The sequence below is a fragment of the Actinosynnema sp. NPDC049800 genome, from assembly GCF_040656635.1.
Taxonomy (GTDB): Bacteria; Actinomycetota; Actinomycetes; order Mycobacteriales; family Pseudonocardiaceae; genus Actinosynnema.
The window spans coordinates 337,743-392,729 of record NZ_JBFAMT010000003.1; the positions used below are offsets into that span (position 1 = coordinate 337,743).

The 54,987-nt window shown below is 72.7% G+C and carries 56 protein-coding genes, 1 pseudogene and 1 riboswitch (1 of these 58 cut by a window edge); of the genes and pseudogenes, 25 read left to right on the top strand and 32 right to left on the bottom strand.

All coding sequences use genetic code 11. The features are described from left to right. Positions 1 to 163: the 5' end (the start) of an SDR family oxidoreductase gene (locus AB0I91_RS06880; RefSeq protein ID WP_499635650.1), read on the bottom strand. 614 nt of this gene lie to the left of the window's left edge; the window shows 163 of its 777 coding nt (coding positions 1–163); its start codon is at positions 161 to 163; the stop codon falls past the left edge of the window. Positions 164 to 221: 58 nt separating this feature from the next. Here AB0I91_RS06880 and AB0I91_RS06885 point away from each other — a divergent pair, with 58 nt between their 5' ends. Then, the gene (locus AB0I91_RS06885) at positions 222 to 629 is read left to right on the top strand and encodes a YjbQ family protein (RefSeq protein ID WP_498780695.1); all 408 of its coding nucleotides are present in this window, start codon (positions 222 to 224) and stop codon (positions 627 to 629) included. Here AB0I91_RS06885 and AB0I91_RS06890 read toward each other — a convergent pair. Then, positions 525 to 1,556 (bottom strand): YhgE/Pip domain-containing protein, encoded by a 1,032-nt coding sequence (locus AB0I91_RS06890; RefSeq protein ID WP_499635653.1) that lies wholly within the window; start codon positions 1,554 to 1,556, stop codon positions 525 to 527. The genes AB0I91_RS06885 and AB0I91_RS06890 overlap by 105 nt on opposite strands. 127 nt (positions 1,557 to 1,683) lie before the next feature. Between AB0I91_RS06890 and AB0I91_RS06895 the strand changes: the two genes are divergently transcribed. Genes AB0I91_RS06895 through AB0I91_RS06905 form a run of 3 tightly spaced genes read left to right on the top strand, consistent with a single transcriptional unit; the run spans position 1,684 to position 4,009 of the window. Next, positions 1,684 to 2,601 carry a DUF8017 domain-containing protein gene (locus tag AB0I91_RS06895; RefSeq protein ID WP_498780691.1) on the top strand — a complete coding sequence of 306 codons (918 nt, stop codon included), beginning with the start codon at positions 1,684 to 1,686 and terminating at the stop codon, positions 2,599 to 2,601. Next, positions 2,598 to 3,299, top strand: a complete 702-nt coding sequence (locus AB0I91_RS06900; protein WP_499635656.1) for a DUF8017 domain-containing protein — start codon at positions 2,598 to 2,600, stop codon at positions 3,297 to 3,299. Before AB0I91_RS06895 ends, AB0I91_RS06900 begins: the two co-directional genes overlap by 4 nt. Beyond that, on the top strand, positions 3,296 to 4,009 hold the full coding sequence (locus AB0I91_RS06905) for an HAD family hydrolase (protein WP_498780687.1): 714 nt from the start codon (positions 3,296 to 3,298) through the stop codon (positions 4,007 to 4,009). Before AB0I91_RS06900 ends, AB0I91_RS06905 begins: the two co-directional genes overlap by 4 nt. An 87-nt stretch (positions 4,010 to 4,096) precedes the next feature. Here AB0I91_RS06905 and AB0I91_RS06910 read toward each other — a convergent pair whose 3' ends face one another. Next, positions 4,097 to 5,842: a proline--tRNA ligase gene (locus tag AB0I91_RS06910; protein ID WP_498780685.1), complete on the bottom strand. Its 1,746-nt coding sequence runs from the start codon at positions 5,840 to 5,842 to the stop codon at positions 4,097 to 4,099. Between the two features lie 140 nt (positions 5,843 to 5,982). Between AB0I91_RS06910 and AB0I91_RS06915 the strand changes: the two genes are divergently transcribed. Both AB0I91_RS06915 and yaaA read left to right on the top strand, forming a co-directional pair. Next, positions 5,983 to 6,336 carry a VOC family protein gene (locus tag AB0I91_RS06915; protein ID WP_498780683.1) on the top strand — a complete coding sequence of 118 codons (354 nt, stop codon included), beginning with the start codon at positions 5,983 to 5,985 and terminating at the stop codon, positions 6,334 to 6,336. Positions 6,337 to 6,656: 320 nt separating this feature from the next. Then, on the top strand, positions 6,657 to 7,394 hold the full coding sequence (yaaA, locus tag AB0I91_RS06920) for a peroxide stress protein YaaA (protein WP_498780681.1): 738 nt from the start codon (positions 6,657 to 6,659) through the stop codon (positions 7,392 to 7,394). A gap of 4 nt (positions 7,395 to 7,398) precedes the next feature. Here the strand turns inward: yaaA and AB0I91_RS06925 are convergent, their stop codons facing one another. Beyond that, complete coding sequence (locus AB0I91_RS06925; protein ID WP_498780679.1) at positions 7,399 to 7,644, bottom strand: hypothetical protein; 246 nt, start codon at positions 7,642 to 7,644, stop codon at positions 7,399 to 7,401. Positions 7,645 to 7,730: 86 nt separating this feature from the next. Between AB0I91_RS06925 and AB0I91_RS06930 the strand changes: the two genes are divergently transcribed. From AB0I91_RS06930 to AB0I91_RS06940, 3 genes are all read left to right on the top strand, one after another. Beyond that, on the top strand, positions 7,731 to 8,678 hold the full coding sequence (locus tag AB0I91_RS06930; protein WP_498780677.1) for a helix-turn-helix domain-containing protein: 948 nt from the start codon (positions 7,731 to 7,733) through the stop codon (positions 8,676 to 8,678). Between the two features lie 66 nt (positions 8,679 to 8,744). Continuing rightward, positions 8,745 to 9,281, top strand: coding sequence for a hypothetical protein (locus AB0I91_RS06935; protein ID WP_498780675.1), 537 nt, complete (start codon positions 8,745 to 8,747; stop codon positions 9,279 to 9,281). Between the two features lie 224 nt (positions 9,282 to 9,505). Beyond that, positions 9,506 to 10,486 (top strand): serine protein kinase RIO, encoded by a 981-nt coding sequence (locus tag AB0I91_RS06940; RefSeq protein ID WP_498780673.1) that lies wholly within the window; start codon positions 9,506 to 9,508, stop codon positions 10,484 to 10,486. Here AB0I91_RS06940 and AB0I91_RS06945 read toward each other — a convergent pair. Then, positions 10,449 to 11,006: a TetR-like C-terminal domain-containing protein gene (locus AB0I91_RS06945; protein ID WP_499635660.1), complete on the bottom strand. Its 558-nt coding sequence runs from the start codon at positions 11,004 to 11,006 to the stop codon at positions 10,449 to 10,451. The two genes, AB0I91_RS06940 and AB0I91_RS06945, sit on opposite strands and share 38 nt — an antisense overlap. 26 nt (positions 11,007 to 11,032) lie before the next feature. Between AB0I91_RS06945 and AB0I91_RS06950 the strand changes: the two genes are divergently transcribed. Next, positions 11,033 to 11,554, top strand: a complete 522-nt coding sequence (locus tag AB0I91_RS06950) for an HXXEE domain-containing protein (protein WP_499635662.1) — start codon at positions 11,033 to 11,035, stop codon at positions 11,552 to 11,554. Between the two features lie 186 nt (positions 11,555 to 11,740). Then, entirely contained in the window at positions 11,741 to 13,225 is a 1,485-nt protein-coding gene (locus AB0I91_RS06955; protein ID WP_499635665.1) for a DEAD/DEAH box helicase, read from the top strand. Positions 13,226 to 13,286: 61 nt separating this feature from the next. Here AB0I91_RS06955 and AB0I91_RS06960 read toward each other — a convergent pair whose 3' ends face one another. Further along, positions 13,287 to 14,294 carry an epoxyqueuosine reductase gene (locus AB0I91_RS06960; RefSeq protein ID WP_498780667.1) on the bottom strand — a complete coding sequence of 336 codons (1,008 nt, stop codon included), beginning with the start codon at positions 14,292 to 14,294 and terminating at the stop codon, positions 13,287 to 13,289. An 81-nt stretch (positions 14,295 to 14,375) separates the two neighbouring features. On the opposite strand from AB0I91_RS06960, the gene AB0I91_RS06965 reads away from it, so the two are divergent. Continuing rightward, the gene (locus AB0I91_RS06965; RefSeq protein WP_498780666.1) at positions 14,376 to 14,846 is read left to right on the top strand and encodes a winged helix-turn-helix transcriptional regulator; all 471 of its coding nucleotides are present in this window, start codon (positions 14,376 to 14,378) and stop codon (positions 14,844 to 14,846) included. Here the strand turns inward: AB0I91_RS06965 and AB0I91_RS06970 are convergent. Then, entirely contained in the window at positions 14,836 to 15,690 is an 855-nt protein-coding gene (locus tag AB0I91_RS06970; protein WP_498780664.1) for an ArsR/SmtB family transcription factor, read from the bottom strand. The genes AB0I91_RS06965 and AB0I91_RS06970 overlap by 11 nt on opposite strands. A gap of 114 nt (positions 15,691 to 15,804) precedes the next feature. Between AB0I91_RS06970 and AB0I91_RS06975 the strand changes: the two genes are divergently transcribed. Beyond that, positions 15,805 to 16,746 carry a hypothetical protein gene (locus AB0I91_RS06975; protein ID WP_499635668.1) on the top strand — a complete coding sequence of 314 codons (942 nt, stop codon included), beginning with the start codon at positions 15,805 to 15,807 and terminating at the stop codon, positions 16,744 to 16,746. Here AB0I91_RS06975 and cobA read toward each other — a convergent pair. The 10 genes from cobA to AB0I91_RS07025 all read right to left on the bottom strand — a co-directional run bounded on the left by cobA (position 16,691) and on the right by AB0I91_RS07025 (position 27,341). Continuing rightward, positions 16,691 to 17,908, bottom strand: coding sequence for a uroporphyrinogen-III C-methyltransferase (cobA, locus tag AB0I91_RS06980; protein ID WP_499613371.1), 1,218 nt, complete (start codon positions 17,906 to 17,908; stop codon positions 16,691 to 16,693). The genes AB0I91_RS06975 and cobA overlap by 56 nt on opposite strands. A gap of 51 nt (positions 17,909 to 17,959) precedes the next feature. Continuing rightward, positions 17,960 to 18,247 carry a hypothetical protein gene (locus AB0I91_RS06985; protein WP_498780659.1) on the bottom strand — a complete coding sequence of 96 codons (288 nt, stop codon included), beginning with the start codon at positions 18,245 to 18,247 and terminating at the stop codon, positions 17,960 to 17,962. A gap of 71 nt (positions 18,248 to 18,318) precedes the next feature. Beyond that, entirely contained in the window at positions 18,319 to 19,110 is a 792-nt protein-coding gene (locus AB0I91_RS06990; protein WP_498780658.1) for a S1 family peptidase, read from the bottom strand. A 99-nt stretch (positions 19,111 to 19,209) separates the two neighbouring features. Continuing rightward, the gene (locus AB0I91_RS06995; RefSeq protein ID WP_498780656.1) at positions 19,210 to 20,469 is read right to left on the bottom strand and encodes a cobalamin biosynthesis protein; all 1,260 of its coding nucleotides are present in this window, start codon (positions 20,467 to 20,469) and stop codon (positions 19,210 to 19,212) included. Then, on the bottom strand, positions 20,466 to 21,308 hold the full coding sequence (locus AB0I91_RS07000; protein WP_499635671.1) for a bifunctional cobalt-precorrin-7 (C(5))-methyltransferase/cobalt-precorrin-6B (C(15))-methyltransferase: 843 nt from the start codon (positions 21,306 to 21,308) through the stop codon (positions 20,466 to 20,468). Before AB0I91_RS07000 ends, AB0I91_RS06995 begins: the two co-directional genes overlap by 4 nt. 1 nt (position 21,309) lies before the next feature. Beyond that, the gene (locus AB0I91_RS07005; RefSeq protein ID WP_498780654.1) at positions 21,310 to 22,437 is read right to left on the bottom strand and encodes a cobalt-precorrin-4/precorrin-4 C(11)-methyltransferase; all 1,128 of its coding nucleotides are present in this window, start codon (positions 22,435 to 22,437) and stop codon (positions 21,310 to 21,312) included. 64 nt (positions 22,438 to 22,501) lie between these two features. Next, positions 22,502 to 23,875 carry a cobyrinic acid a,c-diamide synthase CobB gene (locus AB0I91_RS07010; RefSeq protein WP_499635674.1) on the bottom strand — a complete coding sequence of 458 codons (1,374 nt, stop codon included), beginning with the start codon at positions 23,873 to 23,875 and terminating at the stop codon, positions 22,502 to 22,504. Continuing rightward, entirely contained in the window at positions 23,872 to 24,486 is a 615-nt protein-coding gene (gene cobO / locus AB0I91_RS07015) for a cob(I)yrinic acid a,c-diamide adenosyltransferase (RefSeq protein WP_498780652.1), read from the bottom strand. The genes AB0I91_RS07010 and cobO overlap by 4 nt, the downstream gene beginning before the upstream one ends. Before the next feature lie 11 nt (positions 24,487 to 24,497). After that, positions 24,498 to 26,474, bottom strand: coding sequence for a putative cobaltochelatase (locus AB0I91_RS07020; protein ID WP_499635677.1), 1,977 nt, complete (start codon positions 26,472 to 26,474; stop codon positions 24,498 to 24,500). A gap of 57 nt (positions 26,475 to 26,531) precedes the next feature. Beyond that, a riboswitch (cobalamin riboswitch) is annotated at positions 26,532 to 26,603 on the bottom strand. Between the two features lie 162 nt (positions 26,604 to 26,765). Then, a complete protein-coding gene (locus AB0I91_RS07025; RefSeq protein ID WP_499635680.1) occupies positions 26,766 to 27,341 on the bottom strand; it encodes a TetR/AcrR family transcriptional regulator in 576 nt (191 codons plus the stop codon). A gap of 116 nt (positions 27,342 to 27,457) precedes the next feature. Here AB0I91_RS07025 and AB0I91_RS07030 point away from each other — a divergent pair, with 116 nt between their 5' ends. After that, complete coding sequence (locus AB0I91_RS07030; RefSeq protein ID WP_498780649.1) at positions 27,458 to 28,357, top strand: quinone oxidoreductase family protein; 900 nt, start codon at positions 27,458 to 27,460, stop codon at positions 28,355 to 28,357. On the opposite strand, the gene AB0I91_RS07035 is transcribed toward AB0I91_RS07030, so the two are convergent. After that, a complete protein-coding gene (locus AB0I91_RS07035) occupies positions 28,277 to 29,518 on the bottom strand; it encodes a cytochrome P450 (protein WP_499635683.1) in 1,242 nt (413 codons plus the stop codon). The genes AB0I91_RS07030 and AB0I91_RS07035 overlap by 81 nt on opposite strands. A gap of 36 nt (positions 29,519 to 29,554) precedes the next feature. Here AB0I91_RS07035 and AB0I91_RS07040 point away from each other — a divergent pair, with 36 nt between their 5' ends. Next, positions 29,555 to 30,733: an 8-amino-7-oxononanoate synthase gene (locus tag AB0I91_RS07040; protein WP_498780645.1), complete on the top strand. Its 1,179-nt coding sequence runs from the start codon at positions 29,555 to 29,557 to the stop codon at positions 30,731 to 30,733. Here the strand turns inward: AB0I91_RS07040 and AB0I91_RS07045 are convergent. Continuing rightward, positions 30,687 to 31,145, bottom strand: a complete 459-nt coding sequence (locus AB0I91_RS07045) for a GNAT family N-acetyltransferase (RefSeq protein ID WP_498780643.1) — start codon at positions 31,143 to 31,145, stop codon at positions 30,687 to 30,689. The two genes, AB0I91_RS07040 and AB0I91_RS07045, sit on opposite strands and share 47 nt — an antisense overlap. A gap of 153 nt (positions 31,146 to 31,298) precedes the next feature. Then, positions 31,299 to 32,018 (bottom strand): serine protease, encoded by a 720-nt coding sequence (locus AB0I91_RS07050; protein WP_499635686.1) that lies wholly within the window; start codon positions 32,016 to 32,018, stop codon positions 31,299 to 31,301. A 177-nt stretch (positions 32,019 to 32,195) separates the two neighbouring features. On the opposite strand from AB0I91_RS07050, the gene AB0I91_RS07055 reads away from it, so the two are divergent. Then, positions 32,196 to 32,804, top strand: coding sequence for a LysE family translocator (locus tag AB0I91_RS07055; protein ID WP_498780640.1), 609 nt, complete (start codon positions 32,196 to 32,198; stop codon positions 32,802 to 32,804). A gap of 152 nt (positions 32,805 to 32,956) precedes the next feature. On the opposite strand, the gene AB0I91_RS07060 is transcribed toward AB0I91_RS07055, so the two are convergent. Next, positions 32,957 to 33,709, bottom strand: coding sequence for a S1 family peptidase (locus tag AB0I91_RS07060; RefSeq protein WP_499613347.1), 753 nt, complete (start codon positions 33,707 to 33,709; stop codon positions 32,957 to 32,959). 72 nt (positions 33,710 to 33,781) lie between these two features. Next, positions 33,782 to 34,804: a M48 family metallopeptidase gene (locus AB0I91_RS07065; protein ID WP_498780636.1), complete on the bottom strand. Its 1,023-nt coding sequence runs from the start codon at positions 34,802 to 34,804 to the stop codon at positions 33,782 to 33,784. 70 nt (positions 34,805 to 34,874) lie between these two features. On the opposite strand from AB0I91_RS07065, the gene AB0I91_RS07070 reads away from it, so the two are divergent. Continuing rightward, positions 34,875 to 35,807 carry an alpha/beta hydrolase gene (locus tag AB0I91_RS07070; RefSeq protein ID WP_498780634.1) on the top strand — a complete coding sequence of 311 codons (933 nt, stop codon included), beginning with the start codon at positions 34,875 to 34,877 and terminating at the stop codon, positions 35,805 to 35,807. 290 nt (positions 35,808 to 36,097) lie between these two features. Here AB0I91_RS07070 and AB0I91_RS07075 read toward each other — a convergent pair whose 3' ends face one another. The 3 genes and pseudogenes from AB0I91_RS07075 to AB0I91_RS07085 form a co-directional block, all read right to left on the bottom strand. Continuing rightward, positions 36,098 to 36,934, bottom strand: a complete 837-nt coding sequence (locus AB0I91_RS07075; RefSeq protein WP_499613343.1) for a serine hydrolase — start codon at positions 36,932 to 36,934, stop codon at positions 36,098 to 36,100. Then, positions 36,931 to 37,554: a LysR family substrate-binding domain-containing protein gene (locus tag AB0I91_RS07080; protein WP_499635729.1), complete on the bottom strand. Its 624-nt coding sequence runs from the start codon at positions 37,552 to 37,554 to the stop codon at positions 36,931 to 36,933. Before AB0I91_RS07080 ends, AB0I91_RS07075 begins: the two co-directional genes overlap by 4 nt. Positions 37,555 to 37,743: 189 nt before the next feature. Beyond that, a pseudogene (locus tag AB0I91_RS07085) lies at positions 37,744 to 37,929 on the bottom strand (LysR family transcriptional regulator); the annotation flags it as partial. A 29-nt stretch (positions 37,930 to 37,958) separates the two neighbouring features. Here AB0I91_RS07085 and AB0I91_RS07090 point away from each other — a divergent pair. Next, the gene (locus tag AB0I91_RS07090) at positions 37,959 to 38,882 is read left to right on the top strand and encodes an MBL fold metallo-hydrolase (protein WP_498780631.1); all 924 of its coding nucleotides are present in this window, start codon (positions 37,959 to 37,961) and stop codon (positions 38,880 to 38,882) included. A 17-nt stretch (positions 38,883 to 38,899) separates the two neighbouring features. Continuing rightward, positions 38,900 to 39,322, top strand: coding sequence for a hypothetical protein (locus tag AB0I91_RS07095; protein ID WP_499635689.1), 423 nt, complete (start codon positions 38,900 to 38,902; stop codon positions 39,320 to 39,322). A 7-nt stretch (positions 39,323 to 39,329) separates the two neighbouring features. Here the strand turns inward: AB0I91_RS07095 and AB0I91_RS07100 are convergent, their stop codons facing one another. Continuing rightward, positions 39,330 to 39,911 carry a TetR/AcrR family transcriptional regulator gene (locus tag AB0I91_RS07100; RefSeq protein WP_498780627.1) on the bottom strand — a complete coding sequence of 194 codons (582 nt, stop codon included), beginning with the start codon at positions 39,909 to 39,911 and terminating at the stop codon, positions 39,330 to 39,332. 75 nt (positions 39,912 to 39,986) lie between these two features. On the opposite strand from AB0I91_RS07100, the gene AB0I91_RS07105 reads away from it, so the two are divergent. Together AB0I91_RS07105 and AB0I91_RS07110 are read left to right on the top strand one after the other, a co-directional pair. Further along, a complete protein-coding gene (locus AB0I91_RS07105; protein ID WP_498780625.1) occupies positions 39,987 to 40,628 on the top strand; it encodes a CatB-related O-acetyltransferase in 642 nt (213 codons plus the stop codon). A gap of 77 nt (positions 40,629 to 40,705) precedes the next feature. Continuing rightward, complete coding sequence (locus tag AB0I91_RS07110) at positions 40,706 to 42,616, top strand: patatin (RefSeq protein ID WP_499635692.1); 1,911 nt, start codon at positions 40,706 to 40,708, stop codon at positions 42,614 to 42,616. Positions 42,617 to 42,625: 9 nt separating this feature from the next. On the opposite strand, the gene AB0I91_RS07115 is transcribed toward AB0I91_RS07110, so the two are convergent. After that, on the bottom strand, positions 42,626 to 43,426 hold the full coding sequence (locus AB0I91_RS07115) for an SAM-dependent methyltransferase (protein ID WP_499635695.1): 801 nt from the start codon (positions 43,424 to 43,426) through the stop codon (positions 42,626 to 42,628). Positions 43,427 to 43,579: 153 nt separating this feature from the next. Here AB0I91_RS07115 and lon point away from each other — a divergent pair, with 153 nt between their 5' ends. Then, positions 43,580 to 45,946 (top strand): endopeptidase La, encoded by a 2,367-nt coding sequence (lon, locus tag AB0I91_RS07120; protein WP_499635698.1) that lies wholly within the window; start codon positions 43,580 to 43,582, stop codon positions 45,944 to 45,946. A 281-nt stretch (positions 45,947 to 46,227) separates the two neighbouring features. On the opposite strand, the gene AB0I91_RS07125 is transcribed toward lon, so the two are convergent. From AB0I91_RS07125 to AB0I91_RS07135, 3 genes are all read right to left on the bottom strand, one after another. Next, positions 46,228 to 47,865, bottom strand: coding sequence for a PstS family phosphate ABC transporter substrate-binding protein (locus AB0I91_RS07125; protein ID WP_499635701.1), 1,638 nt, complete (start codon positions 47,863 to 47,865; stop codon positions 46,228 to 46,230). 127 nt (positions 47,866 to 47,992) lie between these two features. Then, positions 47,993 to 48,388, bottom strand: a complete 396-nt coding sequence (locus tag AB0I91_RS07130; protein WP_499619064.1) for an AMIN-like domain-containing (lipo)protein — start codon at positions 48,386 to 48,388, stop codon at positions 47,993 to 47,995. Between the two features lie 225 nt (positions 48,389 to 48,613). After that, positions 48,614 to 49,444: a polysaccharide deacetylase family protein gene (locus AB0I91_RS07135; RefSeq protein ID WP_499635704.1), complete on the bottom strand. Its 831-nt coding sequence runs from the start codon at positions 49,442 to 49,444 to the stop codon at positions 48,614 to 48,616. A 192-nt stretch (positions 49,445 to 49,636) separates the two neighbouring features. On the opposite strand from AB0I91_RS07135, the gene AB0I91_RS07140 reads away from it, so the two are divergent. Continuing rightward, positions 49,637 to 50,164, top strand: coding sequence for a YbhB/YbcL family Raf kinase inhibitor-like protein (locus AB0I91_RS07140; RefSeq protein ID WP_499635707.1), 528 nt, complete (start codon positions 49,637 to 49,639; stop codon positions 50,162 to 50,164). A 55-nt stretch (positions 50,165 to 50,219) separates the two neighbouring features. After that, positions 50,220 to 51,596 (top strand): mycothione reductase, encoded by a 1,377-nt coding sequence (locus AB0I91_RS07145; RefSeq protein ID WP_499635710.1) that lies wholly within the window; start codon positions 50,220 to 50,222, stop codon positions 51,594 to 51,596. A gap of 134 nt (positions 51,597 to 51,730) precedes the next feature. Here AB0I91_RS07145 and AB0I91_RS07150 read toward each other — a convergent pair whose 3' ends face one another. After that, on the bottom strand, positions 51,731 to 52,945 hold the full coding sequence (locus AB0I91_RS07150; RefSeq protein ID WP_499635732.1) for an MFS transporter: 1,215 nt from the start codon (positions 52,943 to 52,945) through the stop codon (positions 51,731 to 51,733). Positions 52,946 to 53,070: 125 nt separating this feature from the next. Between AB0I91_RS07150 and AB0I91_RS07155 the strand changes: the two genes are divergently transcribed. Next, on the top strand, positions 53,071 to 53,742 hold the full coding sequence (locus AB0I91_RS07155; protein ID WP_498780612.1) for a FadR/GntR family transcriptional regulator: 672 nt from the start codon (positions 53,071 to 53,073) through the stop codon (positions 53,740 to 53,742). Positions 53,743 to 54,046: 304 nt separating this feature from the next. On the opposite strand, the gene AB0I91_RS07160 is transcribed toward AB0I91_RS07155, so the two are convergent. Then, a complete protein-coding gene (locus AB0I91_RS07160) occupies positions 54,047 to 54,955 on the bottom strand; it encodes a LysR family transcriptional regulator (RefSeq protein WP_498780610.1) in 909 nt (302 codons plus the stop codon). Between the last annotated feature and the right edge of the window lie 32 nt (positions 54,956 to 54,987).

The following is a 54,987-nucleotide window of genomic DNA, read 5'->3' on the forward strand; positions in this document are numbered from 1 at the left end:
CCGACTCGCGGGCGGTGAAGTACTCGCGCGGCAGGCTCGGGTCCGGCGCGGGCGCGAAGCGCAGGAACGAGATGAGGACGTTGACGCCCCGGGCGGCGAGCGCCTTGGCGGTGGCCGCCCCGATGCCCTGGTTGGCCCCGGTGACGATCGCGGTGTGGATCACGTACGGCATCGTGCCTGATCGGGCGGCGGTGGCGCACCGCGATTTAAGCTCTGGAGGCATGCGCAGCGAAGAGATCGAGATCCGCACCGGCTCGGCCGAGGTCGTCCACGATCTGACCCGCGCCTGCGAGGACTTCCTGGCCGGCGTGGACGGCGACGGCCTGCTGCACGTCTGGGTGCCGCACGCGACCGCGGGACTGGCGGTGCTGGAGACCGGCGCGGGCAGCGACGACGACCTGCTGGCCGCGTTGCGCGAGCTGCTGCCCGCCGACGGGCGGTGGCGGCACCGGCACGGGTCGCCCGGTCACGGCCGTGACCACGTGCTCCCCGCGCTCGTGCCGCCCTACGCGACGATCCCGGTGCTAGGCGGTGTGCTGGCGCTCGGCACCTGGCAGTCGGTCTGCCTCGTCGACACCAACGTCGACAACCCCGTCCGCAAGGTCCGGCTGAGCTTCCTGGCCGGGTAGCAGCAGGACGGCCAGACCCGCGACGGCAAGTCCCACGAACACCCAGACCTGGGCGGTGTCCAGCGACCCACCGTGGAGCAGGGCGCGCACGCCCTCCGTGGAGAAGCGGAACGGCGTCCAGGACCAGAGCAGGGTCCGGTAGACGGGGTCGATCAGCTCCGGCACCTGGCCCGCGACGGCGGGCGCGATCAGGTACAGCGGGCCGAGCAGGGCCATCGCCCGGATGCCGAGCAGCCTCAGCAGCGCGCCCTGGACCAGCGCGAACGCCGCACCGACCAGGGCGAGGTAGCCGAGCACGGTGGCGGTGAGGGGCAGGGACGAGTCCCACAGGGCGAACAGGCCCGCGACCACCGCGACGCCGAGCACGGTCGTGGCGGCGACGCCCGTGAGCCGGCCGATCAGGGTCGGCTTGCGGACCACCACCGTGAACGCCGCCGCGGCGATCAGGCCGGTGATCCACAGCAGCGCGCTGGCGGCCAGCGGCGCCGTGCGACCGGCGGCGGACGCCGGGTCGAGCGTGACGACCTTCGCCTCCATCCCGGCCCCTTGGACGACGCCGCCGAGCACCTGCTGGGCGACCTGCGTGCCGGACGGGTTCACCGCGCCGGACAGCAGCACGGTCGCGCCGCCGGGCGCCAGCTCGAGCACCCCGTAGACCTCTTGGCGGGAGAGCAGCTCCCGCGCGTCGTCGGGAGTGGTCACCCGCCACGAGACTTCCGCCACGTCGCTGCCGCCCACCTTCTCGGCGACGCCGCGCAGCTGCGGTGGCGCGTCGGCGCCCACGGCGACCGCGAGCGGCACCGCGTCGGGGTGGACCGTCGCTTGGACGCCGAACGTCAGCAGGCCCAGCACGAGCGCGATCAACGCGCCCGCGACGGCGGTGGCCACCGCGATGACCGACGGCGGCCGGTCGTGCAGTGCGGCCATGGTGCCCTCCTAGGTAGTTCATCAAGTGTTGAATTAGAGGCTACGACCGACCGCCCACGGAAGTCAACGCGCGCTGAATTGATCGGAGCGGTCCGGGGCGCGAGCGGCACCGGGTACGGTTTGGGCCGTGACTTACCCAGGTGACGGGCAGTCCGGCTGGGGCGGCCAGCCCAACCAGGGCGATTGGGGCCGGCAGGACCAGGGCTACCCGCAGCAGGTCTTCCCGCAGAACTACGGCGGTTCGTACGGCGGTCTCGGCGTCTTCTCGGGCGGCGAGGAGCCCCCGCCCGAGAAGAAGAGCAAGGCCAAGCTGTGGCTGGTGATCGGCGCGGTCGTCGTCGTGCTGGTCGGCGGCGGCGTGACCGCGTACGTGCTGACCAGGCCGGACGCCACGCCGCCGGTCGCGCAGAACACCACGACGAGCAGCACGTCGACGACCACGACCACCACGGCGAAGACGACGCCGTCGACCCCGCCGAACGCCACCTGCGAGCCCGTCAAGCAGGGCTGGAACTGCCTGCCGGTGACCGCCCTGTCGTACAGCTACGACGTGCCCAAGGGCTGGTCGCCCGCGCAGGGCAGCGCGCCGGTCGAGGCGATGCCGGACGTGAAGCTGACCGGCCTCACCGTCAACGGCGCGTACGACTGCGGCGGCAAGGACTTCACCCGCGGCGGCGCGGGCGGTGTCGTGGTGCCGCAGACCGACCTCACCGCGGTGGCCAAGGACTTCGCCGAGAAGCTCGCCACGCAGTACTACAAGTCCGCGCCGAAGTCCGAGGTCAAGCTCGGCGAGCCGAAGCCGGTGAAGCTGACGAGCTCGCTGGGCGACATCGAGGGCGTGCAGGTCGACGCCACCGCCACCACGTCCGGCGACGAGTGCCTGGCCACCAAGGGCATGGTCAAGGTCCTGGTCCTCAAGGGGGACAAGGGCTTCCACGTGTTCATGGCGAACGGCGACCTCGAAGGCGGCCCGGCGGAGCCGAAGCCGCTGGCCGAGGCCGAGTTGCAGGGCATGGTCGACTCCGTGAAGCCGCTGAGCCGGTGAGCTACTCCGGACTGGGCTTCTACCAGCAGCAACCGCCGAAGCGGCCCAGCCGCGCGCCGCTGTGGATCGCGCTGGGCGTGGTCGCGCTGCTCGTCGTCGGCGGCGGCGTCACCGCGATCGTGCTGCTGAACTCCGGCGACGGCCAGGCGGCGCGGCCCACCTCGACGTCGACCACGTCGGCCGCGCCCGAGCCGGACTGGCAGGCGGTGGAGGACGAGAAGGCCGGCCTGTCCTACGAGCTGCCGCCGTCCTGGGAGTCCAGCGGCGCCGGCTCGTCCGGGCGGGTCAAGCTGAGCACGACGTACGTGTCGCGGCCGTTCCAGTGCCAGGGCCGGAGCATGATCCAGGCGCAGGCGATGGCCGGTTCGGTCGTGCACGACGACCCGGAGCAGGTCGCCGCCGAGCTGGTGAACCGGATCGCCGCCGGCGGGTACACGGTGAACAACGCGCCGCCCGAGATCGGCGAGCCGCGCGTCGAGTCCGGTGACGACGGGGTGGTCCGGCTCAGCGTCGAGGTGACGCCCCAGTCCGCCAGCGCCTGCTACGCGCCCAAGGCCACGGTCAGCGCGGTGGCCATGAGCAACGGGTCCGAGGTGGCGGTGTTCGTGCTCAACGTCGCCGAGGGCGGGCCGCACGTGGCCGAAGGTCCCTCGGACGACGACGTGAAGCGCATCCTGGAAAGCGTGCGGCAGTCGTGAACACGTTGGTGCTGTGGGACATCGACCTGACGTTGATCGACGCCAGGGGCCTCGGGCACGACTGGTACCGCACCGCGTTGCGCGCGACGTCGGGCCTGGACCTCGTGCACGTGCCCAGCTTCCCCGGCCGCACCGAGCGCGCCATCACGCGCGAGCTGCTGACGGCGCACGACCTGGAGCCGACCGAGGAGCTGGTGGCCCGGCTGCACGCCGAGCTGATCGACGTGGCCACGCGGGAACGCGACCTGCTGCCGACCCGGGGGCACGCGCTCCCGGGCGCCTTGGCCGCGCTGAAGGCGTTGGGGGCGCAGGAGGACGTCGTGCAGTCGCTGGTCACCGGGAACCTCGTGGAGATCGCCCGGTACAAGCTGGCCGCGTTCGGGCTCGACGAGCACCTGGACTTCGAGATCGGCGGCTACGGCTCGGTGTCCGAGCACCGGCCCGCGCTGGTGCTGGAGGCGGTGCGGCTGGCCACGGCCAAGCACACCCGCGAGTTCCGGCCCGTGGTCATCGGCGACACGCCGCACGACGTGGACGCCGCGCTGCACCACGGCGCCGTCGCCATCGGCGTGGCGACGGGTCGCAGCGACGTGGCGGAACTGCGGGAGGCCGGCGCGCACGTCGTGCTGGAGGACCTGTCCGACACGGCGGCCGTGCTGGCCGCGGTGTTGAACGGCCGCTGCTCCGCAGACGGCGGCTCAGTCGCCTGAAAGTCGGTCGTCCACGCCCTGATCCCCCGACGATCGACGATCGTGATCGCGGGAGATCAGGACGCGAACAACGCGACCTCGCGGGAACTAGCCCTTGACGGCGTTCAGCAGGTGCTGGACCGCGTCGTCGACCGGCACCTCCACGCGCTCGCCCGTGCGGCGGTCCTTGACCTCGACCAGGCCGTTCGCCAGGCCGCGGCCGACCACCAGGATCGTCGGCACGCCGATCAGCTCGGCGTCGGCGAACTTCACGCCCGGGCTCGCCTTGCGGTCGTCCAGCAGCACCGCCAAGCCCGCCGCGGACAGCTCGCCCGCCAGCTTCTCGCCGCCCGCGAGCAGCGTCTCGTCCTTGCCGGCGACGACCACGTGCACGTCGGCGGGCGCGACGTTGCGCGGCCAGATGAGGCCGCGGTCGTCGTGGCTCTGCTCGGCGATCACGGCGACCAGGCGGGACACGCCGATGCCGTAGGAGCCCATGGTGATCCGGATGGGCTTGCTGTCCGGGCCGAGCGCGTCCAGCGAGAACGCGTCCGCGTACTTGCGGCCCAGCTGGAAGATGTGCCCGATCTCGATGCCGCGCGCGGCGACCAGCAGGCCCTTGCCGTCCGGCGACGCGTCGCCCTCCCGGACCTCGGCCACGTCGATCGTGCCGTCGGGGGTGAAGTCGCGGCCGACGACCAGGTCGACCACGTGGTGGTCGGCCTTGTCCGCGCCGGTCACCCACGCCGTGCCGCGCACCACGCGCGGGTCGGCCAGGTACTTCACGCCGTTGTCCTGGATCGCGGCCGGGCCGATGTAGCCCTTGACCAGGAAGGAGTTGCGGGCGAAGTCCGCGTCCTCCAGCATCGCCACCTCGGCGGGCTCGATCGCCGCCTCCAGGCGCTTGAGGTCGACCTCGCGGTCGCCGGGCAGGCCGATGGCCAGCAGCGACCAGTCCGACTCGCCGGGCGCGCGCGTCTTCACCAGGACGTTCTTCAGGGTGTCCGCGGCGGTGAAGGTGCGGTCGGTGTTGGCGTTGAGGAAGTCGACCAGCGTCTTGATGGTGGGCGTGTTCGGCGTGTGGTGCACCTGCGCCGCGGGGTGCGCCGCCGGGTCCTGCTCGGGGGGCGCGGGCGTGACGACGGCTTCCACGTTCGCCGCGTAGTCCGACTCCGTGCTGCGGACGAAGGTGTCCTCGCCGGTCGGCGCGACCGCCAGGAACTCCTCCGACGCCGAGCCGCCCATCGCGCCCGACGTGGCCGAGACGATCACGTACTCCAGGCCGAGCCGGTCGAAGATGCGGATGTAGGCCTCGCGGTGCCGCTGGTAGGACTCGGCCAGCCCTTCGTCGGCGAGGTCGAAGGAGTAGGAGTCCTTCATCAGGAACTCGCGGCCGCGCAGGATGCCCGCGCGGGGACGCGCCTCGTCCCGGTACTTGGTCTGGATCTGGTAGAGCGTGACCGGGTAGTCCTTGTACGAGGAGTACTCGCCCTTCACGGTGAGCGCGAACAGCTCCTCGTGGGTGGGGCCGAGCAGGTAGTCGGCGCCCTTGCGGTCCTTGAGGCGGAAGAGGTTGGGCCCGTACTCGGTCCACCGGTTCGTCGCCTCGTAGGGCTCCTTCGGCAGCAGCGCGGGGAACTGGATCTCCTGCGCGCCGAAGGCGTCCATCTCCTCGCGCACGACCTGCTCGATGTTCCGCAGCACCCGCAGCCCCAGCGGCAGCCACGAGTAACCGCCCGGCGCGACGCGGCGCACGTAGCCGGCGCGGACCAGCAGCTTGTGGCTGGGTACTTCGGCGTCGGCCGGGTCCTCGCGCAGGGTGCGCAGGAACAGCGACGACATCCTCGTGATCACGGTGGGTGCTCCTCGTGGGCGGGTTGTCCGGGAAAGGGTAGTGAACGTGCTCTGATCAGTTCCAACGGGTTAGGCCGGGGGGCGGGGGCGGCGGGCGTCCGGGGCGGGATTGTCGGTGGTCGTCGCTAGCGTGCCGGGCCATGACGCTCACCATCGGCATGATCACCATCGACACGACGGACCCGCAGCGGCTGGCGGACTTCTGGACCAAGGCGCTCGGCACCTCGATCCAGCACGACTGGGGCGAGTTCCTGGTCCTGGCGGCGGTGGGCGGCGAGGGCGGGCCGCAGCTGGGGCTGCAACGCGTCGACGACCCGACGCCGGGCAAGAACCGGGTGCACCTCGACGCCCACGTCGAGGATCGCGCGGGTGAGGTGGCCCGGCTGGTCGGGTTGGGCGCGACGGAGATCAGCGAGCACACCGTCCCGGGCCTGACCTGGACCGTCCTGGCCGATCCGGACGGCAACCAGTTCTGCGTCGGCCAGTCCGGCTGACCGGGGCGAGTAACCGGGGGCAGGTGACGGGGGGCAACCGGGGGCGGAGGGCAGGCGGCGGCAAGCAGCCCAGGAGGTGGGGCACGCGGGCAGCGGCTGGAGGGCGGCGGCAGGCGGAGAGGCGACAGGCGACCAGCGGAGGGTGGCCGGCGAGGGCAGGTGCGGCGGGCGACCGGCCGGGGGGTAGGCGCGCGGGGGGCAGGCGGGGGCGAGTGCGGCGGGGAGCCGGCGGCGGGGATCTGGAGGCCGGTGGCGGAGCTGGTGTGGCGGGAGGGTGCGGCGGAGGGAGTGGCTGGTGGGGGCGCATAGGCTGGTCCCTCGTGTTGGTACTGCTCCCCCCGTCGGAGACCAAGGCCCCTGGTGGCTCCGGTGCGCCGCTCGACCTCGACCTGCTCTCGCACCCGGAACTCACGCCGGTTCGCGGGAAGCTCGTCGACGCGCTGGTCGAGCTCGCCGCCGACGTCCCCGCCAGCCTCGCCGTGCTCGGGCTCTCCGAACGCCAGGCCGGCGAGGTGGAGCGCAACGCCCAGCTGCGCCGCTCACCCACCCTGCCCGCGCTGGCCCGGTACACCGGGGTGCTGTACGACGCGCTCGGCCTGGACGCGTTGACGAAGACCGAGAAGTCACGGGCGTTCGCGCGCCTGTCGGTGGCCTCGGCGCTGTTCGGCGTGGTCGGCGGTGGCGATCCCATCCCCGCCTACCGGTTGTCGGGTGGCAGCGTGCCGCCGTCCGTCGGTCCGCTCGGCGGGTTGTGGCGCCCCGCGCTCGAACCGGTGCTGGCCGCGGTCGACGAGTTCGTCGTCGACCTGCGGTCGAGTCCGTACACCTCGCTGGCCCGCATCCCGGCCGCCGCGGTGATCCGGGTGGTCACCGAGGACGACAACGGGCGGCGCAACGCGGTCAGCCACTTCAACAAGGCGCACAAGGGCCGGCTCGCGCAGGCGATCGTCAAGTCGCGCTCCGAACCGGCCGACCTCAAGGGCTTGGTCAAGCTCGCGGGCCGGGCCGGGCTGCGGGTGGAGCCGACCGGCCCCCGGACCGCCGACCTGGTCGTCTAGCGGTTCAGGCCGAGCGGACCGGGCGGGTCGAACGCACCGGCGCGACCGTGCGCCGGCGCACGGCGGGGCGGTTCGCGGTCGAGTGCGCGGCGATGGTGCGCAGGTCGGCCGCCACGCGCGGCACGTCGCGGTCGTCGGTGTCCGTGCTGCCCGCCAGGCGGGAGCCGAGGCCGAGTTGACGCCGGTGGTTGCGCTCCAGGCCGTAGACGACCAGTGCGACGACGGCGAGGGCGAAGAGGATCGAAGTCATGGCACTAACTGTGCGATGCGCAAGAAACTGCCACAACTGGCAGTCTTGCCGTTGTGCGTCAAAATCCTGCCAAGTACTGTGACGGCATGCTGCGCACCGTTGCGGCCGTCCTCATCGACGGCGCCACCCCGTTCGAGTTCGGCGTGCTCTGCGAGGTCTTCGGCGTCGACCGCACCGACGACGGCGTCCCGCTGATCGACTTCCGGGTCTGCGGCGAACGCCCGGGCGAACCGATCCGCACGGAGGTCGGCGCGTCCCTGATCGCCGACCACGGCCTCGACGCGCTGGCGGATGCCGACCTGGTCGCCGTGGCCGCCGCGCAGGTCCGCGACGAGTACCCGCCCCGCCTCCTGGAAGCCCTCCGCGACGCCCACCGGCGCGGCGCCACGCTGCTGTCGGTGTGCAGCGGCGCGTTCGTCCTCGGCGCGGCGGGCCTGCTCGACGGCCGCCGCTGCACCACCCACTGGCGCCACGCCGCCACGCTGGCCGAGCGCTTCCCCCTCGCCGAGGTCGACCCGGACGTGCTGTTCGTGGACGACGGCGACATCGTCTCCAGCGCGGGCACGGCCGCGGGCATCGACGCGAGCCTGCACGTGGTCCGCCGCGAGTTCGGCGCGGCCGCCACGGCGGTCATCGCGCGCCGCATGGTCGTCGCCCCGCAACGCGACGGCGGGCAGCGCCAGTTCGTCGAACTGCCGACGCCCCACCAGGCCGACAGCCTCCAGCCGCTCCTCGCCTGGCTCCAGGACCAGCTCGACCAGGAGCACACCGTCACGAGCCTGGCGGAGCGGGCCAACATGTCCGAACGCACGTTCGCCCGCCGCTTCGCCGCCGAGACCGGCACGACACCGCACCGCTGGCTCACCACCCAGCGGGTGCTGCGCGCCCGCCAGCTCCTGGAGGAGACGCGCCTGACCGTGGAGGACGTGGCCCACCGCTCGGGCTTCGGCACGGCGGCGCTGCTGCGCCACCACTTCACGTCCGTGGTGGGAGTGGCGCCGAAGGATTACCGCCGGTCCTTTTCGCACCGCTGACCGCCATCCGCGTGACCGAAGTCCGCGATTTGTCATCACTCGCGAGGGTGGTGACAGAATGACCGGGTGACCCCCGACACACCCGGCGACTCAGCGAGCACCACGTTCTCGGACCCGGTCACCGCGGCCCAGCTGCGGGGCGTCACCGAGGACCTGCGGACCGACGCGCTCGCCGCGCCGGAAGCCCTGAAGCGGGTGTGGTCCGGGGTGTGCCTGGCCCGGCTGCTCGGCCTGCGGCTCGCCCTGGCCGACCCCACGTGGCAGCAGCGGCAGATCAACGCGGAGTCGGTGGAGCACCAGCTCGCCCGCGACCTCGGCACCTCGGCGACGTTCACCGACGTCGCCCTCTCGCTGCCCGACACCGCGACGCCCCTCCCGCTCGCGCCGGACGAGGTCGACGACGCGGTGGCCGCGTTGGTGGAGTTCAGCGGCACGGCCCGGCAGCGGATGCTGGCCGTCGCGCCGAAGGCGCCCCAGTGGCACGACGAACGCGTGCTGCGGCACGACTCGCTGGTGATCGCCCAGCTGGCCGCGGCCTGGATGGGCGAGCGCGGCAGCTACCGCGCGGAGTCGCGCCAGAGCGGCGGATCGTCCTCGCGGTAATTCGGTTGCGGCCGGGCCGGACGGCCCGGCAACCTGTGCACGTACGCGCAGAGCGCCGGTGGTGGCAGACCACGGCGGAGTCGAGGAGGTGCCAGATGGCGACAGCTGTCCGGGACGTGGCACCGACCCGTCCGCTCGCCCCGCTCGCCTGACGCGAACCCGCGCGAAAGACCACACCGCGCCGGGTGGGGGCGATCACTCCCACTTCACCTGGAGCACATCCAGTGCGCGAGCACGATCAGTACACCGAGTTCGAATCCGAGTTCGACCACGCCGACGACCTCAAGTGGCGTGCCAAGAAAGCGAAGAAGGCCGCCCAGGCACGGGGTGACGGCGACGTCGCGCCGGGCAGGCGCGGCCGCCTCACCGAGGAGAGCAAGGACCGCCTCGCCCAGATGCGGGAGGACGCCGTCGCGGCGGACGTCCCGGACGACGGCGACCGCTGGTCCACCTGGGGCGACGCCGACCAGGGCCCGAAACCGCACCCCGAGTGGCTGGTCACGGACCTGGCCGCGGTCGACCGCGAGCTGGGGATCGTGAAGACCGGCAAGGAGGCGGACGTCTTCCTGCTCGAACGCGCGATGCCCGGCACCGACCGGTCCTGCCTGCTGGCCGCGAAGCGGTACCGCAGCAACGACCACCGGCTGTTCCACCGCGACGCGGGCTACCTCGAAGGCAGGCGCATGCGCCGGTCGCGCGAGATGCGCGCGATGGCGAACCGCAGCGCGTTCGGCCGCAACCTCATCGCCGAGCGGTGGGCGGTGGCCGAGTTCGCCGCGCTGGCCAGGCTGTGGCAGCTGGGCGCGCCGGTGCCCTACCCGGTGCAGCGCGACGGCACCGAGCTGCTGCTGGAGTTCGTCGGCACGGACGGCGCGGCGGCGCCGAGGTTGGCGCAGCTGCGGCCGGAGCCGGACGAGCTGCTCGACCTGTGGCGGCAGCTCGTGGACGCGCTGGGCGTGATGGCGTCCGCCGGGCTCGGGCACGGCGACCTGTCGGCGTTCAACCTGATGGTGCACGACGGGCGGCTGATCGTGATCGACCTGCCGCAGGTGGTGGACCTGGTCGCGAACCCGCGCGGGCCCGAGTTCCTGGAGCGGGACGTGCGCAACGTGGCCGGCTGGTTCACCTCGCACGGCCTGTCACCGGAGCTGGCCGAGCCGCGCGGCGTCACCGAGATGCTGCTGGACCTGGCCGGACTGCGGTGAACAGGGGCCAGACCAGGTCGAAGACCGCGTCCGGCGAACGGCGGCCGTCCGTCGCCAGCCAGTGGTAGACGAGCGGGCCGAACAGCAGGTCGCGCACGAGCTCCGGGTCGACACCGGCCCGGAGCTCGCCGCGCGCCACCCCGCGCCGCACGACCTCGTCGACCAGCGCGTGCCGGTCGGCCAGGAAGCCGTCGACCAGGCCGGGCACGCGCCGGGCTTCCGCGTGCACCGCGAGCACCACCCACGACAGGCCGTCGACCAGCGCGGTCGCCAGCCGGAGCAGGTCTTCGCGCGCGCTGCCGGTGTCCGGGTCGGTCATCGGCACGACGTCGGTCAGCAGGACGTGCGCGACGAGGTGCAGCTTGGTCGGCCACCGCCGGTACAGGGCCGGTCGGCTCACCCCCGCGCGGGCGGCGACGGCGTCGAGCGCCAACGCGTCGAAGCCGACCTCCTGGAGCAGGTCGAGGGTGGCGCGGGCGAGCGCGCGGTCGATCTCGGCGTTGCGGGGGCGTCCGGCCATGCGTTACATCATGTAACGTAATTGCCATGACGAGCAAGAACGCTCCGGTCGACCAGGGGGTCGGCAAGAGGGTCACCTGGGGTCTGCTCGCCGCGTGGGTCGTGCACGACCTCGAAGAGCTGGCGACCATGGCCCGCTGGACGCGCGAGCGGAAGCACGTGCCGACGACCACGACGGCGGAGGCGGCGATCGCCATCGGCGTGGTCGGGGTCGTGATCGCCGCGGCGGCGGCCGACGGCGCCCGCACCTGCGGGAGGTCGAAGTTCTTCCAGTCGGCGCTCACCGGTTTCGGGCTGCACGCCGTCGTGCACGTGGCGAGCAGCGCGGTGTGCCGCGGTTACACGCCCGGGGTGCTCACCGCGCCTACCGTCGTTGCTCCGTTCAGCTGGTGGGCGCTGCGTCGGCTCCGGCGCGCGGGTATCGAGGTGAACCCCTCGCCACGTGGCCTTTTGTGGTTCCCCGTGATCGTCGGCGGAGCGCACCTGATCGCCCGGCTCGCCACCCGTGTGCGCGAGAACACCGCCGGGGTGACGAACTCCGCCGCGTGATCGGCTAGACTGAGTGGTGCACCGCCCGGTGGCGCCACTGAGCGCCCCAGGCCGCCAAAGTGGCCGGTGGTGCTTCCCAACCACTATCGGCGCGATCCGCGCGCCGGGCCCGTCCCCGCGATCGCGCCTGCTCAAGCAGAGCAATCCTCGAGACGTGCCGTGTCCCGGAGGTTTGTTTTGCCGACAATGTCCCAAGGCCGTTCCGAGCGCCCGCAGTTCCGCAAGCCCCGCAGTAACAGGCGCCCAGGCCAGGGCAACCGTCGTCCCGCTCCCGCCGCGGAGCTGGCGACCACCATTCCCGACCACGTCGAGAGCACCATGCCCGAGGGCCCGCTGCCCTCGTTCGCGGAGTTGGGCCTGTCCGACGAGCTGCTGCGCGCGCTCGAGCAGGCGGGCATCACCGAGCCGTTCCCGATCCAGGCCGCCACGCTGCCGGACGCCATGGCGGGTCGTGACCTCCTCGGTCGCGGCCAGACCGGCTCCGGCAAGACGCTGGCGTTCGGCCTCGCCCTGCTGTCCCGCCTGACCGGCGGCCGGGCCAAGCCGCTCAAGCCGCGCGCGCTCGTGCTCGTGCCCACCCGTGAGCTGGCGATGCAGGTCGAGGAAGCCCTCAACCCGTTCGCCCGTTCGCTGGGCCTGTGGTGCCGCACGGTCGTCGGCGGCACGTCGTTCCCGCGTCAGGTCGACGCGCTGCGCCGTGGCGTCGACCTGCTGATCGCCACCCCCGGCCGGCTGTCCGACCACGTGCGGCAGGGCACGGCGGACCTGTCCGAGGTCATGTTCACCGCGTTGGACGAGGCCGACCAGATGGCCGACATGGGCTTCATGCCGCAGGTCCGGGCGATCCTCGACCTGACGCCGCAGGACGGCCAGCGGCTGCTGTTCTCCGCGACGCTCGACGGCGACGTGGACAAGCTGGTCCGCCAGTACCTGCACGACCCCGTGGTCCACTCGGTCTCGCCGCCCACGGGCAGCGTCACCACGATGGACCACCACCTGCTGTTCGTGTCCGCCGAGGACAAGCAGAACGTGGTCACCGAAGTCGCCGCGCGCGAGGGCCGCACGATCATGTTCGTGCGCACCAAGCACCACGTCGACCGGTTGGCCAAGAAGCTGCGGTCCATGGGCGTGCACGCCGGCGCGTTGCACGGCGGCAAGGCGCAGAGCGCGCGCACGCGCGTCCTCACCCAGTTCCGCGACGGCAGCATGCCGGTGCTGATCGCCACCGACGTGGCGGCGCGCGGCATCCACGTGGACGACGTGAGCCTCGTGGTCCACGTCGACCCGCCGGCCGACCCGAAGGACTACCTGCACCGCGCCGGTCGCACGGCGCGCGCGGGCCAGTCCGGCACGGTCGTCACCCTGGTCACGCACGACCAGCGGCGCACCGTGCAGGGCCTGACCGCGCGGGCGGGCGTCCGCCCGACCTCGACCAAGGTCCGCCCCGGTGACGAGGAGCTGGTCCGCATCACGGGCGCTCGCGTGCCCAGCGGCATCCCCGTGGTCGAGCCCGAGGTCCCGGTCCGCGCCCGTCGCGGTGGCGGTGGCGGCGGTGGGCCTCGGCGCAGTGGCGGCGGCAGCGGTGGCGGCTTCGGCGGCTTCCGCGGCGGCCGTTCCGAGCGCGATCGCGGCGGCAGCTCGGGTCGCCCGCGCCGGGTGGCCCAGCACTAGTCCGGCGCTCTTCGGCAACGGCACCTCGTCCACCGGGCGGGGTGCCGTTGCCGTGCGCGGGCTACAGGCCGTTCGAGACCCGGCGGACGGTCTTGTGGGGGAAGCGCTTGCGGACGTGGGTCTCGGCCGCTGAGCCCGGCACCACGTAGACCGGCTCTTCCTTGTCCTGCAAGGGTTTCACCACCGAGGTGAGGAAGGCCTTGCGGTCGTCCAGGAACGGGCCGATGACGTCCTCCCCCGCCGGGCACGCCGCCATGCAGTACGCCGCCTTGTAGTTCGGGCGGAACGCCAGGCTCTGCCACATCGACGCCGATTCCGCCGGCGTCACGCGGCTGCGGTAGTCGTCGCGGTCCGCGCTGTCGGCGACGTTCTCCACCCAGTCGGTGAAGCCGCTCATGAACTCCCGGTAGTTGTGGGTGTAGCAGTCGCGGAAGTTGAAGGCGCCGTCCTTCGAGATCGCGCCGACCGGGCACGCCGCCACGCACAGCTTGCACTCCAGGCACGGGTTGAAGTCCGTCGGCCGGGAGTGCTCGTCCACGTCGAAGGCCGCCACGACCGTGCCGAGCAGGATGAAGTTGCCGAACCTCGGGTGGATCACGTTGCGGTGGATGCCGATCCGGCCCAGGCCCGCCGCCTGCGCCACCAGCTTGTGCGAGACGACCCACCCGCGTCCCGGGAAGTCGTCCATCTCCTGGGGGAACGCGGCGGCCGGGTGGACGGCCCGGTACCCGGCCCGCTGGAGGGCCTTGGTCAGCCGGTGCCCCACCGCGTCGGCGTCGTCCAGGGTCTGGTGGAACTCGGTGTTGGCGATGCTGCGCAGCGGGCTGCGCACGTTGTCCCGGTTCATCCGCACGCAGAACGCGATGTAGGTGCGGGCGCCCGGCAACGCCGTCCGCGCGTGCTCCCGGTCCACCTCGACGTCCGGCGAGTCCACGGCCACGAAACCGACGTCGTCGGCCCCCGCCTCCGCCGCCAACTCCCGCAACCACGCCGTGCTCACGGGCGAGGGCGGTGGTGGCGGCGGGTTGTCCCGGACGTGGCGCACGGTCGGGTGGTCTTCGAGTCGCATGGCGTCCCCTCAAGCTGAGTCCTTCTGCGCAACGTAGCCTGGCTGAGTTTCGATCGGCAACCCTGCGGTAGGGTCGGGGTCATGGGAGTCGTCATCGACAACGACCGGTGTTCGATCGCGCGGGCGCTGGCGCTGCTCGGTGAGCGGTGGTCGTTGCAGATCGTGCGGGACGTCTCCAACGGCGTCCGCCGGTTCGAGGAGCTGCGCGATCACCTCGGCGTCGCCAGGAACGTGCTGAGCAACCGGCTGTCCTCGCTGGTGGCGGCCGGGTTGCTGGAACGCGTGCCGTACCGGGAGTCCGGCTCGCGGCAGCGGTTCGAGTACGCGTTGACGCCGTCGGGGCGGGAGCTGTGGCCGGTGTTGACGGCGTTGATGGCGTGGGGTGACCGGCACCTGGTCGACGGGCCGCCGCCGGTCGAGCCCGAGCACGTCGGGTGCGGCGGGAAGGTGTCGCTCGTGCCGGTCTGCGAGCACGGGCACGTGGTGGAGCCCTCGCGGGAGCTCGGGCTCCGGCTCGGTTCGGCCCCGCCCTGGTCCGGGCTCAGCTCATGAGCGCGTCGGCCCGGGCGGTGCGCATGTGCAGCACGTGCCGGCCTTCGCGGCGCGTGGTGACCAGGCGGGCGGCCCGCAGCACGCCGATGTGCTGCGACACCGCGCCCGCCGTGACGCCGACCGCCGCCGCCAGGTCCGTCGTGCTCTTCGGCGCCTCCAGCAACGTGAGCAGGTGGGCGCGGGTCCGGCCGATGAGGGCCGCCAGGTCGTCCGGTGTGCCCCGGTCCTCCCACAGCGTGCCGATGCCCCGCGCGGGGTAGCGCAGCACGCCCTGGCCCACCGGGTCGATCGCGATCCACGCCTTCGGCCAGCAGAACACGCTCGGGCACAGGACGAGACCGCGCTCGGCCAGGTCGACGCGGTGCTCGGGCTTGCGGTGCAGGACCAGTTCGCCGTCGGCCCACGTGACCTCCGGGTGCAGGTCGTGGAACACCGCCTCCACGCCCTGGTCGGCCAGGGTCGCCGCACGTGCCGCGATGTCCGCTTCGAGGACGGCGGTGATGCGCTTCCAGTGCGGCGCGATGAGGCGGTCGTGGCAGCGCCGGATCACGTCGGCCTCGGGCGGCGCGACGTGGCGCAGCTCGGCGTCCAGGTCCGGCATCCGCACGTCCGGCACGGGCATCAGGTCGGCCGGTTTCGCCGGGCCCTCCAGCCGGGCCAGCAACGCGTCCAGGCCGGCGATCCCCTCGACCCTCTCCCGCGCCCACCGCACCCACGGCAGGTGCACGGCGTGCGCGCCCGGCGTCCGGAGGCCGTCGACCGCCATCACGGTCTCGAACACCGGGGAGTAGGCGAACCGCACCTTGGCCAGCCCCACCCCGGCGAGCCGCACCCACACCGCCACGACGTCCCCGTTCCGCTCGCGGCCATTGTCCCACCGGGGGCATGGACAGCCCTACCTCGCACTGCCCGGTCAGCACCAGTGATCTTGACGGGTCGACGCCCGAGGCTGGTCGGCATGACGAAGACGTGGCACCGGCCCACCCTGTGGTTGGCCGTGGTGATGGCGGTGGGTGCGCTGGGGTGCGCGGTGGCGATGGTGGTCGACGGGCGGTTGTTGCAGGACGTGCCGCTGTGGTCGAAGCCGTTCAAGTTCACGGTGTCGCTGGCGGTCTACTCGGCGACGCTCTCGTGGATGCTCTCCCTGCCCCACCGGGGGCGGAGGTGGACGTCCGGGACCGCGACGGTGATCGCGGGGATCATGTTCCTCGAAGTCGGGTTGATCAGCGTCCAGGCGGGTCGGGGCATGTTCACCCACTACAACGTCTCCGACGACCCGCTCAACCGGTTCGTGCAGGCGACCTTCGCGACGTTGATCCCGGCGATGTTCCTGGCGAACGTGGTGCTGGCGCTGGTGCTGTCCTTCCAGCGCTTCGCGCGGCCGGACGTGCGGTGGGCCGTGCGCGGTGGGCTCTACCTGGCCATCCTCGGCATGGCGTCGGGCTACCTGATGGTGGGCAAGCGCGAGCCCGTCACGGCGGTGGACGCCGGTGGCCGGGAGGTCGAGCTGGTGGGCGGGCACAGCGTCGGCGTGCTCGACGGCGGGGCGGGCATGCCGATCACGGGCTGGAGCACGACGGGCGGCGACCTGCGCGTGCCGCACTTCGTCGGCATGCACGGGTTGCAGGTGATGATCCTGCTGGCGCTCGGCCTGGCCGCGCTGGGCCTGGCCGAACGGGTCCGCACCCGGCTGGTCGTGGTGGCCGCCCTCGGGTACGCCGGGTTGTTCGCGGTGCTGGTCTGGCAGGCGCTGCGCGGTGAGCCGGCGGTCCACCCCGGCGCCACGACGTGGGCAGCCCTGGGCGGGCTGGCGGTGGTCGTGGCCGCCGGGGCGGGGTTGGCGCTCAGGAGCGGAACGGCAGTTCGTCCGCCAGCGCGGCAACCGGTCCCGCAACGATGATCGCGGGCGGGCGGATGCCGTGCTCGGCGATGTCCGCGGCCAGGGACGCCAGCGTGGACCGGACGACCTTCTGCGTGCGGGTGCCGCCCTCCTGGATCACCGACACCGGGGTGTCGCCCGGACGGCCCGCCATGAGGGCGTCCGCGAACGCCGCCGCCCGCTCGACCCCCATCAGGATCACGACCGTGCCGCTCAGCCGCGCCAACGCCGACCAGTCGACCAGCGACCGCTCGTCGTCCGGCGCCACGTGCCCGGACACGACCACCACCTCGTGCGACACACCCCGGTGCGTCACCGGCACGTCCGCCAGCGCGGGCACGCCGAACGCGCTGGTCACGCCGGGCACGACGGTGACCGGCACGCCCGCCTCGGCGCACGCGATCAGCTCCTCGAAGCCCCGGCCGAACACGTACGGGTCACCGCCCTTGAGGCGGACCACGAACCGGCCGGCCTTGGCGTGCTCGACCAGCGTGGTGTTGATGAAGTCCTGCGTCGCCGCGCGGCCGTACGGGATCTTCGCCGCATCCACCACCTCGACGTGCGGCGGCAGCTCGTCCAGCAGCTCGCGCGGCGCGAGCCGATCGGCCACCACGACGTCCGCCCTGGCCAGGAGCCTGCGACCGCGCACGGTGATCAGCTCGGGGTCGCCGGGGCCGCCGCCGACCAGCGCCACGCCCGCCGGCTGGTCGTGGTGGTCGGCGATGGAGCCGTCGCGCAACGCCGAGAGCAGGCCGTCGCGCACCCCGGCGGACCGGCGGTGCTGCCCGCCCGCGAGGACGCCCACCAGCAGGCCGTCGTGCTCGCCGACCGCCGGCGTCACGGCGGTGCCCTTCACGGCGACGTCGGCGCGCACGCAGAACACGCGGCGCTCCTCGGCGTCCGCCGTGATCCGCGCGTTCACCTCGGGCGAGGACGTGCAGGCCAGCACGTACCAGGCGCCGTCGAGGTCGCCGTCGGCGTACTCGCGGGCGTGCCAGACGGCCTCGCCGCCGTCGACGAGGCCCTGGACCGCCGGGGTCACCTCGGGCGAGATCACCTCCACCCTGGCGCCCGCCGCGACCAGCCTGGGCAGCCTGCGCTGCGCGACCGTGCCACCGCCGACGACGACGACCCGCCGACCGGTCAGGTCCAGGCCCACGAGGTAGTGCTGTTCACCGTGCATGGGTAGAAGCATCCACACCGGACATGTCCTGTCCAACCCGGGTGCTTCACATCATGGGAACGTCGGCTCGCGCTGCTCGATCCCGGCGTGCACGGCGTTCGACCGGCAGTGCACCTTGGTCCTGGCGACGCCGTTGAGGACGGTGAGCCACGAACTGGTGACGGTCGTGCCGTCCGCGCAGGAGGCGACCAGGCGGAACGACCCGCGGCCCTCGCACCGCCCCGAGGCGGCCTTGCCGTCGATCGACGTGGCGCACGAGTGCAGACCTTCCGCCGCGGAGGCCACACCCGGCACGGCGGACACCACGACCAGCATCACGAGCAGTAGTAGTCGGCGCATGGCACCGGATCGAACACGCCGGACGGGCCCACGACCGGCAAGCACCCGGTCGTGGGCCCGTCGCGGGGTGATTACAGCTGCGCGGTGATCACCGAGTAGTACGAGGCGATCCGCGCGTACACGCCGGGGTAGCCGGCGAGCGCGCAGCCGCGGCCGAACGAGGTGGCGCCGATCAGCTTGCCACCCGCGACCAGCGGGCCGCCCGAGTCACCCTGGCAGGTGTCGGTGCCGCCGTTCGGGTAGCCGGCGCACACCATCGAGGTCGGGCTGTAGTTGGAGTAGGCCGTGCGGCAGGTCGCGTCGGACGTCACCGGCACGGTCGCGCCGAGCAGGTACCGCGAGGCCGAGCCGCCGGAGGACGTGGTGCCCCAGCCGTAGATCCGGGCGCTCGTGCCCGCCGCGTACAGCGCGGTGTCGGACGGGGTGGCCAGCGGCAGGTAGGTCGAGTTGATGTTGGTGCCCAGGGTCAGCACCGCCACGTCGTAGCCCGAGCTCGCGGTCCGGTAGCTGGGGTGCACCCAGATCCGGCTCACCGTGGCCACGGTGCCCGCCGTGCTCTGCTTGTCGTCGCGGCCGTGCACCACGCGGGTGCTCGACGCGCTCCGGCCGCTGACGCAGTGCGCGGCCGTGACGACCTTGTTGGCCTTGACCAGCGTGCCGCCGCAGAACTGGCCGCCGGTGCTGGTGGCCAGGTAGACGACCCACGGGTAGGTGCTGGTGGACACGCGGGTGCCGCCGACGATGAACGGCGACACGCCGGTGTCGGAGGAGGTCTCGGCCGAGGCGGGCGCGGTGGTCATCAGACCGATCGCGGCCACCGTCGCGGCCAGGACGGTGAGCAGGCGACGCAGGGTTTTCGCCATGTCGATCCTTCCGGTGCAGGGACGCCCTGTGCGGGCGCACCTCCAGCTAGGACCAAGACGACGGAGCCGACAACCGCCTTTAGACGGCTCGTCGGCACTTCACAGTTGACGAGTGACACCCGTCACGCGCACGACATCGGCGTGAATCGGCCCGGAAACGTCCGGCCCGGCGCCCGCCTCGACGAACGCCACCGCCGCGCCGTCCTCGGCCAGCCGCACCGCGCCGTCCGCCACCACCCTGGTGCCCGGCCGCAGCAGGTGCCGCACCTGCGCCACGCACTCGGCGCTGCCCACCACGACCGACGCCCGGCGCAGCTCGGCCTCGGCGCGCGGCGTGCGCTCGTCCGCGTCACCCGGGCCCAGCCCCACCAGCGCCAACCGGCCGCGCGGCAGCACCCGTGCGGCGGCGACCGTCACCCCGACGCCCTTCACCTTCTCGGCCGCGATCTCCACCCGGCCGCCGGCGGAGAGCTCCATCGCGCCGCGCAACGCCGCCGCCTCGGCCACGCTCGGGATGCCGATGGCCAGCTCCGCCGGGTTCGGCACCGGGATCACCGCCAGCTCCTCGCCCGGGTAGGACAGCAGCGGCGCGGTGGTCGAGTCGTGCCAGAAACCCCAGTCCTCCAACGCGTCCGCGATGCCCTGCTCGGCGACCTTGCGGTCCAGCGTGGCGAACGCCCGGACGGCGCGCAGGTCCAGCCCGCGCTCCTCCTCCAACGCCGCCAGCGCGGCCGACACCGCCGCCGCCGACACACCCGTGCTCGACCCGACGCCCACGACGAGCGTGCGCGGCACCACCCGCACCACGCGGTCGTCGACGGGGCCCTTGGGCACGCGGTCGTCCACCAGCACGCTCCACGCCGCGCCGTGGCCGTGGGCGACGACGTTGTCCGGCAGCGCGGGAAGCGGGAAGCCGAGCGGGTTGGCCAGCAGCACGGGCTCGCCCGACCGGACCGCTTCGCCGCACGCCGCCAGGTCGCCCTCGACGGTGGCGTCCAGCAGCTCGACCAGCTCGTCCAGCGGCGAATCGGCCGACGCCGCGGTGGTCACGGCCTGCGCGCCGAGCACGTCGGCGACCCGTTCGGCCACCGCGTCCGCGCCGCCGAGCAGCGACACGGCGAACCCGCCGTCCACGCACACCACGCCCGGGTCGGCCCGCTCGTCGCGCAGCAACGGCGCCACCAGGCGCACGGTCGCCTCCGTGCCGAGGAAGAACACCGCCGAACCCAGCCGGGGCCACAACGCGCGCAGCGCGGGCCCGATCGGACCGTCCGGCACCACCGCGTCGGGCCCGAGGAACCCGGCCAGCTCGACCGCGGCCCGCCGCCCGCGCTCGCCGGCGGCGAACACACCGATCACGCCTTCTTCACTCCCCACAGCACGGTCACCGGGTTGGTGGCCAGCAACGTGCCGCCGGCGAGCCGGGCGGCGGCCACCTGGCTGCCCTCGACCTCGTACCCGGCCTCCAGCAACGCGTCACGCGCGGGCAGCACGCGGTCCAGGTCCGGGGTCGCCACCACGACCCGCCGGGCGCCCGACCGCACGCACCGCCGCACCACGTCCGCGCCACCGCCGCCGACGAACACCGCGTCCGGCCGGGGCAGCTCGCCCGCGTCACCCAGCTCGGCCTCGACCACGCGCACGTCCACGCCGTGCGCGGAGGCGTTGGCGATGATCCGCACGCACTGCACCGGATCGCGCTCCACCGCGACGACGGCCGCGCCGAGCCGGCCGCACTCGACGCCGATCGCGCCGGGGCCCGCGCCGACGTCCCAGACCAGCACGCCGGGGCGCGGCGCGAGCCGGGCCAGCACCAGCGCCCGCACCTCGGCGACCGCGATCATGCCGTCGCGTTGCGCGAAGTCGCCGTCGGGCAGCGCCCAGCCCTCGCCGGCGGGCGCGAAGTTCTGCTCGGCCAGGCACAGGATCGCGCCGGGCTCGGACCACTGGCGCGCGACCGCGTCCGCCGGGTCCACAGTGGACAGACCGGCGGCCGACTCGACGACCAGCGCGCGCCGCCACCCGGTCAGGCCGCGGGCCAGTTCCGCCGGATCGGCGCCGGACACGACGACGGCGGGCTTGGCCCGGCACACGTTCAGCGCGTGCCGGGTGCCGGCGGCCTCCGCGTCCACGACGGTCACGTCATCCCACGAACGGCCGGCGTCCGTGACGAAGCGGTGCAGCGCGACGACGTCCACGTCAGTTCACGCGCTTGTTCTTCTTGGCCCGCGACCCGGACGGCTTGCGCGGCGTGGTGCTCGCCTGCACGGTGGTGGGCTTGCGCTTCGCGGCGGCGGCGACCACGGGCTTGGGCTTCGGCTTGGCTTCGTGCTCCACCGAGGTCTCCACCGGTGCGCTCTCCGGCGCGTTGCCCAGTGCGTTGTCGGGCGCGTTCTCGGGCACGTCGACGACCAGCTCCAGCAGCGGCTCGCCGACCGGCACGGCCTTCGGCCTCGCGGGCGCGGAGCGCTTGGTGCGCGCGGTCTCCTGCCAGTCGTGCACCGCCGACCACGCCGCCGCCGACGGCGAGTCACCGACCGACTTCACCACCGGCCGGTTCGCGCGCGCGGCCCACTTCGACGCCCGCGGCCTGCGCACCGGCTCGTCGCCCTCGACCACCGGTGACCGGCGGCGCGACGAGGGCTGCGCGAGCACCTTGCCGACCAGGAACAGCGTGGTGCGGTAGAGCTTGTGCTCCTTGACGCACGCCTCCAGCTCGCCCACCGTCGTCTGCGCGACCGTTTCGTCGGGCAGGGAAACCTTGTACGCCACCACGACCGGCGTGTCGTCGGCGTAACCGCCCGCGCGCAGCCGCTCGACCAGCAGGCCGGCCCGGGAGCCGGACGCGGAGATCGCCATCGTGGTGCCGTGCGCGGCGAGCTCCGCGACGTGCTCGGCGGTGTCGGGCCCGACCAGCAGCAACGACTGCGCGACGTCCGAAGTGGTCAGCTCGCGGCCGACGGCCGCCGCCGCGGCGGACACCTGCGACACGCCCGGCACGACGTCGGTCACCAAGCCGAGCCGCTGGCACGCGTCCTGCTGGTCGCGCAAGCCGCCCCACAGCGACGGGTCGCCCGCGTGCAGCCGCACCACCTTGAGCCTGCCCGCCGACGCGCGCCGGTACACCTCGACCACCTCGGCCTCGGTGACGCGGGAGAAGTCGACCAGCTCGGCGTCGGCGCGGGCGTGCTCGCGCACGCACTCCACCTCGATCACGCTCGGGGCCCACAGCACGACGTCGGCCTCGGCTATCCGCTTCGCGCCGCGCACGGTGATGAGATCGGCGGCGCCGGGACCGGCGCCCACGAAGGAGACCCGACCAGTCATCACAACTGCTCCCCACGACGTGTTCGGCTGGTGGGCAAGGACCGTACCGCGCGAGCGCGATCCACTAACGAGTGGCCTCGAAGCGCACGGACTCGTTCGCGCAGGCCCGGACGAAGCGCGTCACGGCCTCCGGCGCGGACGCCGGGTGGGTGTGCAGGTACGACGCGTGCACCCCGCCGAGGACGAATCCCTCGGCCACCGGGCGCAGGTCGTGGCCGCGCCACTGCCAGGCGGGCTTCGCCCCGTGCGGGACGCTCAGCGCGGTGCGGTGGAACTCGTGCCCGGTGATCCGGGAGCCCGCGCGGGCCAGCACGGAGTCCTGCGGCGCGACGGCGTCGCGGTAGCCGAGGGTGAGCCGGGACGTCATCGAGCCGTCCGCGTCGATCACGCCGCACATCGGCGCGCCGTCCAACGAGTTCGCCAGGTACAGCAGGCCGCCGCACTCGGCGTGCACGGGCGCGCCGCCGCGGGCCAGGGCGGCGACGGCGGCGCGCAGCTTCTCGTTGGCCGACAGCTCGGCCGCGTGCTGCTCGGGGAACCCGCCGGGCAGCACCAGGCCGGCCGTGCCCTCGGGCAGCGCCTCGTCGCGCAGCGGGTCGACCACGACGACGTCCGCGCCGGCCGCGCCGAGCAGCTCGACCTGCTCGGCGTAGCCGAACGTGAACGCCGCGCCGCCCGCGACCGCGACCGTCGGCCTGCCGTCCACCTGCTCGACCTCCGCCCGCGGGTCCCACGTCGGCACCGCCATCGCGGGCACCTCGGCGGCGAGCCGCCGCACGGCGTCCAGGTCGACGTGCCGTGCGACGGCGGCGGCGATGGCGTCCACGGCGGCGGTGGCGGCCGGTCCGTGCTCGGCGGCCGTGACCAGGCCGAGGTGGCGCGACGGCAGCGAGAACTGAGGGTCGCGCGGCAGCACGCCGAGCACTTCCAGGCCGACCTCGGCGCAGGCGCCGCGCAGCACCTGCTCGTGCCGGGCCGAGCCGACCTGGTTGAGCACCACGCCGCCGAGCCGCACGGTCGGGTCGTAGCCGCGGAACCCGTGCAGCAGGGCGGCGAGGCTGCGGCTCTGGCCCCGGGCGTCGACCACGAACAGCACCGGCGCGGACAGCAGCTTGGCGACGTGCGCGGTGGACCCGATGCCCTCGGTGTCCACCCGCCCGTCGAACAGGCCCATCACGCCTTCCACCACGGCCAGGTCGCAGCCGCGCGCGCCGTGCGCGAACAGCGACGCCACCCGGTGCTCGCCGACCATGACGGGGTCGAGGTTGCGGCCCGGCCTGCCGGTAGCCACCGAGTGGTAGCCGGGGTCGATGTAGTCCGGGCCGACCTTGAACGGCGCGACCTTGTCGCCCGCGCGGCGCAGCGCCGCCATCAGGCCGGTGGCCACGGTGGTCTTGCCGCTGCCCGACGCGGGCGCGGCGACCACCAGCCGGTTCACCACTCGATCCCCTTCTGGCCCTTCTGGCCCGCGTCCATCGGGTGCTTGACCTTGGTCATCTCCACCACCAGGTCGGCGGCCTCGACCAGCTTGTCGGGCGCGTACCGGCCGGTGATGACGACGTGCTGGTGGCCGGGTCGGTTGATCAGCGCCTCGACCACCTCGTCCACGTCGATCCAGCCCCAGTGCAGGGGGTAGGTGAACTCGTCGAGCACGTAGAGGCCGTGCTGCCCGGCGGCGAGGCGGCGGGCGATCTCCTGCCAGCCCTCGCGCGCGGCGGCGGCGTGGTCGTCCTCGGTGCCCTGCTTGCGGGTCCAGGACCAGCCCTCGCCCATCTTGTGCCACTCGACGGGGCCGCCCTCGCCGGTCTGCTCGTGCAGGCGGCCGAGCGCGCGGAACGCCGACTCCTCGCCGACCTTCCACTTCGCTGACTTCACGAACTGGAAGACGCCGATGGACCAGCCCTGGTTCCACCCGCGCAGCGCGAGCCCGAAGGCGGCGGTCGACTTGCCCTTCATCTCGCCGGTGTGCAGCACGACCAACGGCCGGTTGCGGCGCTGGCGGGTGCTGAGGCCGTCGTTCGGGACGACGGACGGTTGACCTTGAGGCACTTTAGACGCTCCTAAGCGGCTCGGGCGGCGCGGACGACGCCCGCCACCTGGTCTGCGGACAGTTCCTCCAAGCGCACGCACGCCGCGGCCAGCGCGCCCGCCACCCGTGCCGCCAGGCCGAGCCTGACCGGGCCGTGCTCGCAGTCCACGACGACCGACGCCACCCGGTCGGCCGCCAGCAGGCCGGCCGCGCGCAGGGCGTCGCGCATCGGGTCGCCGCCCGTGCCGGTGGCCGTCGCGCGGCCGTCGGTGAGCAGCACCAGCAGCGGTCGGCGGCGCGGGTCGCGGACGCGTTCGGCGTCCAGCACGCGGCGGGCGCGCAGCAGGCCGTCGGCCAACGGGGTCCGGCCGCCGGTGCGCAGGGCGCGCAGCCGGGCCGCCGCCGCGTCGACCGAGTTCGTCGGCGGCAGGGCGACCTGGGCCTCCCGGCCGCGGAAGGTCACCACGCCGACCTTGTCCCGCCGCTGGTAGGCGTCGCGGAGCAGGGAGATCACCGCGCCGGTGACCGCCGACATCCGCTGCCGGGCCGCCATCGAGCCGGAGGCGTCGACGACGAACAGCACGAGGTTGCCCTCCTTGCCCTCGCGCACCGAGAGCCGCAGGTCCGCGCCGCGCAGTTCCAGGCCGGGACCCGTGCGGCCCCGGGCGGACTGGTGGGGCGCCGCCGCGCCGAGCGTGCCGACCAGGTGCAGACCCGCACCGTCCACTGTGGACGAGCGGACCACGCGGCCGGTGCGGGCACGGGCGCGCGACCGCTTGCCGGGCGCACCCTCGCCGACCCCGGGCACCTGCAACAGCCGGGCGCGGAACGCCGGGGCCGGTGCGTGCGACCGGTCGGACCGGCCGTTGCCCTGACCGTCCGAAGTGGACTCCGGCGGCTCGCCGGGCAGCTCCGAGCCGTCGCCGTCGCCGTCCGGGCCGCCGGGGTCGGTTCCGGGGCCTTCGGGGTCGTCGTCGGGGTCGTCCTCGGGTTCTCGGGCGGCTTCCGCGCCCTGCTGGAGGGCGTCGTCGAGCTGCTCTTCCTCCAGCCCCGGCTCGTCGAACGGGTCCCGGCGCTTGCGGTGCGGCAACGCCAGCCGCACGGCCGCCTCCACGTCCTGCTCGGCCACCTCGTCGGCGCCCCGCCAGGCGGCGTGCGCGGTCGCGGTGCGGGCCACCACGAGGTCCGCGCGCATGCCGTCCACCTCGAACGCGGCGCAGATGCCGGAGATGCGGCGCAGTTCCGCGTCCGGCAGCACCACGTCCCCGAGCCGCTCGCGGGCGGCGACGATCCGCCGGGCCAGCTCCCGGTCGGCCTCGGCCCAGCGGGCGGCGAAGCCCTCGGGGTCCGCCTCGTACGCCAACCGCCGCCGCACCACCTCGGTGCGCGTCGGCACGTCCCGCGAGGCGCGGACCGCGACCGTGAGGCCGAAGCGGTCCAGCAGCTGCGGGCGCAGCTCGCCCTCCTCCGGGTTCATGGTGCCCACCAGGAGGAACGACGCGGCGTGCGACACGGACACGCCTTCGCGCTCGACGTGCGCGCGGCCCATGGCGGCGGCGTCGAGCAGCAGGTCCACGAGGTGGTCGTGCAGGAGGTTCACCTCGTCCACGTACAGCACGCCCCGGTGCGCGGCGGCCAGCAGACCGGGCTGGTAGGCGCGGACCCCCTCGGTCAACGCGCGTTCCAGGTCGAGCGAGCCGATCAGCCGGTCCTCGGTCGCGCCGACCGGCAGCTCGACCAGCCGTGCGGGCCGCCGTTGGGCGCCGTGGTCGTGCGGCCCGTCGGGGCAGTCGGTCGGTGTCGCCGGGTCGCAGCCGAAGCGGCAGCCCGGCACCACGTCCAGCTCGGGGAGCAGCGCGGCGAGGGCGCGGACCACGGTCGACTTCGCGGTCCCCTTCTCGCCTCGGACGAGCACCCCGCCGATACCGGGGTGCACGGCGTTGAGCAGCAGAGCCGTGCGGAGGTCGTCGTGGCCGACGACAGCGGAAAAGGGGAAACGCGCGCCCATGCGGCGGTGTCCTTCCTCGGGTGTCCACGCCCGTGTCCGGTCGATGAGTCGGGGGTCGAGTTCCTGACTCCCGGGCTCCTCGGTCCGGTCACAGTGGCGGGACCGTGCCGGATTCACACCGGCTTCCTCGCGCACCCCCTCAAGCCTGGGCATCGTCGCACTTCCCCCGGCGCGCTCCAAGTCCCGGGCGGGCGAGGACGATCACACCGGCGAATCCCGGACAGCGCCGATGCGGGCCGGCGCGGGTGCGGGCCCGGTGCCGGTGCGGGTGTTGGTGCGGGTGTTGGTCGGTCAGCTCACGGCAGGCGCCAGGTCACCCGACAGCACGCCCCGGGCGAGCGAGATCACGCCGGCGCGCACCCGTGCCACGTCCAGACCGCACCGCTCGACCATGTGCTGCAGCGTGTCGGCACGCACCTGCGCGATCAGGGCGTGCGCCAGGTACTCGGCGTCCGCACCGGGCTTGACCTGCGAGATCAACGCGACGAGGCGCTGGTGCGTGAGCTTGGCGTCCGCGTCGCACGCGATGCTGCGCGTGGACACCCGCTCGAAGGCGATCACCAGCGGCAGGGCGGCGATCACGTGGTCGAACAGGGTCGCCACGAACGTGATCACCCGCTCCTCCGGCGGCACGTCGCCGGCTTCCAGCAACGCCTCCGCCTCCGCCCGCCACGACTCGGAGGTCTCGTCGACCACCGCCTGCACGAGGCCGTCGCGGTCGCCGAAGCGGCGGAACACGGTGCCCTTGCCCACGCCAGCGGCGGCGGCGACGTCGTCCATGGAGAACCCGTCCGGCCCGCGTTCGGCGATCAGGCGCGCGGCGGTGGCCAGGACCGCGGCGCGGTTGCGCTCGGCGTCCTTGCGCATCGTGGACCTCCTCCGACCCGCGGCTCGATCGACTCGCTTGACAAAAGCGGACCAGCAGTCCGTATGGTAGCGGACAGGAAACGGACCGGCGGTCCGTTTGAAATTCTGGAGGCGTTGTGCGAGCGGTGCGGTTCCACGAGTTCGGTCCGGCGGACGTGCTCGGCGTGGAGGAGGTGCCCGATCCGGTCGCCGGGCCGGGCCAGGTCCTGGTCCGCGTCACGGCGATCGGCGTGAACTACGGCGAGACGATCATCCGGTCGGGCACGGGCGCGCGGGTGGTGCCCTGGTACGACCTCGCGCCCGGCGCGCTGGGCGGCGAGGTGGTCGGCGTGGGCCCCGACGGCAGGCGGCTGATCGGCTTCGCGCTCGGCGAGGGCTACGCCGAACTGGCCCTGCTGCCCGAGGACGCGACCGAGGTGCCCGACGACGTGTCCGACCACGAGGCGCTGGCCCTGTACCTCCAGGGCACGACGGCGGTGGCCGCCGCGGACGCGGTCCGGCTCGCCGCGGGCGAGCGGGTGCTGGTCGAGGCGGCGGCGGGCGGTGTCGGCAGCCTGCTCGTGCAGGTCGCGGCACGGGCGGGCGCGACGGTCGTGGCCGCCGCGCGGGGCGAGCGGAAGCTGGCGCTGGCCCGTGAGCTGGGCGCGCACGAGGTCGTGGACTACGGCGAGCCGGACTGGCCGACCGGGGTCGAGCCGGTCGACGTGGTGTTCTCCTCGGTCGGCGGCACGGTGGCGCGGCAGTCGTTCGAGCTGCTGCGCGACGGGGTCGGCCGGCTGGCCGTGTTCGGCTTCGCGAGCGGCGAGCCGCTGGACGTGACCGCGTCCGACGTGTTCCGCAAGGGCGTCGCGGTCCTCGGGTTCGGCAACCCCGTCAACCCCGACACGGTGCGGCGGGCGTTCACCTCGGGCCTGCGCCCGGTGCTGGGCGAGGCGCTACCGCTGGCCGACGCCGCCCGCGCCCACGAACTGCTGGAGACCCGGGCCTCGACCGGCAAGGTCGTGCTGGTCCCCTAGCTCGACCTCCACGCTCAACGGCGCGCGGAACGACAGCAGGCCCAGCATCGGCGGCGGCCCGGTCGAGGCGAGGCGCAGGTCCGGGAACCGCCGTGCGGTCTCCCGCAGCACGACCTCCGCCTCCAGCCTCGCCAGGCCCGCGCCGAGGCAGAAGTGCCTGCCGAAGCCGAACGCCAGGTGCTTGCGGGCGTTCGGCCTGGCCGGGCAGAAGCGCTCGGGCTCGCCGAAGACGTCCGGGTCCGAGCCGCTGCCCGCGAGCATGAGCAGCAGCGGCTCGCCCGCCGGCACCTCCACCCCTGAAAGGGTGACGGGCTCGGCCGTGATCCGCCGCCACGTGCTCACCGGCGGATCACGGCGCAGCACCTCTTCCACGCACGCGCCGGCCACCCCGGGCTCGTCCAGCCGCGACCACAGGTCGTCCTGCCCCAGGACCGCGTGGAACGCCGCGCACAGCAGCTGGGTCGTCGTCTCCTGGCCCGCGATCAGCAGGAAGTAGCAGAGCCCGGCCGCGTCCCGGATCGGCACGTCCTGCGCCCGCAGCGCGCCGAACAGGTCGTCGTCCTCCGGGTCGGCGGCCTTGATCCGCGAGGTGAGCCACTGGTGGAACGCGGCGGCGGGACGGGCCAGCTCGTGCTGCCGCTCCGCCGTGACGTCGCCCCAGAACAGCTCCAACGACGCCGTGCTCCAGGCCTTGAGCGCCTCGACGTCGACGTCCCGGATGCCCAGGACCTCCAGCAGCACGATCGCCGGCAGGTCGCGGGCCAGCGCCGGGTGCAGGTCGGCACGTCCGGCGCGGAGGTCGAGCCGGTCCAGGCGCTCCCCGGTCAGCTCCGCGATCCGCGGCCCCATCGCCGCCACGCGGGCCGGGGTGAGGAACCGGGACACCAGTCGGCGCAGGTCGGCGTGCGTCTCGGTGCCGTTGTTGGCCAACGTCGGCGGCAGCGAGAACCCGGCGCGGGCCAGCACCCGCAGCACCGGCCGCGGGATCGGGGTCACCGCGGTCAACGCGTTGTCCGGGTGGAAGCGACGTGGGTCGGCCAGCACCGCGCGCACGTCGTCGTAGCGGCTGACCAGCCACATCCCGGTGCGCTCGTCGCGGTGGACCGGCGCGTTCTCCCGCAACGAGCGCAGGTCGGCAGGCTCCGGCTGGAAGAGGTCCACGCCGGCACCGTAGCCGTCGGATGCGACACTGCCGGCGTGAGCGTGCGCACAGGTGACTCGGTGTTCGACTGGATCGACACGCGTGCCGAGGCGCGCGCGAAAGCCGGTCTCGCCCGCCGGGTCCGGCCACGGCCGGCGGACTCGACGAACCTCGACCTGGCCTCGAACGACTACCTCGGCCTGGCCCGCGACAAGCGGGTCACGGGCGCCGCCGCGGCGGCCGCGTTGCGCTGGGGCGCGGGCTCGACCGGGTCGCGGCTGGTCACCGGCTCGACCGAGCTGCACACCGAGCTGGAGTACGAGCTCGCGAACTTCTGCGGCGCGCAGTCCGCGCTGGTGTTCTCCTCGGGCTACGCGGCGAACCTCGGCGCGCTGACCGCGCTGTCCGGCCCCGGCACCGCGATCGTCGCCGACCAGCACATCCACGCCTCCCTGATCGACGGCACCCGGCTGTCCAAAGCGGACGTCGTGGTCGCCGGGCACTGCGACGTCGACCAGGTCACGCACGCCCTGGCCACGCGCGGCAAGCGGCGGGCGCTGGTGGTGACGGACTCGGTGTTCTCCGTCGACGGCGACCTCGCGCCGCTGGCCCGGCTGGCCGCCGCGTGCCGCGAGCACGACGCGGCGCTGGTCGTGGACGACGCGCACGGCCTCGGCGTGATCGGCGAGGGCGGACGGGGCGCGGTGCACGCGGCGGGCCTGGCCAAGGCGCCCGACGTGGTCACCACGGTGACGCTGTCCAAGTCGCTCGGCGCGCAGGGCGGCGCGGTGCTCGGGCCGAGCCGGGTGATCAAGCACCTCGTCGACACCGCGCGCACGTTCATCTTCGACACCGGGCTCGCACCGGCCAGCGCGGCGGCGTCGTTGGCCGCGTTGAAGGTGTTGCGGGACGAGCCGGAACGGCCCGCCCGGGCCCTGGAAGTGGCTCAGGACCTGGCGTTCCGGCTGAAGGAGGCGGGGTTGCGGGTCAGCACGCCGACCGCGGCCGTCGTGTCCGTGCAGGCGCCGTCGCCGGAGGCGGCGTTCGACTGGGCCGAGGCGTGCCGGGCGCAGGGCGTGGTCGTCGGCTGCTTCCGGCCGCCGTCGGTGCCCGACCGGATCTCCCGGCTGCGCCTGACCGCCCGCGCCGACCTGTCCGAGGGCGAGATCGAGCGCGCCGTGCGGGTGATCACGGAGACCGGCGCATCCGCAGGTGCGGTATCCCGTCCTCGATGAACTCCGCGCCCTGCGGCTCGAAGCCGAACGACGCGTAGAAGTCGGCCACGTAGGTCTGGGCGTCCAGCACGCACTCCACCTGGCCGATCTCGGCCAGCACCGCCTCCATCAGCCGACGGCTGTAGCCGCGGCCGCGGGCGGCGCGGGCCGTGCAGACCCGGCCGACGCGGAATGTGCCGCCGGGTTCCTCCAGCAGGCGCAGGTAGGCCTGCGGGCCGGGCAGGTCGTCGGCTTCCAGCCAGAAGTGGCGGGTGCCCGGTTCGAGGTCACGCCCGTCCAGTTCGGGGTAGACGCAGTTCTGCTCCACGACGAAGACGTCGGAACGCAGTTTGAGCACGGCGTAGAGCTGGTCGGGGGTCAGGTCGGCCGACCACTGCCGGCGCAGCGTCGCCGGGTACGGGTGTGAGCGCACCCCACCGTGGTATCACACGGGTCCTGGGGTGGGTTGTGTGGTGGCTCCTGTGGTCGAGCCTGGTGGGTCCTGTGGTCGGGCCCGGTCGGGTCTGTGGTCGGGCCGCGTCTTGGGAAGAGCTTCCTGTGGTTCTGTGCGGCGGCGTCCCGATTCTTAGAGCTCCGCCCGGTACCGGCTCAAGCGCGTGTAGACGCCGGGTTGGCCCGGTCGGGCGCAGCCGCGGCCGTAGGACACGAGGCCCACCAGTTCGCCGGCCACGGTGAGCGGTCCGCCGGAATCACCCTCGCAGGCGTCCTTGCCGCCCTCGGGGTAGCCCGCGCACAGCATCCCGCCCGGCCGGTAGTCGGGCACCTCGGCGGCGCACTCGGCGTCCGCGCGGATCGGCACGTCGACCTCGCGCAGGCGGCGGCTCGGTGCGCTCAGCTCGGCGGTGCGGCCCCAGCCGTAGACGGTGGCCCGGCCCGGCGCGGCGTCCGCGATCCGGACCGGCCGGTACGGCAGCGGGGTGGCGAGGGTGAGGGTGGCCACGTCGTCGCCCGCAGACACCTCGGTGAACGCGGGGTGGCGCCAGAGCGCGGTGACACCCGCGGCCCGTCCCTCGGTGGTGTCGAGGTCGGCCCGGCCGGCGACGACGGTCAGGTCGGCGGGCACCCGGTCGCGGACGCCGAGGGCAGTGCGCGCGACCGTGCAGTGCGCGGCGGTGACCACCTTGTCCGGTGCGATCAGCGCGCCGCCGCAGAAGAAGGTGCCCCCGTCGAACAACGCCACCGCCCACGGCGTCGCGGGCGCCTCCCGACCGCCGACGATCGCGTCCGCGGGCAGCGCCGAGAGGATCAGAACGAGAACGGCGAAGACCGGCGCGCTGATGCGCATGGAGCACCTCTCTACGTCAAGTGGCCGAACGGGCACCGACGGTAGCGGAAGGTCCGAGCGGACGGGATCCGGGTATGAGATCCGGAAAATCTGTTGTTAGAGTGCGGTGGTGCCGAAGATTTAACGGCCAGTGAGGCAGATCACGGCGATCTGTCCGGAACCTGAGGGAGGTTTTCCATGCACCTGGACTTCACCCAGCTGCCGGCGTTCCTGATCGCCTGCGCGGTGGTCGTGCTGACGCCCGGCGTGGACGCCTTCCTCCTGCTGCGCACCTCGATGAGGTCCGGCACGCGGGCCGGGCTGCTGGCGCTGGCGGGCATCCACACCGCGGCCTTCGTGCAGGTGGCCCTGGTGATCTCGGGCCTGGGCGTGGTGATCGCCCGCTACCCGGCCGTGCTGACCGGGCTGCGCTGGATCGGCGCGGCGTACCTGCTCTACCTGGCCGTGACGATCACCCGCGGGCTGCTGCGGCGTTCGGGCGGCGAGGTGGTGGGGGTCGCGCCGCCCCGGCCGTTCCGGCAGGGGTTCCTGACCAACATCACCAACCCGAAGATGCTGCTGTTCTCGCTGGCGTTCCTGCCGCAGTTCATCGGAACGGGCGACCCGACGTGGCAGCTCGGCCTGCTCGCGGCCGTGTTCCTCGGGCTCGCGGCGTTGTGGGAGCTGACGATCGTGGTGGCGGCGGCGCGGGTGGCCGGCTCGTTGCGGCGACCCGGTGTGACGACGGCGTTGGACGCGGTCTGCGCGGCGGTGTTCGTGACGATGTCGATCGGGCTCGTGCTGTAGGTCGACAGCCCCGGCGCAGGTCGAGTTCCGGGTGTAGGCCAGTTCCGGGTGCAGGTCGGTTCCGGGTGCAGGTCGGTTCCTGGTGCAGGTCCGGCGCAGGGCGAGGCCCAACCGGCGTGCGAACCCGTCCGAAGGGTCCGCACGCCGGTTGGTCACGCCGCCAGTTGTTCCTCGATCACCTGGGAGTAGGCGGCGATGTTGCTGTAGACGCCCGGCTTGCCCTCCCGCGCGCAACCTTCACCCCAAGAGGTGACGCCGATCAGCTTCCCGCCGGCCACGAACGGGCCGCCCGAGTCGCCCTGGCACGTGTCGACGCCACCCTCCGGGTAACCGGCGCACGTCATCTCGTCCGGGTCGAACTGGGGGTAAGCGGTGCGGCAGTACTCGTGGTCCGTCACCGGCACGGTCGCGCCGAGCAGGTAGCGCGAGCCCGAGCCCTGCTCGCTGGTCCGGCCCCAGCCGAACACCCGACCGCTCGTGCCCGGCTCGTACAGCGCGCCGTCGGACGGCTGCGCCAGCGGCAGGGGCGTGTAGTCCACCGGCGAGCGCAAGGTCAGCACGGCGACGTCCGCACCCTGGTCCGCGGACACGTACTCCGGGTGGACCCAGATCTCGGACAGCCGGGCGACCACGCCCTCGTCACCCTTGCGATCCTCGCGGCCCAGCACGACCCGCGTGTTGCGGGGCGTCCGGGTGGTGGCGCAGTGGGCGGCGGTGACCACCTTGGTCGGCGCCACCAGCGTGCCGCCGCAAAACTGGTTCCCGGTGGCGTCGGCCACGTACACCACCCACGGGTGGTCCGCGATGGACACCCGTTCACCGCCCACTACGCGCTCGTCCACGTCCGCCGTGGCAGTGCCCGCGAGAGCCATCGACAACGTCATCAACAACGCGGCAAGCCGCATCGGCCCCTCCTCCTGATCAAAGGCGTCAGGAGGAGGTTAGCCAGAATGGCCGGTTCCGCTGGGCCAAGCGGACTAGTCCGCTCCGGTGAACTTGCTGCGCACCCGGCCCGCCGCGCCCGCGAGCACGTCGCCGACCTCGTTGAAGACCTTCATCAGCGGGTCCTCGGACTCGGCCGCCGACTCCTTGTACGACCTGGCCGCGGACTTGATGTCCTCGGTGAACGAGCTCGTCGGCCGGTCGTCCTCGCGCCGCTGGTACGAGCCGGTCAGGATGGCGCGGTACTCCTCGCCCGCCGCCCACTTCTGCAGCTCGGCGGCGCGGACCACGGCCATCGGGTGGGTCAGCGGCCACGTGCGGATCAGCTTGAGCACGCTGTCGCGCACGTCCTCGACCTGCTCGTACTCCTTGGCCTGCTTGAGGAACTCGGCCGTGTCGACCTGGCTGAGGTCCATGCCGCCCGCCATGGCCACGTGCACGCGCAGCGCGGCGGCCGGGTCCTGCCCGCACAGCAGGCCGGCGCGGTCGCAGGACAGCTCGGTCTTGCGGTACCACTCGCGCAGCGCGGCGATGATCGCGGTGATCGCCCAGTAGCCGCCCGGCATCCAGCCCAGACCGTGCTGCAGCTGCATCAGCCGCTGCAGGATCGTCTGGTACAGCGCGTGCCCGGACAGCACGTGCCCCATCTCGTGCCCGATGGCGAACCGCAGGCCCTCCGCGTCCAGCAGCTCGATCAGGCCCGTGGTGAGCACGATGAACGGCTTGTCGATGCCCAGCGTCATGGCGTTGGGCACCGGGTCGCGCTTGACGAACAGCTCCGGCACCGGGTCGACGTCCAGCGTCGCCGCCGCCTCGAGCCGGAGCCGGTCCAGCTCCGGGTACTGCCTGGGGCCCACCCGGATGCTCGACGCCAGGTAGCCCAACCTCTCACCGCGTTCCGTGAACGCGCCCGCCACCGCCTGCAGCACCGGGCCGATGCCCGGCACCGCGCGCAAGACCGCCAACGCCCCCCGGTCGACCGGGTGCTCGTACGCACGCGGGCTGATGCCCGGGAACCGGACACGCGCGCTCGACCGTTCGATCTCCTCGCTGCTCATGGTTCCCACAGTGCCACGACCCGTGCCCCACATCTCCCCGATCGGACGAATCGACGTGCACACTGGCCTGGTGAACGCAGACGTGCTCGGCACCGACTACGAGACCCGCGCGCTGCCCTTGGGCGGCGGTGACACGACCGCGACCCTGGTCCGCCGTCGCGCGCAGCCGGCCGTCCGCGGCGCGGTGCTGTACGTGCACGGTTTCGCGGACTACTTCTTCCAGCGGCACGTCGCCGAGCACTTCACCGCGCGCGGCTTCGACTTCTACGCCATCGACCTGCGCGCGTACGGGCGGTCGTTGCGGCCGGGGCAGGTGGCGAACTACGTGACCGACCTGGCCGAGCACTTCGAGGAGATCGACGCCGCGGCACGGGTGATCCGTGAAGAGGACGGGCACCGGCACCTGGTGGTGATGGGCCATTCGACCGGAGGGCTCATCACGAGTTTGTGGGCGCACGAGCGGCGTTCGGACGACGTGCTGGACGCGTTGGTGCTCAACAGCCCTTGGTTGGACCTGGCCGAGCCGTGGCTGGTGCGGACGGTGGGGACGGCGTTGATCCGGGGTGTGGGTCGGGTGGCGCCGAAGCTGGTGCTCAAGCCCGGGCTGGGGCCGGTGTACGGCGAGAGCATCCACCGCGACCACCACGGGGAGTGGGACTTCGACACGACGTGGAAGCCGATCGAGGCTTTCCCGGTGCACGCGGGGTGGTTGCGCGCGATCCGTCGCGGTCAGGCCCGGCTGCACCGGGGGTTGGAGGTGGGGGCGCCGGTGCTGCTGCTGCGGTCGGGGCGCAGCCACCTCCACGCGAAGCGGTGGACGCCCGAGGCGATGACGGCGGACACCGTGCTGGACGTGGAGCACATGCGGGTGTGGGGGCCGAAGATCGGCAGGCAGGTCAGGGTGGTGCAGGTGGAGGGCGGTATGCACGACCTGTTCCTGTCCGCGGAGCCCGTGCGGTTGAGGGCGTTGGCCGAGGTGGACGAGTTCTTGGACGAGATTTGATGTGGGTGCGGTGTGGGGTGTCTGCGGCAAGGGCTGAAAGATCAAAAGATTGAAAGAGTCCTCGCCGGACGGGCAGATCAGCAGGATGACGGCGGGGTGGGTGGGTACGCGCCGGGTCCGTTGTTGGTCGGGTTTCGTGTCATCCCACCGACCTCCCTACGGGCTACCACACGTATCAAGGGGGCAGGTATAGGTGGAGGGGCGGGCAAGGGACGCACAGCCCCCTTGACACGCGCGGTAGGGCGGAGCCAGGTCGGCGGGATGACACGAAGCCCTTCTGTTGCACGGCTTCAGCGGAGGTGTTCGATGGCGAGTCTGGCGGCTGTGCCGATGACGGCGTCTGCTGGTGGCAGGGTGAAGGCGGTGCTCGCGCTGCGGGTGAAGACGGCGACGGCGTAGCGGCCGCCGTCCGGGTACTCGACGACGCCGATCTCGTTGCGGATGGTCGGGAGGGTGCCGGTTTTGCCGGCTACGCGGACGTCGTCGAAGGGGAAGCCGGAGGCCAGGCGGTGTGGCCAGACTTGAAGGGCCATGTTGCGGCGGATCGGGGCGCAGGCCTCGTGCTGCCAGACGTGCCGCAGCAGGGTGGTCAGGTCGCGTGCGGTGCCGCGGTTGGTTCGGGTCGGGTCCAGGGCGCGCAGTCGGGACAGGACGACGGGGTCGGTGAGGGCGGCCGGTGGTTCGGCGGGGACGGCGTCTTCGGCCATGGTGCGCATGAAGTCCCGTGCCCGGTGGACGATCCGCGTGTGGCTGAGGTGCAGTTCGTCCAGGGTGTGGTTGATGTCGTCCAGGCCGATGAGGTCGACGAGGGCGTCGGCGGCGGCGTTGTCGGAGACGGTGATGGCCAGGTAGGCCAAGTCGCGCAAGGACATCGTGACCGGGTCGAGCATGCCGCCCACGCCGGTGGGGCCGGTGCTGCGGTCGTGGTCGAGGGTGATCCGGGCGGTCAGGTCGTGGGTGCTGTGGTGCAGGGCGACGAGCAGTGGGACTTTGAAGACGCTGGCGAGGACGACCGGGTCGTCCGCGCCGACCGACAGTTCGCGGTCGGGGTGGTCGAGGTCGACGGCGTGGAGCTTGCCGGTGACGCCGGCGTCGGCGAACGCGGCGCGCACCCTGGCGGCGGTCATGACAGGTACTCCGCGGCCGGGCGGGGGTAGCGGGGCAGGGTGCCCTCCGCGTGGCGCATCCCTTGTGCGGTGAGGACTTCGGTGACGGCGTCGGCGAACGCGGTGACGGCGGGGGTTCGCCGGCCGCGTGGCCAGGCGGCCGAGGTGCGCCACAGGATCGGGTTGCCGCGCAGTGGTCGCCAGGCGGCGTCCGGTGGTGGGGTGATGCCGTCGTGCAGGGCGACCGCGCCGCCGGCCAGGACGAGCCCCAAGGCGAACTCCGGGTTGCCGGCTTGGTGGACGTCGGTGGGTGTGTAGCCGTGTCGGGCGCACGTGGTCAGCACCTCGTCGTGCAGGGCGGGTGCGGTGGTGCGGGGGAAGAGGACGAGGGCCAGGCCGTTCAGGTCGGCCAAGCGGACGTCCGGGGCGGTGGCCAGGGGGTGGTCGCGGGGCAGCAGGACGCCCAGCGGGCTGGTCAGGACCGGGCCGAGGCTCAGCCAGGAGACGTCGAACGGGAAGCGCAGGACGCCGACGTCCAGGCTCCGGTCGGCCAGGGCGCGGAGTTGTTCGGCGGTGCCGATCTCGCGGAGTTTCAGGTCGACGGGGCTGCGGTGGCGGAAGGCCGGGAGGAGTGCGGCCACGGCTCGTCCGCCCAGGTCCGGTGGGACGCCCGCGCGCAGTGAGCCGGCCTCGCCATGGCGGAAACGTTCGGCGAGCGCGCGGAGTCGGTCTTCGCCTGCGAGGAGGCCTCGGGCCTCGGTGAGGATCTGGCGGCCCGCATCGGTGAGGGCGACGTGCCGGGCGTCGCGGTCGAGGAGGCGGACGCCGAGTTCGCGTTCCAGGCGTTGGATGCTCTGCGACAGCGGCGGCTGGGACATGTGCAGGCGGGCCGCGGCTCGGCCGAAGTGCAGTTCCTCGGCCACGGCGAGGAAGTGCCGCAGGTGCCGGAGGAGGTCCACGAGCAGGGATGATAGCTGTTCGGATATCGCAGGCGTGGTGATATCGGACTTGGACACGTGCGGCTGGGCGCTGGTGTTGTTGTGGCATGTGCGTGAACAGGCGGCAGGTGTTGATCGGTTCGGCGGCGGTCGCGGTGGCGGGTGCGGGGTTGCCGGGGGTGGCGTTCGCGGCGGGGCGCAGCGGGGTGGGCTTGCGCTGGTTGGGCGTCGCCGGGTGGGAGTTGCTGTTCGACGGCCGGCGGGTGCTGATCGACCCGTACCTGAGCCGGTTGCCGGTGTTCGACCGGGACGGCGAGTTCATCCCCGACCACCCGTTGGCGGTGCGGAAGGAGTTGGTCGACCGGCACCTCGGTGAGCGGCCGGAGCTGGTGCTGGCCACGCACGGGCACTACGACCACTTGTTGGAGATCCCGTACGTGGTGGAGAAGCACGGTTCGCGGGTGATCGGCACCGAGACGCACCGGCACCTGTTGACGGCGCAGGGCGTGCCGGGTGACGACGTGGTCGTGGCGTCCGGTGGGGAGTACCTGGACTTCCACGGCTTCACCGTCCAGGTGTTCCGGAGCCTGCACAGCCAGTTCGGCTCGTACGGGTACTTCGCGCCGGGCAGCCTGACCGCGCCGCCGGAGGCGCCCACGACGATCAGCGACCTCGTGGAAGGCGGCTCGCTGGCGTACCTGATCACCGTGGGCGGGTTCTCGGTGCTGTTCCTGTCGGGCACGGCGAACTACGTCGAGCGGGAGATCGCGGGGCTGCGGCCGGACGTCCTCGTGCTGGGCATGAGCGGCCACGCGAACGTGCACGACTACACCGCGCGGGCGCTGCGGGCGACCCGGCCCAAGTTGCTCGTCCCGAGCCACCACGACGACATGGTGACCCAGTTGGACGATCCCGCCCTGCCGCCGCGCGGCAACCCCGCGGCGGCGGCGGAGTTGGCGGAGACGGCGCGGCGGATCGGCCTCGCGGCCCGGGTGCTGGACCCGGAAATCCTGCGCTGGTACGAGCTGTAGCGGCGTACGGTTCGCCCGTGGAGGCGAGTTGTGGACTGCACGGCGCCGGCATCGATCCCCGGCGCCTGGTCGGTCGGCGGTTGGCGCGGGTGGTCGCGGCTTGGCACCACTACGGCTCGGAGGTGCCGACCGACCCGTTGGACGTGTGGCTGGTGGACGACGAGGACGGGTGCACGCACGTCACGACCGGTTCGGACTGGTGCCTGATCGTGGAGGAGTCACCGCCCCACGAGGGCTATGACATGCAGGAGTACGGGCGGGTCGAGGTCGGGCCGATCGGCGGTGAGACGCCGTTCGCCCGTCACCTCGGGCAAGAGGTGCTCGCGGTCGCCCAGGAGCACGAACCGCGCACCGGGCGGATGGCGCTCGACCTCGCGTTCCCGTCGGGCCGCGTGCGGTGCCGGAGTCGGGAGGGCGATCTCCGGTTGTCCGGCGCTTGATCCCGGTTCAGAGCAGGCCGGCTCGGGCGGCGGCCAGGGCGGCTCGGGCGGAGCGCTCGGCGGTGGGGCGGTCGACCGGCTCGCCGGTGACGAAGATCCGGTGGTACAGCGGGGCGCAGGTGAGGCGGACGAGTTCGACCGGGTCGGCCTGCGGTGGGAGTTCGCCGCGTTCGACGGCGCGGGTGACGACCTTGGCCGCTTCGGCTTGGCGGGCGGCGTAGAAGCGGCGCTTCGCGTCCTGGGCGCGGGTGGACTGCTGTGCGGCGATGACGATCGCGATCGGGACGAGCCGGCGTTCCGGGTCGGCGAAGGTGTCCGCGATCTCGGTGGCGACGGCGATCAGGTCGCCCTCCAGCGTGCCGGTGTCGGGCACCGGCCACTCGGACTCGCGGGTGTGGTCGAGGGCGTCGGCGATGAGCACGTCGACCGTCCCCCACCGGCGGTAGACGGTGGTCTTGTGCACGCCCGCGCGTTCGGCGACGTTCTCCACCGTCATGCCGGCGTAGCCGTGCCGGGTCAGCTCGGCGTACACGGCTTCCAGGACGGCTTCGCGGACGCGTGCCGAGCGTCCACCCGGTCGTGAGGTCAACTGCAACTCCAGTTGCGTTAGTGGGCGAGTTGTGCCACTCTAACGCAACACGAGTCGCGTTAGGAGCCCTCCACTTTGATCCCAGACCCCACCGTCCTGCACCCGCTGCCGCACGCGGACCGCGTCGTCCAGCTCAAGCCGTTGGTGACGTCGCCGACGATCGAGGTCGGCGAGTACACGTACTACGACGACCCGGAGCACGCGCTGGAGTTCGAGACCCGCAACGTGCTCTACGGGTACGGCGCCGAGAAGCTGGTCATCGGCAGGTTCTGCGCGCTGGCCACCGGCACCAGGTTCATCATGGCCGGCGCGAACCACCTCAACATCGGCGTGTCGACGTTCCCGTTCACGATCTTCGGTGGCACGTGGGCCGAGCAGACGATGGACCTGATGACCGGCATGCAGACGCGGGGCGACACGGTGGTCGGCAACGACGTCTGGTTCGGCTACAACGCGCTCGTGATGCCGGGCGTGACGATCGGGGACGGCGCGATCATCGCGACCGGCGCCGTGGTGACGTCGGACGTGCCGCCGTACACGGTGGTGGGCGGCAACCCGGCCAAGCCGGTGAAGCGGCGCTACGCCGAGGAGGACGTGGCCCGGCTGCTGCGCGCCAAGTGGTGGGACTGGCCGATCGAGCTGGTGACCGAGCACGTCCGCACGATCATGTCCGGCACGCCGGCCGAGATCGAGCAGATCGCGCGATCCCAGCTGTGAACGCGCGAGTGAACAACCGATTGGTCTAGCGCCACACCGGCCGGCGGCACGAGACCATGGAGGCCGGGAGGTTCGCCATGGCCGAGGACTTCAACCGGTACTGCGACCTGACCATGCGGGGTGGGGCGGCCAGTGGCGTCGTCTACCCGTTGGCCGTCGTGGAGTTGGCCGGGCACTACCGGTTCCGGTCGTTGGGCGGTGCGTCGGCCGGTGCGATCGGGGCCGCCTTCACCGCCGCCGCGGAGAAGGGCCGGGACCGGGACGGGTTCCGCAAGCTCGGGGAGGTCGTCGACTGGTTCGCCGCGCCCGGCTGGCGGCTGGCCCAGCTCTTCCAGCCCAGCGAGCACACCCGCAAGCTGTACCGGATCGTGGCGGCCTCCATGCAGCGCCGCGACTCCACCGGGCGCAGCCCGCTCACGTGCCTCCTGCTGGCCCTGATCAGCGCGATCGGCTGGCGGGCACGGGCCTTCCTCGCCTTGGCGCTGGGGCTGTGGCTCATCGGTCCGACCCTGTGGTTCCACTCGATCGACTGGGGCGCCACGCCGACGTGGGCGCTGATCGGCCTCACCGTCGCGGCCCTCGTCGCCGTGCCCGGCATCGTGCTGAGAGTCCTGCCGAACGGCCGGGACGCGTGGTTGCGCCGCGTCGGCACCGCGCTGCTCCTGGTCGTCCCGCTGATCCCGGTCGCCCTGAGCACGCGCTGGACGGCCCCGAGCCTGGCGAGCGCCGCCACCGCCGCCGTGTGGTGGCTGGTGCTCGGGTTCGCGTTCGTCAGCGCGGTCGCCCTCACCTACGGCCTGGGCGCCAAGCGGTTCCTCGACCGGATGGCGACCACCATCCACTTCGGACTCATCCCGGGCACCGGCGCGTTCCGGCCGAACTTCTGGGACCGCCGGTGCGGCGTGCCCGCGTCGACCGGCGTGCCCCCGCTGAGCGACTGGATCGCCGACGTGCTGGACGACCTGTCCGGGACGACGGACCTGACGTTCGACGACCTGACCACCAACCTGGTCCTGATGACCACGGACCTGTCCGAGGGCCGCCCCTACCGCCTGCCGTTCACCGAACCGTCGGCCGCGTGGCTGTTCTGCCCGACGTGCCTGGGGACCGTCCTTCCGCCGCGGACCGTCGACAAGCTCGGCCACGACGCCTCGCGGCACCACTGCCCGCTGCACCCCGCCGAGACCCTGCACGTGCTGCCGAAGAACCTGCCGGTCGCGCTGGCCGTCCGGATGAGCATGCCGCTGCCCGGCCTGATCGCCGCGGTGCCGCTGGTGCGCGCCGAGCCGGAACCCCGCGTCCACTGGTTCTCCGACGGCGGCATCACCAGCAACTTCCCGATCCACTTCTTCGACAACCTGCTGCCGCGCTGGCCGACGTTCGGCCTGAGCCTGCAGTCCTACCCGCCCGGCGACGACCGGGACGTCTGGCTGCCCGAGCAGGACGCGTCCACCGGCGGCACGCCGTGGCGCGGCATCGGGCTGGTGCAGCACTTCGCGTCGGCGATCCTCAACACCATGCTCGACTGGCGCGACACGATGCAGTCCGCCCTGCCGGGCTACCGGGGACGGATCGCGCACGTCCGCGTCGGAGCCCTGGAAGGCGGCACGAACCTCTTCATGCGCCCGGAGACGATCCGCGCCCTGGCCGAACGCGGCGCCGAGGCCGGGCGGCTGCTGCGCACCCGGTTCACCGAGGACGACTCGACCAAGACCGACCGCTACCGCTGGATCCGCATGCGCCTGGCCATGCGCGAGTACCAGCAGCTGGCCGACCAGTCCGGCGACCGCGCCGCCCTCTACCGCGACCTCACCGCCCGCTACCGGATCCCCGAGGACCTGCACGCCTGGTTCACCACGCCACCCGACACCGACCCGAACGCGCGCGAGATCGGACTCACCCTCGACGCGCTGGGCGCGGTGCCCGCGGGCCCGTTCGACGGCGAGCCGCCGATCGACCCGGACCTCCGCCTCACCCCGCCCGAGTGACGGACGCCGTCAGACCTTCTTCCCGACCCCCGCGTACGCGTTGATGTAGGCGTCGTCCGAATCCGGCCACCACTCGCTCAACGGCACCACGCCGGGCTCCACGACCTCCAGCCCGTCGAAGAAGGTGGCGACCTCCGCACCGGTCCGCAGCACCAGCGGGCTGTCCGTGCGGCGGTAGATGGCGTTGACCTGCTCGCCGCTCTCCCGCCCCTCCTGCGACACGCCGTCCCAGCTCGCGTGCGAGATTGCCACGAAGCTGCCCGGCGCCAGCACGTCCCGGTACCGGGCGATGGCCGCGGCCGGCTCGTCCTCGTCCGGCACGAAGTGCAGCACGGCGACCATCAGCAGCCCGATCGGCCGGTCGAAGTCGAGCACCGACCGCACCTCGTCGTTCTCCAGCACGGAGTCCGGGTCGCGCAGGTCCGCCTGGATCGCGCTGGCCAGCGGGTTGTCCGCCAGCAACGCCGTGCTGTGCGCCACGGCCACCGGCTCGACGTCCGCGTACACCACCCGTGCCGCCGGGTTGGTCTGCTGGGCGATCTCGTGCACGTTGCCGACCGTCGGGATGCCCGACCCCAGGTCGAGGAACTGGTCGATGCCCTGCGACAGCAGGTACCGCACCGCCCGCCGCAGGAACGACCGGTTGGCCCGGGCCGCGCCGGACATGCCGGGGAAGATCTGCTCGACCGACTTCGCCGCCTCGCGGTCCACCGCGAAGTTGTGCGACCCGCCCAGGAAGTAGTCGTACATCCGGGCCGCGCTCGGCCGGTCCAGGTCCACCGAAGACGGAACCCAGCTCGCCTGCTCCATGCGCACATCTCCTCGTCAGCCGACCGCGTGATCGTCGCGGCGCCATCCACGGGGCACAACCCCCGAATGGACGCTCGCTCTGGGCGAACACCTACCGGAAACAAACCCACGCTCATCTTGGTTGAGCCAGTCAGACTCAACTTTGGAGGGATCATGGGCGAGACGTTGGCGCTGCCGGTGCTGCCGCTGGACGACGTGGTCGTGCTGCCGGGCATGGTCGTGCCGATCCGCCTCAGCGGCTCGGACGCCACCGCCGAGGCCCGCGCCGCGATCGAGGCCGCGACGGCGACGGGCGGTCAGTCGAAGGTCCTGCTGGTGCCCCGGCTGGACGGCAAGTACGCCAAGGTGGGCACGCTGGCCCTGATCGAGCAGGTCGGCAGGCTCTCCGGCGGCGAGCGCGCGGCCGTCGTGCGCGGCACCGAGCGGGTGCGCATCGGCACCGGCACCACCGGCCCCGGCGCGGCGCTGTGGGTCGAGGCGACCATCGCGGACGAATCACCGGTCGACGACCACACCCGCGAACTGGCCCGCGAGTACCGGGGGCTGGTCACCACGATCCTCCAGCAGCGCGGCGCGTGGCAGGTGGTCGACTCGGTGCAGCAGGTGGACGACCCGTCCGCCCTCGCCGACCTCGCCGGCTACGCCTCGTACCTCAGCGACGAGCAGAAGGTCTGGCTGCTGGAGACCAGCGACGTCACCGAGCGGCTCGAGAAGCTGCTGGAGTGGGGCCGCGAGTACCTGACCGAACTCGACGTCGCCGAGACCATCCGCAAGGACGTCAAGGAAGGCGTCGAGAAGCAGCAGCGCGAGTTCCTGCTGCGCCAACAGCTGGCCGCGATCCGCAAGGAACTGGCCGAGCTCGACGGCAAGCCCGCCACCGAGGAGCAGGACTACCGAGCCCGCGTCGAAGGCGCCGACCTGCCGGAGAAAGTCCGCGAGGCCGCCCTGGCCGAGGTCGACAAGCTCGAACGGACCTCCGAGCAGTCACCCGAGGTCGGCTGGATCCGCACCTGGCTCGACACCGTCCTCGACCTGCCGTGGAACGAACGCACCGAGGACGCCTACGACATCGCGGGCGCCCGCGCCGTCCTGGACGCCGACCACGCGGGCCTGGACGACGTCAAGGAACGCATCACCGAGTACCTGGCCGTCCGCCGCCGCCGCGCCGACCGCGGTCTCGGCGTCGTGGGCGGCCGCCGTTCCGGCGCGGTCCTGGCCCTGGTCGGACCTCCCGGCGTCGGCAAGACCTCCCTCGGTGAATCCGTCGCCCGCGCGATGGGCCGCAAGTTCGTCCGGGTGGCCCTGGGCGGCGTCCGCGACGAAGCCGAGATCCGCGGCCACCGCCGCACCTACGTGGGCGCGCTGCCGGGCCGGATCGTCCGGGCCATCTCCGAAGCGGGCTCGATGAACCCGGTCGTCCTCCTGGACGAGATCGACAAGGTGGGCGCCGACTACCGCGGCGACCCCACCGCCGCCCTCCTCGAAGTCCTCGACCCGGCCCAGAACCACACGTTCCGCGACCACTACCTCGAAGTCGAACTGGACCTCTCCGACGTCGTCTTCCTCGCCACCGCCAACGTCCTGGAATCCATCCCGGGTCCCCTGCTGGACCGCATGGAACTGGTCCAGCTCGACGGCTACACGGAGGACGAGAAGGTCACCATCGCCCGCGACCACCTCCTGCCGCGCCAGGTCGAACGCGCCGGCCTCACCCCCGAGGACGTCACGATCACCGAGCCGACCCTGCGCAAACTGGCCGGCGAGTACACCCGTGAAGCAGGTGTCCGGCAGCTGGAACGCGCGCTCGCACGCATCCTCCGCAAGGTGACCGCACGCGTCGCCCTGGACGAATCCACCCTGCCGGTCACCGTCGACATCCCGAACCTCCGGACCTACCTGGGCTCGCCCAAGCACACCCCGGAGTCCGCCGAGCGCACTGCCGTCCCGGGCGTCGCCACGGGCCTGGCCGTGACCGGAGCCGGCGGCGACGTGCTCTTCGTGGAGGCCTCACTGGCATCCGCGGGGACCGGCGCGTCCGGCGTCACCCTGACCGGCCAACTGGGCGACGTGATGAAGGAGTCGGCCCAGATCGCCCTCTCCTACCTGCGCTCCAACGACGAACGAGCCGAAGTCCTGGCAGACCGCGGCGTCCACATCCACGTCCCAGCCGGCGCCGTGCCCAAGGACGGCCCTTCAGCAGGCGTCACCATGACCACGGCGCTCGCCTCCCTGCTCTCCGGCCGCCCGGTCCGCTCCGACGTCGCCATGACCGGCGAGGTCTCCCTGACGGGCCGCGTCCTCCCCATCGGCGGCGTCAAGCAAAAGCTGCTGGCCGCCCACCGCGCCGGCATCACCACCGTCCTCCTGCCCAAGCGCAACGAACCGGACCTCGACGACGTCCCGGACTCGGTCCTGGCCGAACTGACCGTCCACCTCGTCACCGACGTCCGCGAAGCCCTCGACCTAGCCCTCCAACCAACCACCACAACCACCAACACCACCACCACCGCAGCCGCCTAACCCCAACCCCAACCCTCACCACCACCACAACGGACCCGCAGCGCACCCTCAGAGGCCCGATTTGACATGGGTTCGGGTGCTTTAGGCTGGTCGAAGCCGGCAGGCCTGGCGGGACGCTTTTCCCCGCCGGGCCTGCCGGCTTTGGCCTGCCTGGAGTGCCCGTAAGGGCCCCATGTCAAATCGAGCCGGACCGGACCCACACCGCCCACACCGCCCCGCCAACTCGAACCGGACTCACCCCCGAGCCGCCCTCAACCACCGCACCACCCGCCCGCCCGCATTCACCTCAGATTGCACAAATCCAACGGCACCCCATCCGCCGTCACACACGGCAGGTACCCGGCATCCTTCATCCGCACCCGAGCCCCGTCGTGCTCCCGCACGTACGCCACGAACCGCGCGACCAACGACCCCGACGCCGGCTCCGACCGCGTGTACAAGTACTCCACCGTCCAGAACGGGTAGCCCGCCTCCACCCCCGCCGCCGCGTCGAACACCTTCCCGCCCAACGACAACGCGGTCAACGCGTTCGTCTTGCGGGCCTCCGCCACCGAAGGCGCGTCCGCGTACCCGATCGCACCCTCCACCGCGCCGATCTCCCGCACCACGTCCGCGTTCTTGTCCCGCTCGCACCGGATCACCGGGGCCTCCGGCGCGCGGTCCTTCGCCCGGCAGTCGTTGGACGACAACGCGCTCTCACTCGTACCCAGCACCCGCCGCTCGAACAGCTCCCGCGTCCCCGACTCACCACCCCTGCCCACAATCCGGATCGGCAACGGCGAACCACCCCGCAGCTGGCTCCAATCCGTGTAGACCCCCGCGTAGATCCCGCGCAGCTGCTCCACCGTGATGCTGTCGAGCCCGACCGAGCTGTGCACCACCACGTGGTAGACCACGATCGCCAGCTGCTGCGCGAAAACGCCCTGCACCTCCTGCTTGCCGTCCGACAGCGCCACCACGCCCTCCTCACCCCCGGCCACCTCGCGCACGCCTTGGATGCTCCCCGTGGCGGACGTGGTGATCTCCGCACCGGGGCAGGCCCGCTCGTACTGGTCGGCGATGGTGGCCATGGTCGGCATGAACACGCTCGACCCCTCGACCCGCACCTTGCCCGACGCGCACGCCACCGTCGCGTCGTTCGAACCCGGCGGCCACGCCAGCACCAGCACCAGCACCGCCGCCAGCAACGCGGCCAGGCCACCGGTCAACCGGGGCAGGGTGAGCAGCCGCTCCGGGCGCTCGTCGTGCACGATCCCCGCGCCCCCGAGGCTGCCGACGACCTTCACGTCCTTGCCGAGCTCGCCCTTCGGCTTGCCGTCCGGCTCACGCAGCACCACCAGCAGCTTGAACTTCTGCTTGCGCCGCAGCACGAGCTTCTCCAGCCGCACGCCGTGCCAGACCGGCTCGCCCGGCGGGTCCGCCGGCACCGCCAGCCCACCCCACTTGGCCACCCGCTGCGCCATCCGCTCGCGCACCGTCGGCAGCGACGCCTTCGCCGGACTCGCCTCCGAGCCGAAGAACTGCAGGCTGCGCCGGATCTCGGCCTTCAGCTCCTCCGAGCCCGCCTCGGACACCCTGGCGTTCCACACGATCCGGTCGCCGAAGGTGAACGTCAGCGGCTTGTCGAAGTCCTCGCCGTCGATGTCGTAGCTACCGGTGTTGCGCACCCGGATCACCACGATGCTCATCCGGTCCAGCACCCGCACCAGTTCCCTCAGCTGGGGCGAGTTCGGGTCGGTCCCGTCGTGCAACTGCTCGGGCCCGAGACCGATCTTGGAGTTGTAGAGCACCCGGAACCCGAGCCGCTTGCGGCGCACGAAGAGCCGGTCGATGACCGGCGTCGCGAACAGCAGCCCGATCGCGAGCAGCACCGGACCGGGACCACCGAGGAAGTCCAACGCGGAACGCAGCACCTGCACACCGAATTCTCGGTCGGCGGACCGACCGAGAACCGGGTCATCGCCGGGAGTTCACCGTGACTTCACTGGACGTCAAGGGAGTCCGGCCGTTCGAACCACCTACTCAGTGCCGACTTCGAACCACCTATCAGTGCCCGACGTCGATGACCACGCGGGTCGGCGAGTCGAGCAGGAACACGCGGTGCCACGAGTCGCGCCGCATGCCGAGCCCGACGGTGAGGTTGGCCTCGAAGTCACCCGTGATCGCGAACGCCTGGACGTTGGTCAGCGCGGGCGTCTCGAACCGCCGGGGACCGGTGTAGGTCGGGTTCCCGTTGTCGTCGTGCGCTGCGGCCGGCGCGAGCCGCACCTCCAGGAAGTAGGCGCCCGGCAACGAGACCGGGTTGCCGGAACCGTCCTCGTAGAGCTGGTCGACGCTCCGGATGAAGAACTCCGGCCGGTGACCGTCGAGGTCGAGCACGACCCGGTCGAACCCGACGTGTCTGCCCGTGCGCACCCCGATCAACACCGGCGTTTGCGTCATCGACGACACACCCGTCGCCCCCAACACACGCGACCCACCGGACACCGCCGACCCACCCGACGCACCAGACCCGCCGGACACGCCCGACGCCGCGGCCGGAACCGCGACCCCGACCGCGGCCATGGCGAACACGAGCACTGCGAGTTTCCTGAAACGGCTGTTCATGACGTCCTCCAAGGGCTCTCCCGGCTGACTGCCGGTACACCCCTAGAGACGTGTCGCACGTCACACGGTTGCCTGCGGATCGGCCAGGAAGTCACCCAGCACGACCGGCGTCACCCCGTCCAGCTTGCAGCGCTCCAGGAACGCCAGGAAGTCCTGCACGAACGTGTGCCGGAAGTGCATCAGCACGATGTCGCCCGCGTTCAGCCGACCACCTGCCTGGAACTGCACGACGCCGTCGTTGACCGCCGCCGTCCACATGACCAACGCGGTGAACCCGCAGTCGGCGGCCGCCCGGCGCGTGGTGTGGTCGAAGTTGCCGAACGGCGGGCGGAACAGCTTCGGCCGCGCCCCGAGCTGCACCCGGAGCAGCTCGGCGTTGCCGCAGATCTCACCGCGCTGGAAGTCGTAGGACGTGCCCGTCAGGTCGGGGTGCGTCGCCGTGTGCGCGTGGACCGTCGCGAGACCCTCGAACCCCTTGAAGTAGTCGGCGTGCCCGTCCACGTGCTTCGAGTTCAGGAACAGGGTCGGCTCGACACCGCTCTTGCGCATCAGCTCGGCCGCGGCCGGGTGGCGGACCGCGCCGTCGTCGATCGTGACGAACACGTACGGCCGGTCGGTCTCGATCCGCCGGACCACGGGCACCATGCCGTCCACGATCGGCGGCACGTGCTGCTGGGGCGTGCCGAAGACGTACGGCCGCTGGAACACGGGAATGGTGGTCCCGCCGGGGCCGGGCACGGCCGTCGGCGGCGTGGTGGTCGTGGTCGTCGTGGCGGTCGTCGTCGCGGCGACGGCCGCCGCCGACGGGACCTGCCGTGGTTCCGGCTGCGACGAACACGCGCACAGCACCGCGACGACGGCGGCCAGGACCGCCACTCCCCTGGGTCTCATCCGGGCTTCCCCCTCGAACGGGCGTCACCCATCCAGGTGACGCTCACTCGATTGGAGACGCCACGAGGATCACTCAGGTTGCTCACGGATTCGAGCGTCACCCCTGGCGACCTCCGGCGCACCCTCGCTGCGGCACTTCCACCCCGGAGATAGGGTCGGGCGGGTCCCGCAAGATCACGTGTGGAGGACCTGATGAGCCTCGAACGCCCCGTCGCGCCCGATCCCTACGCGCTGCTGCCGCAGGTGGCGTCGTTCACCCTCAGCTCGACCGACGTGTCCGACGGCCAACCCCTGGCGGACGCGCAGGTTTTCGAGGGCGGCAACACCTCGCCGCAGCTGAGCTGGACCGGGTTCCCGGAGGAGACCAAGAGCTTCGTGGTCACCTGCTTCGACCCGGACGCGCCGACGCCCTCGGGCTTCTGGCACTGGGTCGCGGTGGACCTCCCGGCGTCCGTCACCTCCCTCGACACCGGCGCCGGCGCCTCGGACGACACGCTGCCCGCCGGCGCGTTCCACGTGCGCAGCGACTTCGGCACCCGCGCGTTCGGCGGGGCCGCCCCGCCGCCCGGCGACCAGGTGCACCGGTACTACTTCGTGGTGCACGCCGTCGACGTCGACCGACTGGACGTGGACGGCGACGCCTCCCCCGCCGTGGTCAGCTTCAACCTCGCGTTCCACACCCTGGCGCGGGCGATCCTCGTGCCGACCTACGCCCACTGAACGATCGACGCCGACCCCGGGAACAAGTGCCTCACGTCGCGGGTTGCAGCACGACGTGAGGCACTTCGACCTGGTCATCATCGGCACCGGTTCCGGCAACTCCATCGTGGACGAGCGGTTCGCCGGCTGGAACATCGCGATCGTCGAGAAGGGTGTGTTCGGCGGCACGTGCCTGAACGTCGGGTGCATCCCCACCAAGATGTTCGTGCACACCGCGGACGTCGCCGCCGCACCCTCCTCGGGCGCGCGGCTCGGCGTCGACGCCCACCTGGACGGCGTGCGGTGGACCGACGTGCGCGACCGGATCTTCGGCCGGATCGACCCCATCTCCGAGGGTGGCCGCCGCTGGCGGGCCGAGGAGAACGCCAACGTCACCGTCTACGAGGGCACGGCCCGGTTCACCGGCCCCAAGACCCTCGACACGGGCACCGGCGAGGTGATCACCGCGGACCGGTTCGTGCTCGCCGCGGGCAGCCGGCCGGTGGTCCCGGACGTCGCCGACCTCGACTCCGTCGGCTACCACACCAGCGACACGGTCATGCGGCTCGACGCCCTGCCCCCTCGCCTCACCATCCTGGGCAGCGGTTTCGTGGCGGCCGAGTTCGCGCACGTGTTCTCGTCCTTCGGCGTGCAGGTGACCGTGGTCGGGCGGTCCGACCTGCTCCTGCGCCACGAGGACCGCGAGATCGCCACCCGGTTCACCGAGACCGCCGCGCAGAAGTGGGACGTGCGGCTCAAGCGCAAGGCGGTGCGGGCCGAACGGGTCGACGGCGTGGTGCGGCTGCACCTGGAGGGCCCGGACGGCGCGGAGGTCGTGGAGTCCGAGGAGCTGCTGGTCGCGGTCGGCCGCACGCCGAACTCGGACCTGCTCGACCTGGCCGCCACCGGCGTCGACGTGCACCCCGACGGTCGCGTGGTCGTCGACGAGCACCAGCGCACGTCCGTCGAGGGCGTCTACGCGCTCGGCGACATCAGCTCCGAGTACCAGCTCAAGCACGTGGCCAACCACGAGGCGCGGGTCGTGCAGCACAACCTGCTGCACCCGGACGAGCCGATCTCCTCCGACCACCGGTTCGTGCCGGCGGCCGTCTTCTCCTCGCCGCAGATCGCGTCGGTCGGGTTGACCGAGGAGCAGGCCGTCGAGCGCGGCGTGCGCTACGTGACGGCGGCGCAGGCCTACGCGTCGATCGCGTACGGCTGGGCGATGGAGGACACGACCGGGTTCGCGAAGGTGATGGCCGACCCCGACACGGGCCTGATCCTGGGCGCGCACGTGATCGGGCCGCAGGCGTCGAGCGTGATCCAGCCGGTGATCCAGGCGATGAGCTTCGGCCTGGACGCCCGGACGATGGCGCGCGGGCAGTACTGGATCCACCCGGCGATGCCCGAGGTCATCGAGAACGCGCTGCTCAACCTGCCCCTGACGGACTGAGCGCCCCGCGCCCCGCGGCCACGAGCACCAGCACCAGCACCACAAGATGGAGACCCGGTCGTACCCCTCGTGCGACCGGGTCTCCGTTCTGTCCGTAACCGACACATCGTGCCGGGAAGACGAGGCGTTATCAGCTACACCGTGCGCGGCCGACCGGCGACCCACCCGAGCCCGGTCAGCACGACCAGCAGCCCCACCAGGACCAGCATCGACATCGTCCAGGTGCCGGTGGCACCGCGCAGCACCCCGAACGCGAACGGTCCGGCGGCCGAGATCAGGTAGCCGATGCTCTGCGCCATCGCCGAGAGCCGCGCCGTGTCCGCACCGGTCGACGTGCGCAACGAGATCATCACCAGCGCGAGCGGGAACATGCCCATCCCCACGCCGATCAGCACGACCCACAACCCGGGCGCCGCGCCAGGAGCCAGGGCGAGGCCCAGCACGCCCAGCACCGACAGCACGCCCAACACCAGCACCAGCCACGACTGCCCGGACCACCGCGCCGCCAGCGGGGGCACGACCAGGCTCACCGGCACGCCCAGCACCATCGTGATGGCCAGCAGCAGCCCGGCCGTCGTCCGGTCCACCCCGGAGTCGACCAGGATCTGCGGCAACCAGCCCATCACCGTGTAGGCCAGCAGCGACTGGAGCCCGAAGAACACCGTGATCACCCAGGCCAACGGGCTGCGGAACAACGACCGGCCGGCCTTCACCGACCGCGTCACCGGCCGTGCGGCCAACCCGTGCCGGGCACCCGCCAGCCACACCAGCAGAGCCGCCGCCGACAGGAACGCCCAGGCGCCGACCGCCAGCCGCCACGACCCGAACGCCGACTCCAGCCCCGGCGTGAACGCCGCGCCGACCGCTGCCCCGGCCGCCAGCGCGGCGGTATAGACGCCGGTCACCAGGCCCACCCGGCCCGGGAACGACTCCTTCACCACCACGGGGATCAGCACGTTGCACACCGCGATGCCCGCGCACGCGATGAACGTGCCGCCGAGCACCGCCACCGGCCCGTCCACCACCCGCAGCACCAGGCCGACCGTCAGCACCAGCAACGACAGCGCGACCGCCCGGGCCATCCCGAACCGCCGCCCCAGCCAGGGCGCGAGGAACGCGGCGAACCCGAAGCACAGCGTCGGCACGGCGGTCAGCAGGCTCGTCCACGCGGTCGACACGCCGAGCGACGTGCGCACGTCACCGAGCACGGAGGCCAGGCTCGTCACGGCCGGGCGGAGGTTCGCGGCGGCCAGCGCTACGCCGATCGCCAACAGGGTGCTGCCGACCAGGGCAACTTGACGGCTCCGACGCCCCTCACCCACGGCAGTGCGGCCAGGATGGTCGGCGATCGTCGCATTGGCATCGCCATCGGTGGCAATGTGGGCAGTCGACGGTGACCAGTCTGGCCGGGTCTGCTGGATTGGCACCTGGCTACTATCGCAGACATGGGATGTTCGGATGAAAGGATGACGCTGTGCCGTTGGCCACTACTCGGCGGGCCGGGCTCGTCGACCAGGTGATCGACCAGATGAGGGGAGCGATCGCCGCCGGTGAATGGCCGGTCGGCCGCCGCATCCCACCGGAGCCGGAGCTGGTCACCGCCCTGGGCGTGGGTCGCAACACCGTGCGGGAGGCCGTGCGCGCCCTGTCGCACGCGGGGCTGCTGGAGGTGCGCCAGGGCGACGGCACGTTCGTCCGCGCGACCAGCGAGCTGTCCGGCGCGGTCCGCCGGTTGTGCGGCAGCGAGCTGCGCGAGGTGCTCCAGGTGCGCCGGACGCTGGAGGTGGAGGGCGCCCGCCTGGCCGCGACCCACCGCACCGACGAGGAGCTCCGCAAGCTCGAGGAGCTGCTGGCCGAGCGGGACGCCGCGCTGGCCGCGAAGGAGTGGGCCCGGCTGGTGGAGCGGGACACCGCGTTCCACGTGATGCTCGTGCAGTGCTCGCACAACACCCTGCTGGCCGAGCTGTACCAGGGCCTGACCGAGGCGGTCCGGGCCAGCATCACGGCCACCGTGGAGACCGACCACGAGGACGACCACGTGTCGCACACCGGTCTGCTCGACGCGGTCCGCGACCGTGACGCGGCCCGTGCGGCGGCCGAGGCGGGAGGCTTCCTGGAGGAGTTGCTGGAGCGGCACAAGGACTGAACCGCGGTCCGCGACCGCGGCAGCCGCGGCACCACGCCGTTGCGGGGCGAGGTCCCGCAGGCCTACCACGACCTGCGGGCAGGTCTCACCGGCGTGCGCCCTTCCGGGCGTGCCAAGGCGGTAAGGGCTTTCACCACGGGGCGGAGACCTCCCACGGCGGCGGAGTTCCGCAGGAGGCCTCCTGGTGAATGGCTTGACCGGGTCCAGACCCACGACCCCCGACGACCCACTTCGATAGTCGTCGCAATTGCGCCCGCCGCAACCGTCGGTTGCCCGATCGTTATCTGCGGCCCCGGAACCGGCCTCAAGCGGTCTCCCGCTGCTCCCAGCAGTCCCGCAACGCCGCCAGGGTCGCGGTCACGGCGGGACGGCGGCCGGCCTGCGTGCGCCACACCGCGAACACCCGACGCGTCGGCGTCGGCCGGAACGGCACCGCGCGCACCGAGTCCGGCAGCGCGCCACGGCCGAGCCGGGGCAGCAGCGCCACGCCGATCCCCTTGGCCAGCAACGCCAACTGCGTCTCGTACTCGGCGATCCGGTAGGCCAGGTCGGGTTCCATGCCCGCGCCGCGGAAGGTGTTCACCAGCCAGTCGTGGCAGATCGTGCCCTCCGGCTGGCAGATCCACCGCTCGCCCGCCAGGTCCTCCGGCACCACGCTCTCCCGCTGCGCCAACGGGTGCGCGACGGGCAGCAGCACGTCGGCGACGTCCTCGCCGAGCCGCACCCGCGACACGGGCTCGGGCACGGCCAGCGGCGCGTTGACCCAGTCGTGCGTGACGGCCAGGTCCAGCTCGCCGCGCGCCACCGCCTCCAGGCAGTCCGGCGGGTCGAGCTCGACCAGGCGCACGTCCAGCTGCGGGTGCCGCTCGGCCAGCCGCACCACCGCCGCGGGCAGCAGGCCGCGCGCGGCGGTGGCGAACGCGCCGACCCGCAACTCGCCGACGGCCGCGCCGCGCTGCTCCTCCAGCGCCACCTCGGCGTGCTCGACCAGCGCGAGCACCTGCCCGGCGGTGGCCGACAGCAGGTGCGCGGCGTCGGTCAGCGCGACACCGCGGCCACGGCGTTCCAGCAGCGTGGTGCGGGTCTCCCGTTCCAGCTTGGCGATCTGCTGCGACACCGCCGACGGGGTGTAGCCCAACGCCGTGGCCGCCGCGCCGACCGAGCCGTGCTGCGCCACGGCGTGCAGGGCGCGGAGCCGTCCGAGATCAAGCATGTAGCAATGCTAAACCGAAACCTTCAGCACTC

What these genes read in the sequence shown, in the direction of transcription:
- AB0I91_RS06885 (WP_498780695.1), top strand. Translation starts at nt 222, where the DNA reads ATGCGCAGCGAAGAGATCGAGATCCGCACCGGCTCGGCCGAGGTCGTC.
- AB0I91_RS06890 (WP_499635653.1), bottom strand. Translation starts at nt 1,556, where the DNA reads ATGGCCGCACTGCACGACCGGCCGCCGTCGGTCATCGCGGTGGCCACC.
- AB0I91_RS06915 (WP_498780683.1), top strand. Translation starts at nt 5,983, where the DNA reads ATGACGCTCACCATCGGCATGATCACCATCGACACGACGGACCCGCAG.
- AB0I91_RS06925 (WP_498780679.1), bottom strand. Translation starts at nt 7,644, where the DNA reads ATGACTTCGATCCTCTTCGCCCTCGCCGTCGTCGCACTGGTCGTCTAC.
- AB0I91_RS06930 (WP_498780677.1), top strand. Translation starts at nt 7,731, where the DNA reads ATGCTGCGCACCGTTGCGGCCGTCCTCATCGACGGCGCCACCCCGTTC.
- AB0I91_RS06945 (WP_499635660.1), bottom strand. Translation starts at nt 11,006, where the DNA reads ATGGCCGGACGCCCCCGCAACGCCGAGATCGACCGCGCGCTCGCCCGC.
- AB0I91_RS06950 (WP_499635662.1), top strand. Translation starts at nt 11,033, where the DNA reads ATGACGAGCAAGAACGCTCCGGTCGACCAGGGGGTCGGCAAGAGGGTC.
- AB0I91_RS06955 (WP_499635665.1), top strand. Translation starts at nt 11,741, where the DNA reads ATGTCCCAAGGCCGTTCCGAGCGCCCGCAGTTCCGCAAGCCCCGCAGT.
- AB0I91_RS06960 (WP_498780667.1), bottom strand. Translation starts at nt 14,294, where the DNA reads ATGCGACTCGAAGACCACCCGACCGTGCGCCACGTCCGGGACAACCCG.
- AB0I91_RS06965 (WP_498780666.1), top strand. Translation starts at nt 14,376, where the DNA reads ATGGGAGTCGTCATCGACAACGACCGGTGTTCGATCGCGCGGGCGCTG.
- AB0I91_RS06975 (WP_499635668.1), top strand. Translation starts at nt 15,805, where the DNA reads ATGACGAAGACGTGGCACCGGCCCACCCTGTGGTTGGCCGTGGTGATG.
- cobA (WP_499613371.1), bottom strand. Translation starts at nt 17,908, where the DNA reads ATGCACGGTGAACAGCACTACCTCGTGGGCCTGGACCTGACCGGTCGG.
- AB0I91_RS06985 (WP_498780659.1), bottom strand. Translation starts at nt 18,247, where the DNA reads ATGCGCCGACTACTACTGCTCGTGATGCTGGTCGTGGTGTCCGCCGTG.
- AB0I91_RS06990 (WP_498780658.1), bottom strand. Translation starts at nt 19,110, where the DNA reads ATGGCGAAAACCCTGCGTCGCCTGCTCACCGTCCTGGCCGCGACGGTG.
- AB0I91_RS07005 (WP_498780654.1), bottom strand. Translation starts at nt 22,437, where the DNA reads ATGACTGGTCGGGTCTCCTTCGTGGGCGCCGGTCCCGGCGCCGCCGAT.
- AB0I91_RS07020 (WP_499635677.1), bottom strand. Translation starts at nt 26,474, where the DNA reads ATGGGCGCGCGTTTCCCCTTTTCCGCTGTCGTCGGCCACGACGACCTC.
- AB0I91_RS07025 (WP_499635680.1), bottom strand. Translation starts at nt 27,341, where the DNA reads ATGCGCAAGGACGCCGAGCGCAACCGCGCCGCGGTCCTGGCCACCGCC.
- AB0I91_RS07050 (WP_499635686.1), bottom strand. Translation starts at nt 32,018, where the DNA reads ATGCGCATCAGCGCGCCGGTCTTCGCCGTTCTCGTTCTGATCCTCTCG.
- AB0I91_RS07055 (WP_498780640.1), top strand. Translation starts at nt 32,196, where the DNA reads ATGCACCTGGACTTCACCCAGCTGCCGGCGTTCCTGATCGCCTGCGCG.
- AB0I91_RS07060 (WP_499613347.1), bottom strand. Translation starts at nt 33,709, where the DNA reads ATGCGGCTTGCCGCGTTGTTGATGACGTTGTCGATGGCTCTCGCGGGC.
- AB0I91_RS07065 (WP_498780636.1), bottom strand. Translation starts at nt 34,804, where the DNA reads ATGAGCAGCGAGGAGATCGAACGGTCGAGCGCGCGTGTCCGGTTCCCG.
- AB0I91_RS07075 (WP_499613343.1), bottom strand. Translation starts at nt 36,934, where the DNA reads ATGACCGCCGCCAGGGTGCGCGCCGCGTTCGCCGACGCCGGCGTCACC.
- AB0I91_RS07090 (WP_498780631.1), top strand. Translation starts at nt 37,959, where the DNA reads ATGTGCGTGAACAGGCGGCAGGTGTTGATCGGTTCGGCGGCGGTCGCG.
- AB0I91_RS07110 (WP_499635692.1), top strand. Translation starts at nt 40,706, where the DNA reads ATGGCCGAGGACTTCAACCGGTACTGCGACCTGACCATGCGGGGTGGG.
- AB0I91_RS07115 (WP_499635695.1), bottom strand. Translation starts at nt 43,426, where the DNA reads ATGGAGCAGGCGAGCTGGGTTCCGTCTTCGGTGGACCTGGACCGGCCG.
- lon (WP_499635698.1), top strand. Translation starts at nt 43,580, where the DNA reads ATGGGCGAGACGTTGGCGCTGCCGGTGCTGCCGCTGGACGACGTGGTC.
- AB0I91_RS07130 (WP_499619064.1), bottom strand. Translation starts at nt 48,388, where the DNA reads ATGACGCAAACGCCGGTGTTGATCGGGGTGCGCACGGGCAGACACGTC.
- AB0I91_RS07135 (WP_499635704.1), bottom strand. Translation starts at nt 49,444, where the DNA reads ATGAGACCCAGGGGAGTGGCGGTCCTGGCCGCCGTCGTCGCGGTGCTG.
- AB0I91_RS07140 (WP_499635707.1), top strand. Translation starts at nt 49,637, where the DNA reads ATGAGCCTCGAACGCCCCGTCGCGCCCGATCCCTACGCGCTGCTGCCG.
- AB0I91_RS07160 (WP_498780610.1), bottom strand. Translation starts at nt 54,955, where the DNA reads ATGCTTGATCTCGGACGGCTCCGCGCCCTGCACGCCGTGGCGCAGCAC.